At 61.2% G+C, this 57,671-nt stretch carries 38 protein-coding genes (2 of these 38 cut by a window edge); 30 read left to right on the top strand and 8 right to left on the bottom strand.

Annotated features, from left to right (window positions below; genetic code table 11):
• The 15 genes from ACREP4_RS15775 to ACREP4_RS15705 form a co-directional block, all read left to right on the top strand.
• Positions 1–475 carry the 3' portion of a molybdenum cofactor biosynthesis protein MoaE gene (locus ACREP4_RS15775; protein WP_431597144.1) on the top strand. The gene continues 23 nt to the left of window position 1, outside the view, so only the last 475 of its 498 coding nucleotides appear in the window; the start codon falls outside the window, past its left edge; its stop codon occupies positions 473–475.
• Complete coding sequence (mobA, locus tag ACREP4_RS15770; RefSeq protein ID WP_431597143.1) at positions 453–1,022, top strand: molybdenum cofactor guanylyltransferase; 570 nt, start codon at positions 453–455, stop codon at positions 1,020–1,022. The genes ACREP4_RS15775 and mobA overlap by 23 nt, the downstream gene beginning before the upstream one ends.
• Positions 1,019–1,390, top strand: coding sequence for a DUF7009 family protein (locus ACREP4_RS15765; protein ID WP_431597142.1), 372 nt, complete (start codon positions 1,019–1,021; stop codon positions 1,388–1,390). The genes mobA and ACREP4_RS15765 overlap by 4 nt, the downstream gene beginning before the upstream one ends.
• Before the next feature lie 145 nt (positions 1,391–1,535).
• A complete protein-coding gene (locus ACREP4_RS15760) occupies positions 1,536–2,951 on the top strand; it encodes a NarK family nitrate/nitrite MFS transporter (RefSeq protein ID WP_431597141.1) in 1,416 nt (471 codons plus the stop codon).
• Between the two features lie 69 nt (positions 2,952–3,020).
• The gene (locus tag ACREP4_RS15755) at positions 3,021–6,764 is read left to right on the top strand and encodes a nitrate reductase subunit alpha (protein WP_431597140.1); all 3,744 of its coding nucleotides are present in this window, start codon (positions 3,021–3,023) and stop codon (positions 6,762–6,764) included.
• Entirely contained in the window at positions 6,764–8,308 is a 1,545-nt protein-coding gene (gene narH / locus ACREP4_RS15750; RefSeq protein WP_431597139.1) for a nitrate reductase subunit beta, read from the top strand. Before ACREP4_RS15755 ends, narH begins: the two co-directional genes overlap by 1 nt.
• Positions 8,305–8,985, top strand: coding sequence for a nitrate reductase molybdenum cofactor assembly chaperone (gene narJ, locus ACREP4_RS15745; RefSeq protein ID WP_431597138.1), 681 nt, complete (start codon positions 8,305–8,307; stop codon positions 8,983–8,985). Before narH ends, narJ begins: the two co-directional genes overlap by 4 nt.
• The gene (gene narI / locus ACREP4_RS15740) at positions 8,982–9,689 is read left to right on the top strand and encodes a respiratory nitrate reductase subunit gamma (protein WP_431597137.1); all 708 of its coding nucleotides are present in this window, start codon (positions 8,982–8,984) and stop codon (positions 9,687–9,689) included. The genes narJ and narI overlap by 4 nt, the downstream gene beginning before the upstream one ends.
• Positions 9,690–9,692: 3 nt before the next feature.
• Positions 9,693–10,589 carry a peptidylprolyl isomerase gene (locus tag ACREP4_RS15735; RefSeq protein WP_431597136.1) on the top strand — a complete coding sequence of 299 codons (897 nt, stop codon included), beginning with the start codon at positions 9,693–9,695 and terminating at the stop codon, positions 10,587–10,589.
• A gap of 22 nt (positions 10,590–10,611) precedes the next feature.
• Entirely contained in the window at positions 10,612–11,931 is a 1,320-nt protein-coding gene (locus tag ACREP4_RS15730; protein ID WP_431597135.1) for an MFS transporter, read from the top strand.
• Between the two features lie 44 nt (positions 11,932–11,975).
• The gene (locus ACREP4_RS15725; RefSeq protein WP_431597134.1) at positions 11,976–13,190 is read left to right on the top strand and encodes a coproporphyrinogen III oxidase; all 1,215 of its coding nucleotides are present in this window, start codon (positions 11,976–11,978) and stop codon (positions 13,188–13,190) included.
• A gap of 10 nt (positions 13,191–13,200) precedes the next feature.
• Entirely contained in the window at positions 13,201–13,971 is a 771-nt protein-coding gene (locus ACREP4_RS15720; protein ID WP_431597133.1) for a helix-turn-helix domain-containing protein, read from the top strand.
• A gap of 18 nt (positions 13,972–13,989) precedes the next feature.
• Positions 13,990–14,730, top strand: a complete 741-nt coding sequence (modA, locus tag ACREP4_RS15715) for a molybdate ABC transporter substrate-binding protein (protein WP_431597132.1) — start codon at positions 13,990–13,992, stop codon at positions 14,728–14,730.
• 3 nt (positions 14,731–14,733) lie between these two features.
• Entirely contained in the window at positions 14,734–15,417 is a 684-nt protein-coding gene (modB, locus tag ACREP4_RS15710; RefSeq protein WP_431597131.1) for a molybdate ABC transporter permease subunit, read from the top strand.
• Complete coding sequence (locus ACREP4_RS15705) at positions 15,407–16,072, top strand: sulfate/molybdate ABC transporter ATP-binding protein (protein WP_431597130.1); 666 nt, start codon at positions 15,407–15,409, stop codon at positions 16,070–16,072. Before modB ends, ACREP4_RS15705 begins: the two co-directional genes overlap by 11 nt.
• A gap of 190 nt (positions 16,073–16,262) precedes the next feature.
• Here ACREP4_RS15705 and ACREP4_RS15700 read toward each other — a convergent pair whose 3' ends face one another.
• Positions 16,263–16,550: a LuxR C-terminal-related transcriptional regulator gene (locus ACREP4_RS15700; RefSeq protein ID WP_431597129.1), complete on the bottom strand. Its 288-nt coding sequence runs from the start codon at positions 16,548–16,550 to the stop codon at positions 16,263–16,265.
• Between ACREP4_RS15700 and ACREP4_RS15695 the strand changes: the two genes are divergently transcribed.
• The 3 genes from ACREP4_RS15695 to ACREP4_RS15685 all read left to right on the top strand — a co-directional run bounded on the left by ACREP4_RS15695 (position 16,536) and on the right by ACREP4_RS15685 (position 19,362).
• Positions 16,536–16,790: a hypothetical protein gene (locus ACREP4_RS15695; protein WP_431597128.1), complete on the top strand. Its 255-nt coding sequence runs from the start codon at positions 16,536–16,538 to the stop codon at positions 16,788–16,790. The two genes, ACREP4_RS15700 and ACREP4_RS15695, sit on opposite strands and share 15 nt — an antisense overlap.
• Positions 16,791–16,841: 51 nt before the next feature.
• On the top strand, positions 16,842–17,627 hold the full coding sequence (locus ACREP4_RS15690; RefSeq protein WP_431597127.1) for a hypothetical protein: 786 nt from the start codon (positions 16,842–16,844) through the stop codon (positions 17,625–17,627).
• Between the two features lie 217 nt (positions 17,628–17,844).
• Complete coding sequence (locus ACREP4_RS15685) at positions 17,845–19,362, top strand: beta-N-acetylhexosaminidase (RefSeq protein WP_431597126.1); 1,518 nt, start codon at positions 17,845–17,847, stop codon at positions 19,360–19,362.
• Positions 19,363–19,758: 396 nt separating this feature from the next.
• On the opposite strand, the gene ACREP4_RS15680 is transcribed toward ACREP4_RS15685, so the two are convergent.
• On the bottom strand, positions 19,759–21,240 hold the full coding sequence (locus tag ACREP4_RS15680; protein ID WP_431597125.1) for a TonB-dependent receptor: 1,482 nt from the start codon (positions 21,238–21,240) through the stop codon (positions 19,759–19,761).
• 50 nt (positions 21,241–21,290) lie between these two features.
• On the opposite strand from ACREP4_RS15680, the gene ACREP4_RS15675 reads away from it, so the two are divergent.
• Positions 21,291–21,671 carry a hypothetical protein gene (locus ACREP4_RS15675; RefSeq protein WP_431597124.1) on the top strand — a complete coding sequence of 127 codons (381 nt, stop codon included), beginning with the start codon at positions 21,291–21,293 and terminating at the stop codon, positions 21,669–21,671.
• 113 nt (positions 21,672–21,784) lie between these two features.
• On the opposite strand, the gene ACREP4_RS15670 is transcribed toward ACREP4_RS15675, so the two are convergent.
• Positions 21,785–29,020, bottom strand: a complete 7,236-nt coding sequence (locus ACREP4_RS15670; protein ID WP_431597123.1) for an autotransporter domain-containing protein — start codon at positions 29,018–29,020, stop codon at positions 21,785–21,787.
• Between the two features lie 507 nt (positions 29,021–29,527).
• Between ACREP4_RS15670 and ACREP4_RS15665 the strand changes: the two genes are divergently transcribed.
• Both ACREP4_RS15665 and ACREP4_RS15660 read left to right on the top strand, forming a co-directional pair.
• Positions 29,528–30,100, top strand: coding sequence for a PAS domain-containing protein (locus ACREP4_RS15665; RefSeq protein ID WP_431597122.1), 573 nt, complete (start codon positions 29,528–29,530; stop codon positions 30,098–30,100).
• A gap of 60 nt (positions 30,101–30,160) precedes the next feature.
• Complete coding sequence (locus tag ACREP4_RS15660) at positions 30,161–31,237, top strand: DUF2268 domain-containing putative Zn-dependent protease (RefSeq protein WP_431597121.1); 1,077 nt, start codon at positions 30,161–30,163, stop codon at positions 31,235–31,237.
• A 151-nt stretch (positions 31,238–31,388) separates the two neighbouring features.
• On the opposite strand, the gene ACREP4_RS15655 is transcribed toward ACREP4_RS15660, so the two are convergent.
• A complete protein-coding gene (locus ACREP4_RS15655; RefSeq protein ID WP_431597120.1) occupies positions 31,389–31,793 on the bottom strand; it encodes an OsmC family protein in 405 nt (134 codons plus the stop codon).
• A gap of 78 nt (positions 31,794–31,871) precedes the next feature.
• Positions 31,872–32,249, bottom strand: a complete 378-nt coding sequence (locus ACREP4_RS15650; protein ID WP_431597119.1) for a helix-turn-helix transcriptional regulator — start codon at positions 32,247–32,249, stop codon at positions 31,872–31,874.
• A 75-nt stretch (positions 32,250–32,324) separates the two neighbouring features.
• On the opposite strand from ACREP4_RS15650, the gene ACREP4_RS15645 reads away from it, so the two are divergent.
• Both ACREP4_RS15645 and ACREP4_RS15640 read left to right on the top strand, forming a co-directional pair.
• Entirely contained in the window at positions 32,325–33,494 is a 1,170-nt protein-coding gene (locus ACREP4_RS15645) for a formylglycine-generating enzyme family protein (protein ID WP_431597118.1), read from the top strand.
• The gene (locus ACREP4_RS15640) at positions 33,428–34,993 is read left to right on the top strand and encodes a 3'-5' exonuclease (protein ID WP_431597117.1); all 1,566 of its coding nucleotides are present in this window, start codon (positions 33,428–33,430) and stop codon (positions 34,991–34,993) included. The genes ACREP4_RS15645 and ACREP4_RS15640 overlap by 67 nt, the downstream gene beginning before the upstream one ends.
• 1,280 nt (positions 34,994–36,273) lie before the next feature.
• On the opposite strand, the gene ACREP4_RS15635 is transcribed toward ACREP4_RS15640, so the two are convergent.
• Entirely contained in the window at positions 36,274–36,828 is a 555-nt protein-coding gene (locus tag ACREP4_RS15635; RefSeq protein ID WP_431597116.1) for a cyclin-dependent kinase inhibitor 3 family protein, read from the bottom strand.
• A gap of 80 nt (positions 36,829–36,908) precedes the next feature.
• On the bottom strand, positions 36,909–37,826 hold the full coding sequence (locus ACREP4_RS15630) for a DNA-binding protein (protein ID WP_431597115.1): 918 nt from the start codon (positions 37,824–37,826) through the stop codon (positions 36,909–36,911).
• A gap of 104 nt (positions 37,827–37,930) precedes the next feature.
• Between ACREP4_RS15630 and ACREP4_RS15625 the strand changes: the two genes are divergently transcribed.
• The 6 genes from ACREP4_RS15625 (at position 37,931) to ACREP4_RS15600 (ending at position 47,882) form a co-directional block, all read left to right on the top strand.
• Positions 37,931–39,010: a site-specific integrase gene (locus tag ACREP4_RS15625; protein ID WP_431597114.1), complete on the top strand. Its 1,080-nt coding sequence runs from the start codon at positions 37,931–37,933 to the stop codon at positions 39,008–39,010.
• A 202-nt stretch (positions 39,011–39,212) separates the two neighbouring features.
• Entirely contained in the window at positions 39,213–40,427 is a 1,215-nt protein-coding gene (locus tag ACREP4_RS15620; protein ID WP_431597113.1) for an ABC-three component system protein, read from the top strand.
• Positions 40,424–40,864 carry a three component ABC system middle component gene (locus ACREP4_RS15615; protein WP_431597112.1) on the top strand — a complete coding sequence of 147 codons (441 nt, stop codon included), beginning with the start codon at positions 40,424–40,426 and terminating at the stop codon, positions 40,862–40,864. Before ACREP4_RS15620 ends, ACREP4_RS15615 begins: the two co-directional genes overlap by 4 nt.
• A gap of 949 nt (positions 40,865–41,813) precedes the next feature.
• Complete coding sequence (locus tag ACREP4_RS15610) at positions 41,814–44,390, top strand: TerB N-terminal domain-containing protein (RefSeq protein WP_431597111.1); 2,577 nt, start codon at positions 41,814–41,816, stop codon at positions 44,388–44,390.
• The gene (locus tag ACREP4_RS15605; RefSeq protein WP_431597110.1) at positions 44,387–45,685 is read left to right on the top strand and encodes an ATP-binding protein; all 1,299 of its coding nucleotides are present in this window, start codon (positions 44,387–44,389) and stop codon (positions 45,683–45,685) included. Before ACREP4_RS15610 ends, ACREP4_RS15605 begins: the two co-directional genes overlap by 4 nt.
• Before the next feature lie 4 nt (positions 45,686–45,689).
• Positions 45,690–47,882: a DEAD/DEAH box helicase gene (locus ACREP4_RS15600; RefSeq protein ID WP_431597109.1), complete on the top strand. Its 2,193-nt coding sequence runs from the start codon at positions 45,690–45,692 to the stop codon at positions 47,880–47,882.
• Between the two features lie 367 nt (positions 47,883–48,249).
• Here the strand turns inward: ACREP4_RS15600 and ACREP4_RS15595 are convergent, their stop codons facing one another.
• Positions 48,250–49,032, bottom strand: coding sequence for a hypothetical protein (locus ACREP4_RS15595; RefSeq protein WP_431597108.1), 783 nt, complete (start codon positions 49,030–49,032; stop codon positions 48,250–48,252).
• A gap of 539 nt (positions 49,033–49,571) precedes the next feature.
• On the opposite strand from ACREP4_RS15595, the gene ACREP4_RS15590 reads away from it, so the two are divergent.
• Positions 49,572–57,671, top strand: partial view of a GH36-type glycosyl hydrolase domain-containing protein gene (locus tag ACREP4_RS15590; protein ID WP_431597107.1) — the 5' portion only. Its footprint extends 603 nt past the window's final position; the window shows 8,100 of its 8,703 coding nt (coding positions 1–8,100); the start codon lies at positions 49,572–49,574; its stop codon lies off the right edge, out of view.

Below are 57,671 nucleotides of genomic sequence, written 5' to 3'. Positions count from 1 at the left end.
AGTGGTGGACCGCGCGGTAGCGCCAATCGACCCGGCCGAAGGCATTGAATTTGTCTCTGACCCCGGTTTTGGGGGCATCGACGTCTTCATAGGCAAAGTGCGCGACCTGAACCAAGGCCGCCCCGTCCTGGGCATCACCTACGACATGTTCGAGCCGCTGGTGCTCAACGAAATCCAGCGCATGGTGGCCGAGGTGGAAGCCCAATTCGGTCCGCGCATCAAGTTGTACGTGTCGCACGCAAAAGGCCGCTTGGGTGTCGGCGATGTGGCGCTGGTCGTCGCCGCCGGCACGCCGCACCGCGATGAAGCCTTCCGCGCCTGCCGGCAACTAATCGAAGAGGTGAAGCATCGCTCACCGATCTGGAAGCAGGAGCATTACCAGGACGGCGACAGCGAATGGAGTGAAGGCTGTTCGCTGTGTCATCACGAAGCCGACGGCGCGGGCACGGCTCATGCGCACGATCACGCCCACTGAGAAGGCCGCAATGGCCGGCATCGTGCTGGCCGGTGGCCTGTCCTCCCGGATGGGCCGCGACAAGGCGCAATTGCCGTGGCAGGGACAGACCCTGCTTGCGCACATGCACGGCCTGCTGAAGCGGGCCGGCGCAACCATCGTAAGAGTGAGTGGCGACTATCCCGCCTTCGATGGCGTCGCCGATACGGTTGAACGCTGCGGCCCCCTGGGCGGATTGTTCAGCGTGGTAGCCACACTGCCGGACGGGCCCGCTTGGGTGGTGCCGGTGGACATGCCGCAGCTCGATATCGCATTGCTGCGGCAATTGCGCGATGCACCACCTGCGGCCTGTGTGATCTTCGCCGGGCAGCCGCTGCCGATGCGTCTGGAAATCAGTGCCGCCAGCCGCGCGGTGCTGCAATCCATGATTGAAGACCCGGATGGCCCGCGTTCGCTGCACGCGCTGCAGCGGCGTTTGGGTGTTCTCGAACTGCCGGTGGCCGTTGCTGCAGCGGCCAGCCTGGTCAATTGCAATACCCCCGAACAATGGGAGGCGCTTGCCCCATGAAAATCCAGCTTCAACAACAATCGGTGCGCTTGCGGCTTGATGAAGGCGAGCTGGCGCAACTGCTCGACGGCGAAACGCTTCACAGCACCACGCAGTTGGGTGTGATCGATAACTGGTCGATGGCGCTGCGGCTGCATGACGGTGCTCAGCCCGTGCTTGCCGCTGCTGCGGAGGCCGTGCTGATCAACCTTCCATACGAAGCGGTATTGACGTTGGCCGGGCGCTTGCCGTGCCGCGATGGTTTGGCCTGGGAGGTGGATACCTCCAATGCAACATTGCAGCTGCAGTTTGATGTGGATGTGCGTGACAGCGTGCGTCAACGCGGTCCACGCCGGCGCACTGACGCGGTCATCACGCCTGCCGTCTGACATTTATCAGGTGAACGCGTTCTAAACCGTCACAGATTGATCTTGATCAACCTCGTCTCGCAGCGCGCCGGGCTTAATAGCGGCACGACGACGGGGCACCGCACAACGCAGCAGTTCGTCGTCATTACATAGCCTGGAGCCATGCATGACCGTCGTTAGCGATGTCGCAAAGAACAAGAGTGGCCCCGGTCGTGTCATCACCGACTGGACGCCAGAAGATCCCGCTTACTGGGAGAAGACAGGGCAACGGGTCGCCACACGCAACCTGGTGATTTCCATCCCCGCGTTGTTGTTGGCCTTCTCGGTCTGGGTGTTGTTCTCGGCCGTCTCGATCAGCCTGCCGCGTATCGGCTTCAACTTCACCACCGATCAGCTGTTCTGGCTGGTGGCGCTGCCCAGCCTCTCCGGCGCAACGCTGCGTATCTTCTACTCCTTCGTCGTACCGATCTTTGGTGGACGACGCTGGACGGCACTCTCAACGGCTTCGTTGTTGCTGCCAACGATCTGGCTCGGCTTTGCGGTGCAAAACCCCAACACACCGTTCTGGGTCTTCGTCTGCATCGCCATCCTTTGCGGTCTTGGCGGCGCCAACTTTTCTTCGTCGATGTCCAACATCTCCTTCTTCTATCCCAAGCAGCGCCAAGGCATGGCGTTGGGGTTGAACGCAGGTTTGGGCAACGTCGGTGTGTCGGTCTCGCAACTGGTGGTGCCCTTGGTCATCACCGTTGGCGTATTCGGCGCGATGGGTGGCGCACCGCAACCGCTGGTGGAAGGCGGCGGCCAGTTGTTCCTGCAGAACGCGGGCTTCATCTGGGTGCCGGCCATCGCACTTGCTGCGATTGCCGCCTGGTTTGGCATGAATGACCTGACCAGTGCGCGTTCGTCGTTCTCAGAGCAGGCGATTATCTTCCGTCGCAAACACAACTGGCTGATGTGCTGGTTGTACATCGGCACGTTTGGTTCCTACATCGGCTTTTCAGCGGGCTTCCCGATGCTGGTCAAGAGCCAGTTCCCCGACGTCAACCCGATGACCTATGCCTTTATCGGCCCGTTGCTGGGCGCGCTGATGCGCTCGGTGGGCGGCAGTCTGGCCGACCGCTGGGGCGGGGCACGGCTGACGTTCTGGGTGTTCGCGCTGATGATCGCCGCGGTATTCGGCGTGCTGCACTTCCTGCCGAGCAACGGCACGGGCGGTAACTTCTATGGCTTCCTGATCTCGTTCATGGCGCTGTTCGTGCTGAGCGGCATCGGCAACGGCACCACGTTCCGCATGATTCCGGTGATCTTCCGCACCCTGCATGAGCGCCTGTCGGCCAAGGCCAATGCGCAGGGCAAGTCCGAGGCCGCGCACCAGGCCAGCATTGAATCGGCCGCCGTGGTCGGTTTCTCCGGCGCCATTGGTGCCTACGGCGGATTCTTCATTCCGAAGAGTTACGGCTCTTCGATCACCTTGACCGGCAGCCCCGACATGGCGCTGTACGGCTTCATTGCGTTCTACATCACCTGTCTGGTCGTGACGTGGTGGTGGTACTACCGGCGCGGGGCCGAAACCCCCTGCTGAGGACGCAATGCAACGCAGCCAGATGACATACACAGCCACGATGCAGACGTACGCAAAGGGAGATTCACCATGAGTTATTTCCTGGATCGCTTGCAGTTTTTCAAGCGTGACCCACAACCCTTTGCCGATGGCCATGGGTTTACCAAAAGCGAAGGGCGGGACTGGGAAAACAGTTACCGCGCCCGCTGGCAGTACGACAAGATCGTACGTTCCACGCACGGCGTGAACTGCACCGGCTCCTGTAGCTGGAAGATCTACGTCAAGAACGGCCTGGTCACCTGGGAAACCCAGCAGACCGACTACCCGCGCACGCGCCCGGACCTGCCCAATCACGAGCCACGCGGCTGCCCACGCGGCGCCAGCTATTCCTGGTACCTGTACAGCGCCAATCGCCTCAAATACCCGCTGATTCGCGGCACGCTGGTGCGCATGTGGCGCCAGGCGCGCAAGACGATGTCACCCGTGGATGCCTGGGCCAGCATTGTCGAAAACCCCGAGAAATCGCGCGAGTACAAGCGCCGTCGCGGCATGGGCGGTTTCGTGCGGCTGTCCTGGGATGAGGCCAACGAGATCATCGCCGCCTCCAACCTGCATACGGTGAAGGAATACGGCCCGGATCGCGTGGTCGGCTTCTCGCCGATCCCGGCGATGTCGATGGTGTCCTACGCCGCCGGCGCGCGCTATCTGTCGCTGCTCGGTGGCGCCTGCCTGTCGTTCTACGACTGGTACTGCGATCTGCCGCCGGCTTCGCCGCAGGTGTGGGGCGAGCAGACCGACGTGCCGGAATCGGCCGATTGGTACAACAGCCGCTACATCATTGCCTGGGGCTCGAACGTTCCGCAGACGCGCACGCCCGACGCGCACTTTTTCACCGAGGCGCGTTACAACGGCACCAAGACCGTGGCGGTCTGCCCGGATTACTCCGAGCTGGCCAAGCTCACCGACCATTGGCTGCATCCCAAGCAGGGCACCGACGCCGCATTGGCGTTCGCCTTCGGCCATGTGATCCTGCGCGAGTTCCATGTCGAAAAGCCCTCGCAGTACTTCCAGGATTACTGCCGCCAGTATTCGGACATGCCGATGCTGGTGCGTATCGAAAAACGCGACGATGGCCGGCTGGTGCCGGGCCGCTTCCTGCGCGCCAGTGAGTTGGGTGGTCTGGGCGAAAGCAACAACCCGGAATGGAAGACGCTGGGCTTTGATGAGATCAGCGGCAATGTGACCGTGCCCAACGGCTCGGTTGGCTTCCGCTGGGGCGAGAAGGGCAAGTGGAACATTGAAGAGAAGGCCAGCGACGGCAGCGCAACGCGTCTGCGGCTGAGCCTGGCGGACGTCAAGGACAGCATCGAAGGCGTGAGCTTCCCGTACTTCGGTGGCATCGAGAACGATGGCTGGACCGCCGCGCCGGTGGAAGAGGTGCTGGAGCGCAATATTCCGGTGCGCCGCCTGCAGCTGGCTGACGGCAGCGAAACCTTCGTGGCCACCGTGTACGACCTGTTGCTGGCGCAGTACGGCGTGGACCGCGGCTTTGGTGGCGGCAATGTCGCCAGCAGCTATGACGACTACGTGCCGGGTACGCCTGCCTGGCAAGAACGCGTCACCGGCGTGCCGCGCGCGGAAGTCATCGAGATCGCCCGCGAGTTCGCGCGCACCGCCGACAAGACCCACGGTCGCAGCATGATCATCGTCGGCGCCGGCATGAACCACTGGTTCCACAACGACATGAACTACCGCGGCCTGATCAACATGCTGGTCATGTGCGGCTGCGTGGGTCAGACCGGTGGCGGTTGGGCGCATTACGTGGGGCAGGAAAAGCTGCGTCCGCAGACCGGCTGGCAGCCGCTGGCATTCGGCCTGGATTGGAGCCGCCCGCCGCGCCAGATGAACGGCACCTCGTTCTTCTACTTCAACACCGGGCAGTGGCGTTACGAGAAGCTGCAGGTGGACGAACTGCTGTCGCCGCTGGCCGATGCGTCCAAGTACAGCGGCAGCCTGGCCGACCTCAACCTGCGTGCCGTGCGCATGGGTTGGTTGCCGTGCGCGCCGCAGCTGGATCGCAACCCGCTGAAGCTGGTGCGCGAAGCCGAGGCGGCGGGCGTGGCCCCGGCCGACTATGCGCTGGGCAAGTTCAAGGACGGCTCGCTGGATTTCGCATTCGCCGATCCCGATGCCAAGCAGAACCACCCGCGCATGATGTTCATCTGGCGCTCGAACCTGCTCGGCTCGTCGGGCAAGGGCCACGAGTACATGCTGCGCCACCTGCTGGGCACGCGACATGGCCTGCAGGGCAAGGACCTGGGCGAGATGGGCGCGGTCAAGCCGGAAGAAGTGAAGTGGCGTGACGAAGCACCGGAAGGCAAGCTCGACCTGCTGGTGACGCTGGACTTCCGCATGTGCACCACCGCGTTGTACTCGGACATCGTGCTGCCGACGGCGACGTGGTACGAAAAGGACGACCTCAACACCTCGGACATGCACCCGTTCATCCACCCGCTGTCCAAGGCGGTGGATCCGGCCTGGGAATCGCGCAGCGATTGGGAAATCTTCAAGGGCGTGGCGCGCACGGTCAGCGAGCTGGCGCCGGGTGTGCTCGGTGTCGAGAAAGACCTGGTGCTGGTGCCGACCCTGCATGACACGCCCAACGAACTGGGCATGCCGTTTGGCGTGACCGACTGGAAGAAGGGCCAATGCGAGGCCATTCCCGGCCAGACCATGCCGACGATGACGGTGGTCGAACGCGATTACCCCAATCTGTACCGCAAGTTCACCTCGCTCGGCCCGCTGCTGGACAAGCTGGGCAACGGCGGCAAGGGCATGAGCTGGGACACCAAGCACGAGGTCGATTTCCTCGGCAAGCTCAATCACACCGTGCGCGAGGTGGGCGTCAGCCAGGGGCGGCCGGCCATTGATTCGGCCATTGATGCCTGCGAAGTCATTCTGTCGCTGGCGCCGGAAACCAACGGCCACGTCGCCGTCAAAGCCTGGGAATCGCTGGGCACCTTCACCGGCCGCGAGCATACGCATCTGGCCCTGGGCAAGGAGCACGAAGCGATCCGCTTCCGTGACATCCAGGCGCAGCCGCGCAAGATCATTTCCTCGCCGATCTGGTCCGGGCTGGAAGATGACAACGTCAGCTACAACGCCGGCTACACCAACGTGCACGAGCTGATTCCGTGGCGCACGGTCACCGGCCGCCAGCAGTTCTACCAGGATCACGAATGGATGATCGACTTCGGCGAGGCCTTCATGGGCTACCGCCCGCCGGTGGACACGCGCACCGTTGAGCCGTTGCTCAACAAGCGCTCCAACGGCAACAAGGAGATCGTGCTGAACTGGATCACCCCGCACCAGAAGTGGGGTATCCACAGCACCTACAGCGACAACCTGATCATGCAGACGCTGTCGCGTGGCGGCCCGATCGTGTGGATCAGCGAGGAGGACGCACGCAGCGCCGGCATCGAGGACAACGACTGGATCGAGCTGTTCAACGTCAACGGTGCGATCGCTGCGCGTGCGGTGGTCAGCCAGCGCGTGATGTCGGGCATGGCGATGATGTATCACGCGCAGGAACGCATCATCAACGTGCCGGGTTCGGAGATTTCCGGCACCCGTGGTGGCATCCACAACTCGGTGACCCGCATCGTGCTCAAGCCCACGCACATGATTGGTGGCTACGCGCAGCTGTCGTATGGCTTCAACTACTACGGCACCTGTGGCACCAACCGAGATGAGTTCGTGATCGTGCGCAAGATGGACAAGATTGATTGGCTGGATGGCGAAGATGCCGTTGTCAGCGCCCGGGAGGTGGTGTGATGAAAGTACGTGCACAGATCGCGATGGTATTGAACCTGGACAAGTGCATCGGCTGCCACACCTGCTCGATCACCTGCAAGAACGTCTGGACCTCACGCGAAGGCGTGGAATACGCCTGGTTCAATAACGTGGAAACCAAGCCGGGCATCGGCTATCCCAAGGAATGGGAAAACCAGGACAAGTGGAACGGTGGCTGGGTGCGTACCCGCGCCGGCAAGCTGGTGCCGCGCGCCGGTGGCCGCTGGCGGATGTTGGCGAAGATTTTCGCCAACCCCGACCTGCCGCAGATCGACGATTACTACGAGCCGTTCGACTTCGATTACCAGCACCTGCATGACGCGCCGGAAGTGAAGCACCAGCCGACCGCGCGTCCGCGTTCGCTGCTGACCGGCGAGCGGATGGAGAAGATCGAGTGGGGCCCGAACTGGGAAGAAATTCTCGGCACCGAGTTCTCCAAGCGGTCGCGCGACTACAACTTCGACAAGGTGCAGAAGGAGATTTACGGCGCCTTCGAGAAGACCTTCATGATGTACCTGCCGCGCCTGTGCGAGCACTGCCTGAATCCGGCGTGCGTCTCGGCATGCCCGTCCGGTGCCATCTACAAGCGCGAGGAAGACGGCATCGTGCTGATCGACCAGGACAAGTGCCGTGGTTGGCGCATGTGCGTGTCGGCCTGCCCGTACAAGAAGATCTACTACAACTGGAAGAGCGGTAAATCCGAGAAGTGCATCTTCTGCTACCCGCGCATCGAGATGGGCGAGCCCACCGTGTGTTCGGAAACCTGCGTGGGCCGTATCCGCTACCTCGGCGTGATGTTGTACGACGCCGACCGCATTGCCGAAGCCGCATCGGTGGAAGCGGAGAAGGATCTGTACCAGGCGCATCTGGACATCTTCCTGGACCCGGAAGATCCGGCCGTCATCGCCGCCGCCCGTGCCGAAGGCATTCCGGACAACTGGCTGGAAGCAGCCAAGCAATCGCCGGTCTACAAGCTGGCCATTGATTGGAAGTTGGCGCTGCCGCTGCACCCGGAATACCGCACGCTGCCGATGGTGTGGTACGTGCCACCGTTGTCGCCCATCCAGTCCGCCGCCGAGCGTGGTCACGTCGGCATGAATGGCGAACTGCCCGATGTCGCGTCGCTGCGTATCCCGGTGCGTTACCTGGCCAACATGTTGTCGGCCGGCGATGAGGCACCGGTGGTCCGTGCATTGGAGCGGTTGATGGCGATGCGTGCCTGGCGCCGCGCCAAGAATGTGGACGGCGTGGAAGACCTCAGCGCACTGGAGCAGACCGGCTTGACCGTGGCCCAGGCCGAGGACATGTACCGCTATCTGGCCATTGCCAACTATGAGGATCGCTTTGTGATTCCCAGCAGCCATCGCGAGTACGCCAACGACGCTTACGGCGAACGCGGCGGTTGCGGTTTCACCACCGGCAATGGCTGCAACGGAGACAGCCCGGCCGATCTGTTCGGCCAGCGCAAGAACACCACGTACGCGGTGCATCCCAACCGTCAGCACCGCCATGAGGTGATCAAATGAGCCTGCTCAAACTGATTGGCGTGCTGCTGGACTACCCGCGCGAAGAACTCTGGCAACACGGCGAAGAACTGCTCGACGCCTGCGACGATCCGGCGCTTTCGCCGGCCCGTCGCAAGCAGTTGCAGGCCTTCGTGCAGCAGCTGCTGGACAGCGACCCGCTGGATGCACAGTCGGCCTGGTTGGCGACCTTCGACCGGGGCAGGGCGATGAGCCTGCTGCTGTTTGAACACATCCACGGCGAATCGCGTGATCGCGGTCAGGCGATGGTTGATCTGATCGACGCCTACCGCCGCAACGGGTTTGAACTGGATGCGCGCGAGCTGCCGGACTACCTGCCGCTGTTGCTGGAGTACCTGTCGCACCGGCCGCTGGCCGAGGCCAAGGACTACCTGCATCACGTCGGCCACATTGCCGGCATGCTCGCCGCGCGTGCGGCGGAACGTGAGTTGCCGCATGCGGTGCTGCTGGAAATCCTGGTCGAAGCCGGCGAGGGCAAGGTCAACCTGGCCTTGCTGCGGCAACGGGCCAGCGAGGAAGTTCGCGACGATACCGTCGAAGTGATGGATCGCCTCTGGGAAGACGAAGCCGTGCGTTTTGGCAGTGAAGCGCCATCGCAGGATTGCAAACCGCCACAACGTTCACCGGCCCGCGCCGTGCAGCAGGAGGCACAGCCATGAGTTATTTCTTCAATCAATTCGCCTTCCAGTTCTACCCGTACATCGCCGTGGCGGTGCTGCTGATCGGCAGCTGGGCGCGCTATGACAAGGCCATGTACAGCTGGCGCACCGGCTCCAGCCAGTTGTTGTCCGACCGTGGCATGCGGATCGGCAGCAACTGCTTCCACATCGGCATCCTGGCAATTCTGGGTGGCCACCTGGTCGGCTTGTTGACCCCGCACGCGGTGTACGAACAGTTCATCACCTCTTCGCAGAAGCAGTTGCTGGCGATGGTGGTGGGCGGCTTCTTCGGCGCACTGTGCTTCATCGGCATTCTGATTCTGCTGGTGCGCCGCCTGACCAACCCGCGCGTGCGCGCCACCGGCAGCTTCGGTGACACGCTGGTGCTGGTGCTGCTGTTTGCACAGCTGTGCCTGGGCATGATCAGCATCTGGATTTCCGCCGACCACATGGACGGTAGCGTGATGGTGATGCTGGCCGAATGGGCGCAACACATCGTGACCTTCCGCGCCGGTGCAGCCGACTTCATCACCGATGTGCATTGGGTCTATAAGGCGCACATCTTCCTCGGCCTGACCTTGTTCCTGATCGCGCCGTTCACCCGTCTGGTGCATGTATGGAGCATCCCGGTCAGTTACTTGTGGCGCCCGTACCAGGTGGTTCGCCGCCGCCAGGCCACGCTGCGTTACGGCCCGAAGGAATAAGTCATGGGAAGCCTGCCAAGGATTCTGCCAATCACCGTCATCGACTCGGCACAACCTGTGCCGGTCGAGGCCGGCCACCACCACGAAGATCCGGAGCAACTGGGACCACGCTCGTTGGGGCAACCGGCGCCATGCAGCCTGTTCGTTGACGACACGCCGATCAACGAATCCGACATCGCCCGCGAAATGCAGTTCCATCGCGCCATTCGACCAGAGCAGGCACGGGCCGATGCAGCCCGCGCCCTGGTGGTGCGTGAACTGCTGCGCCGCGAAGCGCAGCGTCTGGGCCTGGACGAAGGGCAGGGCGACAGCCGCCATACCGACGAAGAGGTGCAGATCCAGCGCCTGATCGAGCAGTTCGTCGAAGACCGGGTGCCGACCGAGGACGATTGCCGTCGTTACTTCGCGCAGAACGTGGAACGCTTCCGCGCGCCTGACCGGGTGCGGGTCCGCCATATCCTGCTGGCCGCTCCTGCCGACGATGTTGCCGGCAGGTTCAAGGCGCGCACGCAGGCAGAGCAGTTGATCACCGAGTTGAACGAACAGCCGCACCTGTTCGCCGACCTGGCCTCGCGTCACTCGCAATGCCCGTCAAGTACGGACGGCGGCGCGCTGGGTTGGCTGCAGAAAGGCCAGACCACGCCGGAGTTCGATCGCCAGGTGTTCCGCCTGCGGCAAGGCTTGGCCGGTTTTCCGGTGGAGTCACGCTGGGGCTACCACGTGGTGACCGTCGACGAACTTGAAACCGGGCAAGCGCAGACGTTTGAACAGGTGCACATGCAGATCAGCGATTACCTCGAACTGCAGGTGCGGCAGCGCGAAGTGCAGCACTTCCTGCTGGAGTTGCGCGAGCGTTATCCCGTACGTGGTCTGGACGAAATCGAAGCCCAGGCCGAATGAGTGACCTTCTGAAGGATTAGCAATGAGCCAGAGTCTGCAAATGGCATCCAACGGCGAGCAACAACGTGCGCTGTGGTTGAGTACCTTCGCCTTCACCGTGTGTTTTGCGGTGTGGATGATCTTCTCCATCATTGGTATCCAGATCAGCGAGCAGCTGGGTTTGAACGACACCCAGTTCGGCCTGCTGATAGCCACTCCGGTGCTGACCGGCTCGTTAAGCCGCGTGTTCCTGGGCATCTGGTCCGACCAGTTCGGCGGGCGCAAGGTGATGTTGCTGGTGATGCTGTGTGGCGCGGTTGCCACCTGGATGCTGACCTACGCCACCACCTACCTGCAGTTCCTGTTCGCGGCACTGTGCGTCGGCATTGCCGGCGGTAGCTTCTCGGTGGGCGTGGCCTATGTGTCCAAGTGGTTCCCGGCCAGCAAGCAGGGCACCGCGCTGGGCATCTTTGGTGCCGGCAATATCGGTTCGGCCGTTACCAAGCTGCTGGCGCCGATGGTGATGGTGGCCGCCGGCTGGACCATGGTTGCCAAGGTGTGGGCGGTGGGCCTTGCTGTTACCGCGATCCTGTTTTTCCTGCTCAGCAAGGACGACCCGCAGTTGGAACAGCGCCGTCGTGACGGGGTCAAGCCGGTGCCGTTCGCCGAGCAGATGGCACCGCTGAAAGACCTGCAGGTGTGGCGTTTCTCGCTGTATTACTTCTTCGTGTTCGGCGGCTTCGTCGCCTTGGCGTTGTGGTTGCCGCGTTATCTGATCGGCGCGTACGGCATGGATGTCGGCACCGCCGGCATCTTGGCCGCGTGCTACTCGATTCCGGCGAGCCTGTTCCGCGTGGTCGGCGGCTGGCTGTCCGACCGTATCGGCGCACGTCGGGTGATGTACTGGACGTTCGGTGTGTCGGTCATCTGCACGTTCCTGCTGGCCTACCCGGACACCGAGTACGTGGTGAAGGGCATCCACGGCGAGCTGCGTTTCCACCTGGCCATCGGCGTCACCCTGTTCACCGTGCTGGTGTTCGTGCTGGGCTTCTTCATGTCGCTGGGCAAGGCCGCGGTGTACAAGCACATCCCCGTTTACTACCCAAAGCATGTGGGCGCGGTCGGCGGCGTGGTTGGCATGATCGGCGGCCTGGGTGGCTTCGTTCTGCCCATCGCATTCGGTGCGCTGAATGACGTGGTCGGCATCTGGAGCAGCTGTTTCATGCTGTTGTTCGTGGTGGTGTTCGCCGCGCTGGTGTGGATGCACTTCGCTATCCGTCGCATGGAACGCAAGCACTTCCCGCAATTGGACAAGGAAACCGATCTGCCTGAAGCCATGGATACGCAACACGGCCGCGCTTGATCCAGATCAGGGAATAGGACTGAATTCCGCGCGAGGATAGCGACATGTCAGTCGAGGCGCTCACGTTGGAAGGCACTTTGTTGCGCAATCATGTGTTGCATCAACCCCGCCATGTCCTGTTCCCCGGCGCCAGCCAGTTCAGCCCCGGCTTCGGCGAGGCGAGCTGGCGTGCGGCGGTACGCGCCAGCAACGAGCACCTGATTCCCCGGGTGCTTACCCTGGGATTTCAGGCGTTCCGTGCTGGCCAGGTGGGCGATCCTGCCGCGTATCTGCAGGCGCTGTTGTCCAGCCTGCAATTACAGGCCGGAGAGTTGGCCGAAGACCGCGAGGTCGCAGCGGTGGTGCTTCAGCTGGGTCTGGCTGAAGCACTGTCGCCTGCGTTGCTGGCGCAGCTATTGGATGCCGTTCCGCAGCACCTGCGCACCGTCGCACGGCCACAAGTGGAAGTGCGGCTGGATGCCGGCAGCGACATCACTCCAGCACAATTGCGCGAGGTGGGCTGCACGCGCCTGAACGTGATTGACCGCGCCGGTGCGCCGGGCCCGGAGTTGTTGGCACAGGCGCAGAAGGCCGGTTTCACTGCCTGCTATTACCAACTGCGGGTGCCGGCCAGCAATGACATCGGCTTTCTGCCGCGCCTGCATTCGGTATTGGCCTTGGCGCCGGAACGCATCCTGTTGCCTGCGCCATGCGCTTCTGCCGATTCACCGTCGGCCGATTACTGGTTGCAGGCCTGGGTCGATATATGTGCCGCCGGCTATTTGCCGTTGGGCGGAGACCATTACCAACGTGCCGATTGCGCCATGCCCGTGCGGCGTGGTGACGGTGTGCGGCATTGCGACCTGGCCGGTGTGCCGCGTCGCGACCGCAGCGACTTCATCGGCATTGGCCTGGGCGCGTGCAGCCAGATTGGTGATGTCATCTGCCGCCAGGAAAGCGACATGTCACGTTGGCAGTCGCGCCTGCAGTCCGGGCACAGCGGTGTGGTTGCCGGGCTTATTTTCTCCGAGCATGAGCGGCTGACCGATGAAGTGGTACAAAGCATTGCCTGCGATCATTCATTGGACGTGGCTGCATTTGAATGGCGCAATGGCCTGCCGTTCGGTGAGTGCTTCGAAGACGCGTTGGCGGAGTTGCCGGCGTTGATCGAACACGGTTGGTTACGCTGGGACGGGCAGGTGCTGCACCTGCAACGTGAGGGACAATTGTTGTGGCGTATCATCGCCGCGTGCTTCCGATCCGCTACCGCTGCCGCATGATCCTTGAATGATGTCCGCTTCCCAACCTCCGCGTGGCCCGCATGCCACCGCCCCCAATCCCGCAGCAGCCAACGATGGTGATGAGCTGCGTTTCTGCAGCACCTGTGCGTTCTCCGATGCCTGCGCATCACAGGGCTACGACAAGACGGCGCTGAACGAGCTGCACGTGCTGGTCGACCACATTGGCCCGTACCACGCGGGCGATTACATCTTCCGGGCCGGCGAGCCGTTTGACGCGATTGCCGCAGTGCGCGCGGGCATGGTCAAAACCTTCATCGACGACAGCCTGGGCAACGAGCAGATTCTGGGCTTTTCCCTGCCAGGTGAAGTGATCGGCTTGAACGCCATCCACGGCTCGCGGTATCCCTGCAATGCGGTGGCGCTGGACACGGTGCATCTGTGCCGCTTCTCGTTCCCCAAGATCAGCACCCTGGCAACGCGCATGCCCGGGTTGCAGACCAAGTTGTTCAGCCTGCTCAGCGCGGAAATCGGCAAGGCCGCCATGTTGGCCGCCAACTACCGCACCGAGGAACGCATGGCCGCATTCCTGCTGGACATCTCGACGCGATACGCGCGGCGCGGCTTCTCGGCCACGCGCTTCAGCCTGACCATGAGCCGCACCGAGATCGCAAATTACCTGCGCATGGCCCCTGAAACCGCCAGCCGCGTATTGCGCAGACTCAGTGATGACGGCGTTATAGCGGTCAAACAACGGGAAATTATTTTGCTGCAGCCCGAACGTCTGGCACAAATGGCAGCAAGCGATGACGCCGCCACCTGACCTCTGCAGGATCCAATCATGAAAAAGCTCTGCGCACTGCTGTTGATGGTTGCCGCCGGCACATCACACGCGGCTGATCTCACGGTGTCGGCTGCATCCAGCCTCACCGAGAGCTTCCGTGATATCGCAACCGCTTACGAGAAAGCCAATCCGGGCACCAAGGTCGATCTGAACTTCGCCGCTTCCGGTGTGTTGCTGCAGCAGATTGCACGCGGTGCGCCAGTTGATGTGTTTGCATCGGCCGACCAAAGCACCATGGATCAAGCCGCAGCGCAGGGCTTGCTGGAAGCGGGCAGCCGCCAGGTATTCGCCGAGAACACGCTGTGGGTGATTGTGCCGCCGCAGGCCAAGCAGCGGCCCGCGTCGCTGGCGGGCTTGACTGCCGCAGGCATCGAACGCGTGGCCATCGGCAACCCTGACAGCGTTCCGGTTGGCCGCTACGCACGCAGCGCCTTGCAGCAGGCCGGCGTCTGGCCGGCGGTGCAGGCCAAGACCATCAGCACCCAGAACGTGCGCCAGTCGCTGGACTATGTGGCGCGTGGCGAAGTGGACGCCGGCTTCGTCTACGCCACCGACGCCCAAGCCATGCCCGACCGCGTGCAGCGCGCCTTCCAGGTGCCTGTCGCTGGTGGCATCACCTATCCGCTGGCGCAGATCAAGGGCAGCAGCAATGCTGCGCAGGCGCAGCGCTTCATCGGGTTCGTGCGCTCGCCACAGGGGCAGGCCATCCTGCAGCGTCACGGCTTCGGCAGCCCCTGATCGATGGACCTGGACTGGAGCGCCCTCTGGTTATCGCTGAAGGTGGCCGGCTGGGCCACCGTGATCAACCTGGTGGTGGGCGTGGCCTTGGGCGCATTGCTGGCACGCAAACGCTTCCCGGGCCGGGAACTGCTCGACACCTTGCTGACATTGCCGATGGTGTTGCCGCCGACCGTGCTCGGTTATTACCTGCTGGTATTGATTGGCCGCAACGGTCCACTCGGCGCGTGGCTGCAAAGCACGTTCGGCATCAATCTGGTCTTCACCTGGCAAGCAGCCGTCATTGCCGCCGCCGTCGCCTCGTTGCCGTTGGTGTTCAAGCCGGCACGCGCCGCGTTTGAGGGCGTGGACGCGCAACTGGAACAGGCTGCACGAACGCTTGGTGTGTCGGAGATCGCGTTGTTCTTCCGCGTCACCTTGCCCTTGGCATGGCGAGGAATTTTGGCTGGCCTGTTGCTGGCATTCGCCCGCGCAATGGGCGAGTTCGGCGCCACGATCATGGTCGCCGGCAGCATTCCAGGCCGTACCCAGACCTTGTCCATCGCCATCTACGAAGCGGTGCAGGCCGGCAACGATGGCCGCGCAAATGCGCTGGTGGTGCTGTCGTCGGTGGTCTGCATCGCTGTCCTGTTGATTGCAGCCCGCTTGGTGGGCAGTAACCGGGGAGGACAGCGCGATGTGGCTTGAGTTGGATGTCGCGCGTCACCTGCAGGCGGCCGGTCAGAATTTCCAGCTGCAGGTTGCCTTGCGTTGCACGCAACGCAACGTGGTGCTGTTCGGCCCGTCGGGCGCTGGCAAGAGCCTGACCTTGCGCACCATCGCAGGCTTGTTGAAGCCTGATTCCGGCCACATTCGTCTGCACGATCAGTTGCTGTTCGACGTGGCCAGTGGCGTCAACCTGCCGCCACAGCAGCGCAAAGTTGGCTACGTTTTTCAGGACTACGCGCTGTTCCCGCATCTCACCGTGCGCCAGAACGTCGCCTTCGGCCTGCACAGCGGTTGGCTTAATCCGCGTCGCAGCTCACGACACGAACAGGTCGAGCATTGGCTGCATGCCTTGCGCATCGACCACCTCGCGCAGATGTACCCGCAGCAGATTTCCGGCGGTCAGCGTCAACGCACCGCGCTGGCCCGCGCACTGGCACCGAACCCACAGGTTCTCCTGTTGGACGAACCCTTCGCCGCGCTCGATCACGACCTGCGCAAGCATCTTCGACAAGAGCTGGAAACCGTGCTTGATGCATCCAGTATCCCGCTGCTGTTGATCACTCACGATCCGCAGGATGTGGATGTGTTCGGTCAACAGGTGGTGCATCTGGCGGAAGGGAAGGTGCGGGAATAGGCGTTGCGTTCGATCGTGCTGCCGCCCAATGACGTGATCAACGATTCGCTGGCATCGCGCCATCTGCCATTTACTACTTGTTGTATTGCTGCGGGGCGTTGTTGCGACATCGCGTTACGACGCGTAAGCCTGCTTCTTCGCGTCGTAAAGACACGGGAAAGAGGTAGTGCAGACGAAACGCCTCAGGCCATCAGTTGGAGAGGCCTTCATTGCGCAGAAACTCAAACAACTCGGCATCGTTGCCAATGCCCAGCTTGCGCATGGCGTCGCCTTTCTGGCGACTGATGGCGGTGACACTGCGGTTCAACTGTGCGGCGATCTCGGTGACTGACAGTCCCGAGGACAGCAGCCGCAACACCTCGCCCTCGCGCGGTGAGGGCTGTTTGGCGCCGCCGGCTACTGTTTCGCTGCCAAGCTCGGCGATGCGTTCCTTCAGCCCCTTGCTTACATAAGGGGCGACGCGATGTACGGTCTGCAACGCCCGTGGCAGCTCATCCAACGAGGACGCCTTGTCGATCAAGCCAAGCACGCCGGCCGATACCGCCAGGATTGGCGCAGCTTCCTGAAGTGGGCGCTGCCGTTGGCGCTGGTACTGCTGACAGCAGGGGCGGTGCACACCATCGGTTATCTGCGGCGGCGGCGTGAGGTGGAACAGCGGCGGCTGGTCGAGAGACGGCTGGCGGAAGTTACCGGCAACCTGTCTGCGCAGAATCTGTGAGAATCTCCGCCGAGCCCGGCCATATCGGCCGGCCATACCCGGAGATCAGCCATGTCAGTCACCCGTCGTAGCGCATTGACTGCTGCGCTTTCGTTGTCGGCCCTGTTCGCATCCCCCCTGGTTTCAGCACAGGACCCCGCGCCGGGCCTGGGCGATCTGCAGGGGCAGGATGATCACGCTGCCTCGCACACGTTGGCTGCACGCGGCTATGTGCGGCAATCCGGTTCGGGCGACTACAGCAACTGGTGGAACTCCCGTGATCGACGTTGCGTGATGGTGCGCAGCGATCGCGGTCGCATTGCTTCGGCGGTGACTACTCCGGCGCCCGATTGTGGGCAGCAGGCAGGTAGCCAGAAAGACGGCGTGAGCGACGGCGCCAAGGTGGCGGTCGCTGCGGCCGCAATCCTCGGCATCGCCGCGATCGTGCACCATGCGCATCAGCACGACGACGGCGACCACAGCGACGATCCGCGCCACGAGGCCGAATACGAACGTGGCTACCGCGACGCGCTGCACGGCTATCGCGCCGAGGCGGACAGCGGCAACTACAGCGATGGTTACGGCGCCGGCCTGCGCGAGCGTTCCAAGCAGGTGCCGTGGCAGTCGGATAACGGCGGCGGTTCCCCGGTCCGGTTGGACGATCTGGTCGGCGCACGCGCCGCTGGTGCGGAGTCGGAACTGCGTGCGCGCGGCTTCACCGACCGTGATGCGCAGCAGCGCGATGGTCGCTCGGTCGTGACCTGGTGGAATGCGCGCTCCCGCGACTGCGTGCACGTTGCAACCGGAGACGGCCGGGTTGAATCGATCCGGGCAGTTGATGCATCCAACTGCCGTTGAGTGATGTTCCCGATAGGGCATGCAGCGGTGGAGTACTCGCCGTCGCATGCCCTGCGGTTTACACCCTGATTCCCAGCCTTGCTGCGCTGAGGAGTATCGGGTGCCGATAAGCAGAACGCGACGGCATTGAGCCGCAGACGCGAGCCTGTCATCAGGATGGAAGTGCCTCGCCGAACTGTGCATTATGCGGGGGTTCCCCTGCGGATTGCCTGTCGAGATGAAACTGCCGTTCAAGCTCGAAGTTCTGTTGGTCTGTCTGGCTGCTGCGGCCGGCATTGGTTGCGACAAGCGCGCCACTGCGGTTGCGGAAACGGAGGCGCCACCGGCGCATATCGTGCCTATTCCCCAGTCGATGGAGATCGCTGCCGGCGCACTGCGTTTCTCGGCACTGCGCGTGGACGCTGCCGCTGCAGCACCCAACGCAGAACGGGCGCTGGAAGAAGTACTGACGACGCTGAACATCAGCACGAAAGACACGGCAGCGACGCCGATCCAGTTGCAGCTGGTTGATGATCCCGCGTTGGGCGAGGAGGGCTATCGGCTGGTAGTCGGTGATGCCATCCAGCTGAGCGCGCGTACCGATGCCGGGTTGCTGTACGCGGTGCAGAGCCTGCGTCAGCTGCTACCGGCGCACTCTCAAGCCGAGTACAACCTGGCGCAGGTCACGATCAACGATGTGCCGGCGTACCGCTGGCGTGGCATTTCGCTGGATGTAGCGCGGAGCTTCCTGTCGGTTGACTACCTGGAGAAGCACATCGACCGCATGGCGATGTTCAAATTGAACCGCCTGCATCTGCATCTGACCGACGACCAAGGCTGGCGGATCGAGATCAAACGCTATCCGAAGCTGACGGAAATTGGTGGCGCCAGCGCAGTGAAAGACGGTCGCGCCGGCTATTACACGCAGGAAGAGTTGAAGCATCTGGTCGCCTACGCGCAGGCGCGCGGCGTCACCATCGTGCCGGAGATCGACATGCCCGGGCACGTGCAGGCGGCGCTGGCTTCGTATAACGAACTGGCCTGCAAGGACGTGAGCAACCTGTCCGTCTACTCGGGCGTGGAAGTAGGATTCAGTGTGTTCTGCCTTGAAAAGCCTGAGGTCGTGTACCTCTTCGTTCGCAATGTGCTGGAAGAAGTGATCGCCATTTTCCCGTCGGCCGAGATCCATATCGGCGGTGATGAGATCAAGCATCCGCTGTACGCGGATTTCGTCGGGCGCACCGCCGCGATGGTGGATGCGATGGGGCGCACGCCGATCGTCTGGGAGGAGGGCTCGGTGGCTGAGATGAAGCCCAACGTGCTGCTGCAGCTGTGGAACGACGGCTATGCCATCGATGCGGCGGTGGCCAAGGGACATCCGCTGATTCTGTCGCCGTGTTCGTATCTGTATATCGACCACGGCAACTACGCCGGTCAGCCCGGTGCAGATTGGTGCCGGGGCGAGGGCGTTCCGTTGAAGCGCGTTTATGAGTTCAACCCCGCGCCGTTCAAGACGGCAGTGGGCATTGAAGCCGCGTTGTGGACGGAGTTCGTGCACACGGATGCGTCTGCGGACGATCACCTGTGGCCGCGTCTGGCCGCAGTATCCGAGCTTGCCTGGAGCCCCGCCGGCCAGCGCAGCTATGCCGGCTTTGTGCAGCGCATGGGCGCGTTGCGCCCGCAGCTGGATGCGCTGGACATTCATTATTACGCCGAGCCGGATCTGGGTTGGGCGGATGCGGAGCCGGCGCACTGAAGATTGATCAAAAAGCCCCGCAGATGCGGGGCTTTCTGTAGGCGGGGATAGGCGAGGAGTGCTTGCTGTTCTCGTCGTGGGTTGAAACGGTACCGCACGCGAAGCCTGACTTTCGTGCGACGGAATGCACGCCAAGACGCTCAGCGGATCTACGAAGGGTGGTGATTGCAGCGAAGTGAATCACCGCGTCGCAATAACCCAGCACCGTGACCGCACAGCCGCTCAACCCAACGGTGCGCACATCGAGAGCGGGGTTGGTACGCCAATGCTGCAATTACTCGACCCAAGACGATTTCACCACAACGCCTCACACGGAAGCAGAAACGGAAGAACCGCCCTTGCAGGCGGTTTCCGAAAGCAGCCGATGGCCGTGTCAGCCCATTGGCAACAACGTCATCAATAGTCGAAGCGGACGCGCAGACCGACCGTGCGCGGGTCGTTCCAGTAGGCGCGGATGAAGCCACCGGCATCGTCAGCCCAGTTCTTGCTCATCTTGTCGGTGGCGTTGAGCACGTACAGCTCGGCGCGCCAGAACGACGGTGATTGCAGGCTCAGGCTCGCGTCGACCGTGGCATGGGCTTCCTGCGCGTCGGAGACGTGCGCGTTGTCCAGGTTGCGCAGGGTGAAGTACATCTTGTCCTGCCACTTCACGTTGAGCCACGGCACCAGCTCGTAGCCATTGCCGAATTTGAACGTGTGCGACACGTTGACGCCTGCGGTGAACTTCGGCGTCATCGGCAGATGGTTGCCAGTGATGTCGTAGATCTGGCGGCCGGCCAGCGTCGGGGCCGAGCCGGTGTACGGGTCCGGGCAGGGCACCGCGCCAAACTCTTCGCGCATGCCGCAGTTCCACTCATCGCTGAAGGTCGGGTAGTCCTTGATCTTGCTGTTGATGTACGAGAAGAAGCCGCCGATGCGGGTGTTGGGCGTGGGCAGGTAGTCCACTTCCACTTCCACTTCCAGGCCCGGGATGTTCACAACGCCGACGTTGACGGTCTGCCACTTCTTGACCACGTCGCAGGTCGGGGCCCAATCCGGGCACGGCTCGTTGACGTGCACCTTGGCGGCGAAGAAATCGCCGGTGACCTGCATGTCCTTGTAGCGGCTGTAGAAGGCGGTGACCGACAGGCTCAGGCGCTTGTCCAGCAGCAGGCCCTTGTAGCCGATTTCCAGATTGGTGACGGTTTCCGGCCGATACGGGAAGAAGGTGTACTGCGGGCCAGCGGGACCGTCCACGCAGACCTTGCCATCGCAGATATCGTCCTTGTCACCGAAACCGCCCGCCTTGTAGCCGCTGGACAGCGAGGTGAACAGGATTTCGTCGTCGGACAGATCCTTGGTCAGACCCAAGCGATAGGTGAACTTGCGCCAGGACGCGGAGTTGGCGTTTTCAGCCGGCGGACCCCACAACTTGTAGGCGTCGATGCCGCCGAACGGTCCCATCTGCTCGGTCAGGTCACGGCCGTTGTGCGGACGGAAGCCCGGCTCGCCCGGCGTGCCCGGGTTGTACAAACCGTTGTAGTACGCCGTGGAGGTGCTGTCCCAGCCGCCATACACCTGGCCGCCGTGGTCGGTCTTGGAATCGCGGCTGTAGCGACCGCCGATCGTTGCGGTCCAGGTCGGCGCGAAGTGCCAGTCGGCCTGCGAGAAGATCGCCTTGGCATCGATCTGACGATCGGGCTGGTGATAGAACTGGCTGATCGGATAACCGAACGGCGCGTTGACCAGCATTTCCTGCGCGTAGTTGATGGCGTTCTTTTCGCGCATCCAGAACAGGCCGGACACCAGGTTCAACCGCTCGCCCTGATGCTTGAACTGCAGTTCGTGGACGAACGACTTGTACTTCGAATCCAGGGTGATGGAGGTGTTGTCACGCACCGGCCAAACGCCCCAGTCGCCGTCCGCCGTTCGAAGCGCCTCGTTTTCCAATGCCGGATCTGCAGTGGATCGAAGATCGTTTCTGGGTCTGGATTCACTACGCGACGCTGAAGATCGGGCGCGGTGAGCTGTTCGAGGCGGTCGATTTCCTCGCCTTTCTCCGTATGCAGGTACTCGGCCCACTCATCCTCGTGGAAGCCGGAGCGCAGCCGGCCGGCGTGCGGCGCGTGGAAACGGCAGCACCCGCACGCGCGGTACAGCTTCAGGACACCGTGGCTGCGTACAACACTGCTTCATGCATTCGCAGCCTCCATGCGGCGGTCGAGCTGTATCGCTCGCTTCGGCGCTCGGTTGGCACGGATCATGTGGTTGCCAATGCAGCGGCGGAAAGCACGGCAATGACGTATTTGATGGATGTTGCGGCACGCTGATATTGCATCAACGCGAATCATCGATGCCCAGCGCACCTCAACGTGGGTTCACAACATCCTGTGGCAGGCGAGGGGCCCGCGTCAGCACGGGACCCTCGCGTTACTCGCGCGACTCAGAACACCCAGGTCACATTGGCCTTCAGTCCGTGGTCGCGGGCGCCATCACCGTGCTGGCCGCTGTAGGCGGCGCCTACGGTCAGGTTCGAGCGCAGCCTGAGTTCGGCACCGGCTTCGATTGCCAAGGTGTCGTCTGCCACCGGCAGGCCATTGATGGCAAAGCTGCTGTCGTCGTTGGCAAAGGCCAACCGCGCGTTGCCCGTCACGTCATTGAAGGCATGCCGCCAGCCCGCCATCACCCGCCAGTTGGCCTGCACGGTGCCTGCGCTGAAGGTGCTGCCGGCGCGTAGGCCGAGCGTCGAGAACAGCGTGTCGGTGCTCTCCTTGCGTGCGCTCAGTGCGCTGATGCCGGCGTGCTCGCGGAAACTTTCCGAGGTCATGCCGACGTAAGCCAGGTTGGCAAATGGTTCCAGCTCGATAACGCGTGTCGGCAGTTTCCAGCCCAGTTCGCTGAAGGCCTGGACGCTGCTGGCAGCGTAGTCGGCACGGTTGCGTTCGTTGACACCGGTGAAGGTGATGGTGCGATCGGTTTCGATCGAATGACGGCCGAACTGCACACCGCTGCGCAGCTCTGCCGCATCGCCCAGTGTGGTGCCGGCGTAGAGACCAAGTTGGTAGCTGTCGACCTTGGCGTGCGAGCGGCGGGCATCGACGTCCAGCTTGCTGTGGCTGGAGGCGGCCATCAGGCCGACATTCCAGTTGTCGAAATGGCGGTCGCCGCCGACCACGATGCCGCCGGTGGAGCGCTTGCTGCGTGCCGCATTGCCATCGCCGTCCTGGCGACCCCAACTGCCATACATCCGTCCCCACGCGTTGCCATGGGAAGACACGTCATTGGCGGCATCCTGCGCTCCTTCGCTCTGACGCAGGCGGTCGATGGCGGCCTCACGCACGAAGCGACCGTCCTGGATCACACCGGCACGCACGCTGGCGTGTATTTCACCGGAGAGCTGGTCAAAGGCCGATACGGCGTTGGCTTCATCCAGCTGCACGACCACGTCGTACAGGTCGTTGCCCGTGCCCAGATTCTCGATCGCTGTACTGGTGGCGATCTGGTTGGGTGTGGTGGCCACCGCCGGGAACAGCACCTGGTTGCGAGCCAGCGTCAGTGACAGGACGTGGCCGTCGTTGGTCAGGGTCGGCGCGAGGAAAGCAAAGTTGCTGCTGACCTCGTCGAAGGCGCCGCTGATTCCGGCACCGGCACTGAGCACCTGATAGGTGGTGCTTGGCGACCAGCTGCCATCGGCCGCCAGTACCATGGCGCTGCCGCCCTGCAGGGCGATTGCGCCACTGGCATGGATGTGATCGGCGTTGCCGTCCGGCGTCGCTTCGATCTGGTACGTGGAACCCGCAGCAAAGGTGAGATCGCCGGCTACGTTCAAACGGCCGATGGAGTTGCCCGGTGCAATCGTGCCGCCGGCCATCACCACGGTGCTGCCCACGCTGCCGGTGCCTTTAAGCGTGGTGCCGTCATGCACATTCAGCGCGCCACCCAGTGCTCCGTTCACCGCGAGCGTGCCAGCGTTGATGTGGGTGGTGCCGGTGAAGGCGGCGCTGTCGCCGGTCACAGTGAGTGTCCCGCCACCGTTCTTGTTGATGCGGCCACTGCCGCTGAACAGATTGGCGAAACTCGCATCGCTGCTCTGCTGCACCGCCAGCGTAGCGGCTGCAGCGATATCGATTGCGCCACTGCCAAGGTTGCCCGCGTTGCCTGCCAAGGTGCCCGTGGTGATGATCGTTCCACCGCTGTAGCTGTTGATGCCACTCAGCGTCGTTGTGCCATTGCCGAACTGCTGCAGCGCGCCGCTGCCGGTGATATTGCCGGCAAAGGCCACGTCATCGCTGTGGTTGAACGCCAGCGTGGCGTTGTTGATCACGTCACCGGTAATCGAGCCGCTGGTACCGCCATTGCCGATCTGCAGAATGCCTGCAGTGACGGTGGTACCACCGCTGTAGTTGTTGCTTCCGCTGAGCGTGGTAGTGCCGCTGCCGATCTGCTGCAGCACACCGCTACCAGTGATGTTGCCGGCAAAAGCCACGTCATCGCTGCGGTTGAAGGCCAACGCAGCGTTGTTGAGGACATCACCGGCAATCGCACCGCTGGTACCGCCATCGCCGACCTCCAGGGTGCCTGCGATGATCTCGGTGCCACCGCTGTAGCTGTTGTTCCCGCTGAGCGTGGTGGTGCCATTGCCGAGTTGCCGCAGGATTCCGCTGCCTGAGATGTCGCCGGCAAACACCACGTCATCCCTGCGGTTGAACGCCAATGCAGCGTTGTTGATCACGTCACCGGTAATCGAGCCGCTGACGCCGCCTTTGCCGATCTGCAAGGTGCCGGCGCTGATGGTGGTTCCGCCGCTGTAGTGGTTGTCAGCGGAGAGGATCAAGGTGCCACCGTCCATCTTCATCAAATGGGCGCTACCGGTGAGTTCGGCCGCGATGTGCGCACTCACGGACGAGAGCGCGCCGTCGCCTACGCGGATGATCGCGTTGGTGCCCATCAGTTCAAGTACATCGCCAGTGAGGGCATAGCCATCGGTGGTGAACTGCAGGCCGGTAACGGCAACCGGCGCACCGCGACCGTTGTCGACGATCACGGTCCCGGCATTGCCCTGGAAGATGGCAAAGACCGGTTGTGGTGTGGCAGGGCCGTTCAGCGTGCCATCCTGATCCGTCCAGTTGGGGCCGCTCGTGGTCCAGATGCCACTGCCGCCATCGATCACACTGTTGTTGAAGTTTCCGGCGCTGCCGCCATCCCAGAACTGCAGCGTCTGTCCTGCCTTGTTGATCAGATTGACCTGTCTGGCGACCGATGTCTGCACGCTGAAGTCGCTGCTGCCCACTGCCAGGCCCACACCGGAAAGCGCGCCGGTGTAGTCGGCCAGGCGATAGACGCCTGCGCTCAAGCCGCCGCCATCAAGCACATTGAGGCTGCCGTTGAGTGCCAGGTCACCGTTGACTGCAACCAGGGCGGTAGAGGAGGGCAGGCCGAGTATTGCGGTGACCTGCGCGTCAGCGCCAAGCGAGAGCGCCCCTGTGTGCAAGGTGCCCCCCCGCAGCAGCTGGAGCGTGCCGCCATCGTGGATGGTGACGGCGCCGGCAATCGTGCCGCTGCCGGCGAGGGTGCCGCCATCGCCGACTGAGACCGCGCCCATGCCGAGCAGACTGCCATTGACCTCCAGCGTGCCCGCATCCACCGAGGTCGTGCCGGTGTAGATGTTGTTGCCAGTCAGCAGGGTGGTGCCGCTGCCGCGCTGCTGCACCGCGCCGCTGCCGGAAATGTCGCCAGCCACCGTCAAGAGCGTGTTGCGGTTGAAGGCCAGTGTGGCGTTGTTGACCACATCGCCACCGAGCGCGCCAGTGCTGCCGCCATTTCCGATCTGCAAGGTGCCATTGGTGATGAGGGTGCCGCCGGTGTGCGTCGCCGCGCCAATCGACAAGGTGCCGCTGCCTAGCTGCTGCAGCACGCCACTACCCGAAATGTCGCCGGAAAAAATCACGTCATCGCTGCGGTTGAACGCCAGTGTGGCGTTGTTGATCACGTCACCGGTGATCGAACCGCTGGTGCCACCATCGCCGATCTGCAGAACGCCGGCAGCGATGGTCGTACTGCCTTGGGTCAGCTCGCTATCGATGATCCAGCCGCCCGCACCCTGTTTGAAAAGGATGCCTTCCAGATGCGTGATGCCGGTAACTGCAGCCGAAAAGAGTTGTGATCCGCTGCCGTCCAGGGTCAGCATGGAGGCCTTGTGCTTGCCGATCTCCAGATTGCCGTCGATGCGGGAGCCGGTAAACAGGGAGACCTGATTGACCTTGTCACTCAGAGAAACATCACCTTGGATCATGCCGGCATTGCGCAGCGTGGTTGCTTCGTAGCCGTACACCGCGGTTTCGCCGGCATGGATCGTGGCGCCGAGCTCGTTGCTCAGCGAGCCACCTTGCGCGAGGATCACGCCTTGCCGCTGTCCGCTGATGATACCGCCGGCGGAGTTGATGACCGTTCCCGCACCGCCGTCGATACTGATGCCGCGACTGGTCCCAGTGGTGCTGCTGGCGATGATCGCCCCGCCATGATTGATGACCGTGCCGCCGGCGCCAAGCAGGATGCCGGATGCATCGCCGGTGATGCTGCTTCCTGCGTCGTTGGTGATCGTTCCGGAGCCACCAAGGACCTGGATGCCGAGACTATCCGTGTCTGTACCGGTGATGGCCGCACCGCTGTTGGCGACCGAACCCCCCTCCATCAACATCACGCCGATGATCTTACCGCTGATGCTGCCACCGGGATCGTTGTTGACCTGGCCACTAGCCCCAGTGATGTGGACACCCCAGTTGCCCGCGCTGATTTCGCCGCCGCGATTGTTGATGGTGCCGCCGTCGTATAGCAGGACGCCATGCCCGTCGCTGCGGATGGATGCCCCAGCCGCGTTGTTGATGGTCGCACCGCCCATGGATCCCACGCCGAAGTCGCTACCGGCCTGCTCAATCGTGCCAAAGTTGTCGAGCGTGCCGCTATTGTCGATGAACACCGAGTTGGCAAGCTTGATTCCCGCATCGACCAGCAGGGTGGCGTTGTTGCCGGCAACGTTGTCGACCACCACCTGGTGGCTACCCAGTGCCGAATCATGCGCAACCCTCAGGGTGCCACCGAGCACCTGGGTGCCGATGCCGCTGTATGTATTGGCACCCCGCAGAATCAGGGTGCCATTGCCAACCTTGATCAAACCGTTGCGCAGACCGCTATTGATCAGGTTGCTGTCGATGGTGGCGCTGACCCCGGTATCGGTGTTGATCGTGGCGTAGCTGCCACTGGCCGGGCTCAATGCCAGGGTGCCGCCGGTGAGCACATAGCCATCGCTGGCGAACTGCAAGGTATCGAAGCGTTGCGTGCCGACCACGCTGACGGTCCCTGTGGTGCCGCCGAAATGGGCCACCGAGCCTCCCCAGTTGCTGTTGGTGGTCGCGCTGTCATTGGTCCAGGTTGTATCGGCGCTGGTCCAGTTGCCGATACCTCCGGCGCCCCCAACGCTACCGCTGGGGCTGGTGTTGGAGCCATCCCAGAATTGAATGCTTTGGCCGGCGGCGAGCACCGTGAGGTTGACCTGGTTGGCGCTGGCCGTATCCACCGCATGGCTGGCCACAGTGAAGCCAGTACGTGAGGAGCTGACGTCGGTAACGCTAAAGGCGCCACTGAGGGTGCCGCCGTAATTGAACAAGCGATACCAGCCTGCCGAGGCCGCTTGTGCCTGCAAGGTGCCGCCGAGGGTGAGATCACCGCCCACTTCGACCAGATCATTGGCCGGCCCACCGACAGCATCGGCCTGACCGAGTTCGAACACGCTCGTTGAGTCCGTGCCGAGCACCAGGTTGCCGCCGATGTTCAAGGTGCCGGGGCTGTTGCCGGCCGACAGGGTGCCCAGCACGTTGACGTTGCCACCAATGTGGCCATTGCCGCCAAGCGTGCCGGCGGCATTCACCTGCACATCGCTCATCACCGAACCGTTGATGGCCAGCGTACCGCCGCTCACCACGGTGCCGCCGGTGTAGCTGTTGGCGCCGGTCAGCAGGGTGGTGCCTGCGACCTGATTGACCGTGCCGGCGCCGGTGATCCGGGTGCCGAAGGCATATGCCGCATCGGTGTGATTGAAATTCAAACTGCCGGTGCCCGCACCAAAGCGCAGTTCGCTGGCTTCCAGCGTGCCAGCCGCCACCGCAGCTTCGCCGACCGCACCGCCGATGTTCACCGTGCCAGTGGAGCCGGTGAACTGTGCGATATGGAGTGGACCGCTGCTCTGGTTGACGGATACCTTGCCGCCGTCCGCCACGGACAGAGTGCCCCTGCCTTCGCTGCCGACAGAAAGCCGGTCATTGTTGCTCCAGGTGGAGTTCGTGCCGGTCACCGTAACCTGGCCATTGCCCCTCGATGTGTAGCCGATGACTCCGTTGAGATTACTGACCGTGCCCCCATCCGCCACGGTCAGCACGCCCGTGCCTAGAAGGCCAACGACCAGTTCGTTGCTGTGGGCCCAAGTGGAGCCCGTCCCGCTCACTGTGGCCGCGGTGATGGAGCCCAAAGACGGACCGATGTGTCCGGTTTCATTGCTGACCGTGCCGCCGTCCTTGATGGTCAGCGTGCCGCCGTAGATGCTCGTGAAATCGTAACTGCTGCTGCCCGTCAGTGTCAGTCCACCCGTGCCATGTTTGATCAGATTACCGGTACCGCTGATGCTGCCTGCATGGAGGGTCGAACTGTTGTTGCTGCCGATGTTCAGCGTCGTCGCGCCCAATGTGACGGTGCTGCCGGCAACGCCTGCCAGACTGCCAATGGTCTGGTCGACCGTTGCAGCGGAGATGTCAAAAACTGCGCTGGCATCACTCAGATTCACAGCACCCGCAGCTGCCAGACTACCACCCGCCCCCAGTGCAAGGGTGCCGCCATTGATGGTGGTGCCGCCGCTGTATGTGTTGACGCTGCGCAGGGTCAATGTGCCGCTGCCACGCTTTTCAATTCCGCCGGCGCCTAGGATCGCGCCGGCGAAAGTACCTTCATCGATGGCAACAACGGAGTCCGCCAACGTACCCGTTACAAGGGTGCCGGCGCCTTGCAGGTTCGTGATCGAGGCTGTAGGTATGGATCTGTTCTGGTCGTTGAGATCCAAGGTTGCGCCGGCGGCGATGTTGGTCGACAGCATGTCCTGCAATAGCGACGGGAGATAGGCTGTGCCTGCGCGCAGCGTGCCGTAATTGACGTTCAGTGCCCCAGGCGTGCCTTGGTATTGATAGCCAAAAGCGCTGTAAACCACCGTGCCCGTGTGGCCTGCAGAGCCGAAGGCAAGTCCGGCTTCATGCCCTAGATCGTAGCCACCTGACAGTGTGAGCGTGGTGCCGGCAGTAGCGGAAATGGTCGGCGTTGTCGCCGCTTCGATCCTGAGGCGGTTTCCCAAGGTGACATCGGCAGTACCTCGCAACTCGCCATTGCTGCCCAGTGTCACGTCACCGCTTAGATCAGCAGGGCTGTCGACCTCCATCACCCGGTTCTCGATCACGGTCTGTGCGCCTGCCGTTGCCACCACCGTCATTCCCAGTGCGAGCAGGCAGGCATTGGCCAGAAGCGAAGGACGCAGCACCAGGCGCACCGCTTTCGCGCCGCCGCCATGCGCAGATGCCAGTTCCGAAACCACCTGGCACAGACCAAGGGCGCGATTGAAGACGATGCGGTAGACGTGATTCATGATGAGCTCTTGGAAGTTGCGGAAACGAGTAAGCAAGGCCGCGGCCGGATGCGGCGGCGACCGATATGTCGAGTGGAAGGCAGGACCATCCCCGGTCCGGCGGGCACTACTGGATGCTTGAGGCACCCGTGGGAAAGCAGGTAAGGACGACAGCCTTTCTGCTATGCGATGCGGGACCGTCGCGAAAGGGTAGAGAGCCGATAAGGAAAATCATCACGCGCGGGAGTAGCTTCCTCACACTTTGTTTCACTTGAGGTAGGCGTTATCAAGGCGAGTCAGCAGTTCCGGGGGACATTCCATCGGGATTATCGATAACGGGTTTCAACCCCGTCCATCCTGCTAATCAGCAGCTTGCGGCTTCAGGCATGCAGGCTTAGGCGATCCACTTTTTCGGCAACACTCCGGTACGATCCGTGCTGACAAGCCTTCTTCGTTCGTCCGCTCCAGGGCGCGGGGTGGAGCCGAAGTTCACGGGGGAAGGCAATGGCGCCGTTTGGCAGTGAAAGCATGTTTGAAATCTATGACCAACTGCCCGATGCGGTGTTCATGGTTGATGCAAGTCATCGCATTGCCTACGCCAGTGCCGCCTGCGAAGACATCTTCGGATATGTCCCCGGCGAGCTGACCGGCGTGCCGTTGCTTGATCTGGTGGTACGCCACGAACAGGACCGGACCCTGCGCGAGGCACGCAAGGTAGTGCGCAGTGGCGCCCGGGTCGGTTTCGAGAACCGCTACCTGCACAAGGCGGGCAATGAAGTGCAGGTCATGTGGTCGGCACGTTGGCTGAAGGCGCAGCAGTTGCGCATTGGTCTTGCCCGGGATGTGACTGCGTTGCGGCAACCGCTGTCTTCAAAGATTGACGAACTGCTTTGCATTGCCCACTTGGCACCTCACGAAAAGAAGGTGCTACAGCTGCTGCTCACCGAAGCCACCGAGAAGCAGATCGCAGAGCAGCTTGGCCTTGCGGTCTCCACCACGCATTCATACGTCACCCAGATCTTCCGAAAGTTCGGTGTGCGTAGCCGCGCCGGGCTGATGGCCCTGTGGCTCAAGGCAATGAAGATCGACGGCGTGTTCTGATCCGTCATGCCGCCTCCTGGGCCCGCGGCGGGTCAATGGCATACTTATGCCCGGCTGCCCATGCCGCGTTACCCGCGCACCTGCGCGCGCTTCATCTTCGTGGCAGTGAATACCCATCGCAAGACGATCCTTCCTGAATCGAAATTCGAGAGGTTTCCCGTGTCGATTCCCAAGCAATCAGATGTAGCCGATTTCTCGCATCATGTTCGTCGGTTTCCATCACGGACAACGTTGTTCTCCGTCAAAACTCTCGGTCTTGGTGCCGTTGTTTCGATGCTGGCTTTTTCAGCGAGCGCTGAGCCCGTCGTAAGTACCAGCGACGTCGAGCGGTTTTATGCGATCTATGATACCGCCGATGGCAAGCCGACGGCAGAACAGCTGCAGCGCGACTATCTGGATCAGGGCACTGATGGCCTGAAACACTTTGCCAGCATCCGCAAGATCACCGGTGAACGCATCGCCAAGGCCATCAACGACCGGCCTGAAATCTACGTGCGTGCACGCGAATGCGTTGCGGCATTGCCTGCCGCCAAGGCGCGTGTGGGAAGCGCATTGAATCGCTTTTCCGAGCTGTATTCAGAAGCGCAGTTCCCGCCCGTTACGATCTCGGTGGGACGCGGCCGACCGGTGGCGGTTGCCGGCCCGAATGACGGCATCAACATCGGGTTGGAGGCACTGTGTGCCACGACCTTCATCAATCCGAATGTCGAGGATCGCCTGGTCCGCGTCATGGTTCACGAGTTCATCCATGTTCAACAGAACCCGGAACTGACCGACAAGGAGAATCCCACGGTTCTTGATTTGTCGGTTGTCGAAGGCTCGGCCGAATTCGTGACGGAACTGCTAACCGGTGATGTCGCCTATGCCTACATGGCCAATCTGGTGAAGGGGCGGGAGCTGGAAATCGAGACGAAGTTCCAGACCGACATGGCATCCACCGATCTGTCGAACTGGCTGTACAACTCCACCGCCACCAATCCGCAGGACCTGGGCTATTGGGTCGGCTACCGGATCTCCAAGGCCTACTATTCCAACGCCAAGGACAAGCGCAAGGCGCTGCAGGAGCTCATCACGATGCGTGATGCGCGAACGATACTGGCCAGTAGTGGATGGAGGCCGGGAGTTGAAATCGAGTGAGGCTCGCGGCGCTTACTGGTGCCAGCCAAGGCTGATCCTGGTCGATAAGCCGATTGAACCGACGAACTGGAATCAAACCAAGTGCCATGGAATGCCATGGCACTTGCCGTGAGCTGCTTACATGAGCGAGCCGTAACCGCCCATCTCTTCATCAGCTGCCAGTGCTGCCCGTATATGCACCATGGACAACACCGCCTTCCAGCGTCTGCTCATCCTTGATCAGGTTGTACAGCGGGCAGGTTTCTTCGACCACATCGCGCAGCGCGAGGATTTCCTGCTCCGAGGCGGGTGACTCGATTCGTGCCTTGTAATGGATGTTGCGGAAGTGCGCGGGGCCGCTGACGTTCTTGCTGAAACGCGGGGTCAATTCGGTATCGGCGGTGACTTCCAGTGAGTCGAACAGCACGTTGCGGGCGCCTGCCTGCACTTCGAAGATGTGGGTGGGGCAGGTGGTGATAACGCCGATCAGGTGTTCTTCTAAGGTCGGTGCCAGTCCATAACCGAGCAGGCCCGCTGCACTGTCGTGCAGCTGCAGGTGTTTGCTGTTTCCTCTCACGTTTGCCGCCTAGCTGCGATGCCCGACTCCAATCCGCCTTGCACCGAGTTTCAAAATGGTGACTCAAATACGCACCAGCTACGGCGCTATATGTCGAATGGAGACATCACAATCCTTGAGAAGCTGCCTGCGTGAGCGTCCGAAGCATTGCTCAGTGATCTCGGTACACTCTATTCGGTTTATTCGGAAGTGTTTGAAATCCTTCCGTAGTTCACACTGGGCAGCCATCTGGTTTGCGCCTTTCAGAAAACCGATTGCAATTGGCCAGACAACGCGAACCATCGTTTTCTGCTGACTTCGATAACGAAACCGCAAGCGCTGTTCAGAAGACATGGCTTGGCGGATGAGTGAAATATTTCCATCGTCTTTTTCCGCGGTAGGCGGCCCGCTAATCAGATATGCCCGAGCGCAGTGGGTGCTCCTTGACCTGCGGGAGATAGGAGAGACATGTAGCAAGCACCTTGTTGCTTGTTTGATGCGAGAGAACGGGCTGCAGGCGTTGCACGGTTATGCACCAGCAAAACTACTGAGATGCCTGCCGATGTTTTGCGGATAGCAACGGCACGAATTTCTTGCATAGACTTCGGCATGGTCGAGATCTCGCAAGGAATCGAAGTGATCAGGACGTCCGCTCATGGAATGGTATGGATCGCCGGCGGAATATTCCGCATGGGATCGGATAGTCACTATGTTGAGGAGTCACCCGCACATAACGTCAGGGTCGATGGGTACTTCATGGATGAAGCGCCGGTGACAAATCGACAGTTCGCGCAGTTCGTGCAAGCGACGGGATATGTTACCTGTGCGGAAGTATCTCCGAATGAGGACCAATATCCGGGGGCAGATCCATCCATGCTCCGCCCGGGGTCGCTCGTCTTTACGCCCCCAGCCATTCACGTCGACCTGAGCGACTGTTTGAGCTGGTGGACCTACGTTTTCGGTGCTGACTGGCGTCATCCGTTGGGTCCCGGCAGCAATCTCGATGGGCTGGAAGACCACCCCGTCGTGCATGTGGCACTCAGCGATGCGCAGGCCTACGCCAATTGGGTCGGCAAGCAACTTCCGACCGAAGCGGAGTGGGAGTTCGCCGCCAAGGCAGGCGGCGACGCCGAGTATGCCTGGGGCAGCGAACTGGCTCCGGGCGGCGTACATCAAGCAAACACGTGGCAAGGTCAGTTCCCGGTGCAAAACCTGTGCGAGGACGGTTACGCGCGAACTTCTCCGGTATTTGCATTTCCACCGAACTCATTTGGCTTGCGCGACATGATCGGCAATGTGTGGGAGTGGACCAGCGACTACTGGATGGATAGGCATTCGGGTGGTGCGCATAAGTCCTGCTGCATTCCCAGCAACCCGCGTAACTTTGACGCCCAAGCCAGTATCGACATAGAACGACCCCAGATACCGATTCCACGAATGGTGCTTAAGGGCGGCTCCCATCTGTGTTCCCCAAACTACTGTCGTCGCTATCGGCCTGCTGCACGGCAGTCGTCTTTGAGATCAGGCGGCGGATTCGCGAGTTGTTCAAGTCGCTGGGGTATGCAGCCTACGCGGGCCGCCTTCGAGTTTCGACCTTCCACGCCCTGGCCCTGCGGAGTTTGGCGCGGGAGGGAGTCGAGATTCCAAGAGACGGCATGCAAACCTTGCTTTCTGATTTCGCCACTCGCCTGGCAAAGGATCCTTCGTTCGCCCAGAGGGTAGCCGGCGGAGCACGATGCGTCTTGGTAGACGAGTTCCAGGACGTGACGGATGACGTGTATCAGGTCATCAAACATATCCACGCCGGCAGCGGGTCTCGGGCGGGTGTCATGGTGATCGGTGACGACGACCAAGACATCCTGCGCTGGCAACGGAAGAATGATGGCAGTGCTCACCAGTTCTCGGAGAGGTACTTTGACCATTTCGCGCACGAATTCGGGGGTGAAGACTTTCGGGAGTTCCTTCTAGGGGTAAATTTCCGATCCGGAACCAGCATTGTCGAGCGAAGCCAGTTGATGATCTCGGGGTTCTTCGAGCGTACGAGCCGCTCCCGGCGTCTGAAAAAATCCCGATTGGGAGCCCGCACAGGAGCCTCGGCGGGGGCGTGGCAGGCGATTGAGTGGGGTGGTCGAAACTGGGACGAGGCGGTTGCCCAGACTGCAACGATGCTAGAGGGCTTGGCTGGTCGTGAAGGAGAGTCGACCGCCGTACTCTGCCGTTCAAATGCTGAAGTTGCGGAGGCGCATAGGCTGTTGAGCCAGTCGCTGCCCAACCTGACCGTGCAAGGCGCCGCGAATCTTCGTGTATCCGAGCTGCGGCACGTAGGGCTTTGGCTGGATCACCTTAGGGAGCTCGCCGCTCGAAGCGATGACGCACTTTCGGAGGATCTGCGTCAGGGAATCGTTACCAGGATGGTGCAGGCTGACGGGATTCCAGAGTGGTCCAGACCTGACACTTCCGACGTGGTTCTGGATCATTTGTGGAGGCTGTGTTGCAGAGAGCGTTCGTTCCCCCATCTTTCCTCGCTGATTCAGTTTGTCGAGGAATTGAGGACCGATGAACTCGTGCGATTATCTGGAGTGGTTGATGGCGCTTCGACAGCAGTCGTCTCGACGCTGCACAAGGTGAAGGGGCTGGAATTCGACAATGTCGTAATTTTGCCTTCAGCAATGCAATTTGGGTCGAGCTGGCGGGATCGGCTTGGACCGGACCTAGCAGGCGATGCTGCCGAAGAGGCGCGGCTTCTGTATGTGGGAATGACCCGGGCCAAGAAAAATCTGACGTACTACCGCGGTGATCGCGAGCGAAGCTGGGGAAGGAAAGATCCCATGCTGTATGAAGGCCTGCAGGCGCAAGGGCAGGTGTTGGTGGGGTCAATGGAGGATGTTTCCCTGGGTTGGGCCATGCAACAAAACGCATTCAACCCGAGTCCGGATGAGTGTCAACGCTATATTGAAAGCGAGGTTGCTGTAGGTGATCCAATCATGCTCGATGGCCGTGGCGGCGGTGCCTTCAAGTCCTTCATGCACCGCGGGGCCTCAGGTCAATTGGTGCAGGTCGGTTTTCTCGCAAAGCAACATGATGTAGGTGGACCCAACGCAGCGCTGAAGGTCAGCGCTGTAGTGAGGTTTCGTCCTGATCAGGCAGATGGCACGTTGGCCGATTGTGTCCTGGAGAGGGGGTGGGGGTATGTGGTTCTTGTATCAGGACGCCTTCGTTGACCTTCGCCAAGAACACTCTACAGCGGAAGCTTAAAACCCGCTTGCTCCCTGCATTTCTGGCCATCGAGGCTTGCCGTTAACGGTCTGCTTGTGGCCGAGGCTGTGTGAAAACTCTCAGAGAGCTCGAGGGCGATCAAATAATGATCAATTTCCTGCCTTCTTCGCGAGTTCAATAGAGGCTTTCTTCTGCGAGTGGCCTGAAACTCACGCATGTGGGACGTCAGCTTTTGTTTTCACACAGCCTCGGCCGATAGCCGACATGAGCGGAGCGGGGGGATTAGATTGATTTATCGTGGGTACTGCGACTCTGCGTCTAAGGCCGGAAGCGGACATTCACACGGGGAGACTTGTTGGGGGGAGCGCGGATCTCGACCAACCAACCCAGTAGCCACCCGGCTCAGTGGCGGAGCTTCGGCAATTCGTCGACCAGCTTCAATCGCAACTGACAGAGTCGACACAACGACGCGCTTCTGTGGATCAGCGGCTGGATCAGTTGAATGTAGCAAGGCAAGCCCTCGAGGCCCGGTTGCACGAGGAGCAGGAACTGGCCAGATCTGAGCGCGAGAGCCTGATGGAACACGCCAGATCTGTCGAAGGAGGAACAACTGACCAAGATTCCTGCGGCTATTGAGGCGGCTTTGCCGCGGTAACCGTAAGCCTCCAGCCCCTAGGAAGAAGACGGCAAAAACACGCTGATTACTTCGTCAACATGGTTCATCGCGTACCGCAAATGTCTACGTTTGTTCACAACTGCTTTAAAACATCTGCGTCGATTGCTCAGCTTTTCTGCTTGGAGTGCCCTAAATTTTCCACGGTGGACAGGTGATCCTAAGAGCGGAAACTTGTGCAGCCAGACAACTAGCATCCAGAATTATCTGCAGTGGCTCGCGGCAACCCAAGATTGTCTGCCTCGCGAACCAGAATCTCTACATCAACGGGGCAGAATTGTCCGCTGACCAACAGATGGTAGGTGGGAGGTGAGCCAAAGCCAGATCCAGCTTATGCGGCGCATTACGTCATTTCGCATAATGTATATTATGTTAAGTTTGTTCGGACAAACGTTGGCGCGACTCCTGCTGTCAGCGACCTCCTAACTCTGTCATTTGCTCCTTTACCATGTCGCGAGCCGTAACTATGTCGTCAGCTGACAGTCGCTTCCAATGCAATCAAACGCTTAGACAGCATTCGGATCGGCCTCGACATTGATCAGCGCGACGTCGTTTTTCCTTAACCATGTCGTGCTCCGATACGATGTCATGATCAGCCGAGCGTCCACCGGCTCAGTTCTGAGCTCCCCAGCGCTGTAGAAATACTTCTTGCTCTCGGGTTTCGATGGCTCCAGGCCGAACCGAACGGACAAGGCGCATCGCTTCGTCAGGTACACCGGTTGCCCCTGAATCTAGCAGCAGCATCGAAGCAACCGTTCCTGCGCGCCCGAGACCTCCCTTGCAGTGGACGACAACACGAGCACCGGCGTTCAACGCCGACGCCAACTCCGGACCAAGCTGCCTCCATTGGTCCAGAAATCGTTGATCTGGTGCTGCGCCATCGACAATAGGAAGCCCGTGCCACATCAGTCCGAATGCTTGCGCTCTGGCTGGAAGTTGAGAAATCCTCAGCTCGTCGTATTCGAAAGGCTCAATCAAGCTGATCAGATACGTCGCTCCCCATGTTTTGATCGCCGCAAGATCCGTGTCGAGATCGCGCGTCCATTCGCCAGTCCACGCTTGAGTCTGGTGCTTGCCTGGAGCAAACGTGATTCCGATCGCACCGTTTGCGCTTCCCACCGAAAGTTCTGCGATATGTAACGGGTGGCTGAGGCTGGTGCGGGACATGGCAGGTCTCTCTGCTGGGGCTTGTCGAGCGTAGTGCGGTAGCGGCGTCTGAGCAAACGCGACCGCTATCCCCCCTAGCTCTATGACTTCGCTTTCAACACTCGTCGTGAACGGCTTGGCTTCTTGTCGTTGGGCTTGCGTTCTCGCCAAGCCGCCTCCAGGGCAGCTGGCAGATCTCTCAACTGTGATAACTGGGTCTCGAATGCATCTGCTCGTGCCCGCTGGCTAGCAAGTTCTTGCCGTAAGTTGGATGCACTAGCCTGCGCTCGTTCGATTGTTTCGATCTGTTTGCGTTCGAGCGTAGCGGCCTCTTTTCGAAGCGCTGTTAGTTCAAGCTTTGCTGTTTTCGCCTCCTGTCGAGCTACGTCAATGTCGCGCAGAGCGCGATTCTCGACAGATCTGGCATGTTCCATAAAGCTCTCGCGCTCAGATCTGGCCAGTTCCTGAAGCTCCTGTAGTCGAGCTTCCAGGGTCCGCCTCGCAGACTCAACGTGCTCCAGTCGCTTATCCTCGGAAGCACGTTGTTGGGCTGCCTCTGCGATCTGCGAGTGAAGCTGATTGATGAGTTGCCGAAGCTCCGCCACCTGGGTCAGTGCCAGGCGCTCTGACTGGGCCGAGGCAGTTACTTTGGCGTGGAGCTCGGAGGCCTCCTCGGCAAAGGTCTGCTGTTGCACCCGCAGTTCGTCGTACTCGGCTGCAAGCGTCTGCCTGGCATCGGTGAGCTCCTCGAGAATCGACTCGCGAGCATGCTGTAAAGCCAGTGCCCACCACTGCCCCGCCAACTCGGCCAAGACCGCCGGCGCGTCCTTCAAATCTGGCCGCTTCGGCTGCAGTCGGAGGCCCAGATTTTTCCACCAGGTGTCCAGCCAGCGCGTCACGGTGTTGGGGGAGCCGGTCCCCAGGTGGGCGCGGATGCGTTCTACCGTCGGGCGGTCGCCGTTGGCGACCAGCTCGTCGGCGGCGGTGTGCACATCGGATTCGGTGATGCCGCGGGCCATGCTGACGTCTCCTGTATTGGCGCCCTACTCTGTTGATTGCGTACTCGCGATAAGTGATGATTATCGCAAGTACACGCCCTATTTCGTAGCATACATTACATAGTATGAAGCAAAATAACAGAATGCCGACCCTCCCAGCGACCGCCAGCCATCTGGCTTTGCCCGAACAGCTGGCGCAACAAGCGGCCGATGCGGTCCGCGAACTGCTGGCCGAAGCCGCTGCCGCCAATACGACGCGCAGCTATGCCACCGCCTTGCGCTACTGGGCCGGCTGGCATCAGGCACGGTTCGGTGCCGAGCTCACGTTGCCCGTGAGCGAGGCCGTGGTGATCCAGTTCCTGGTCGATCACATCCAGCGCAAGAGCAAGACCGGCCTGATCAGCGAACTGCCGCCGACGTTGGATCAGGCGTTGGTGGCCGCCGGCCTCAAGGCCAAGGTCGGGCCGTTGAAGCTGTCGACTGTGGTCCAGCGCGTGGCCGTGCTGTCCACGGCCCACAAACTCAAACGACTGACTAATCCGTGCGAGCTGCCCAGTGTTAGGACGCTGTTGAGTCGTGCCCGCCGAGCCTCAGTCAAACGCGGTGAGCGGCCGACCAAGAAGACCGCCATCACGCGCCCCGAGCTCGAGGCCATGCTGGCGACTTGTGATGGCACTTTGGAAGGCCTGCGTGACCGTGCCCTACTCTGCTTTGGCTTTGCCAGTGGTGGACGCCGCCGTAGCGAGATCGCCGCTGCGGACATGCGCGACCTGCGCAAGGTCGGCGAAGACGGCTACATCTATCGGCTAGTGTTTTCGAAAACCCAGCAGGCCGGGGTCACAGTGGACTCAACGCCGGACAAGCCAATTCTCGGTCGCAGCGCTGAGGCTCTGGCAGCCTGGCTCGAGGCCGCTGGGATCAATGACGGTGCTATCTTTCGGCGTATCTGGAAGGACCGGGTGGGGCCTGCCCTGCTCCCGGGCTCCGTAGCCGCGATCGTCAAGCGACGGGCTGGCTTAGCGGGGCTAGAAGGGGACTTTGGAGCCCACAGTCTGCGGTCGGGGTTCGTGACTGAAGCTGGCAAGCAGGGTGTCCCCCTGCCCGCGGTGATGGCCATGACTGAGCACCGCTCAGTGGCGAGCGTAATTGGCTATTTTCAATCGGGGGCTGCAGAAGATAATCCAGCCGCAAGATTGCTTAAATAAGGTTAGAAGGGCTGCAAGATTGTGCGGCGGGGAGAAAGGGGGGGCATGATCGGTATGGCAAATCCAATGCATGTGAATCTCTTAGAGCGCGTCGAGAGTGGACCCTGAGCGTTATTGATGCGACGATACGATGCGTCGCCGGGAGGCACCAGTCGTAACGACTGGCAAGATGCGATCAACAGGCAAGGGATTGGGGATTCCGATGACGGGATCGACTGCAGGGACGAGCACCGCGTTTGGCGCTGGCGATTCAGCGCTGGGATACCTTTACCAGATCCGCATGGCGCTTCTGACCGCCTTGCGTCGCATCAATCCCGCAGACGACGAGGATTTCTCGATCTTTTTGGAGACATTAGACGACGTCGTCTTTGAAAAGACCGGAACCGCTCTGGAGCTTTTTCAGCTCAAACATCACTCCAACGCGCAAGCTAACCTCACCGATGCCTCTCCAGATATCTGGAAGTCGTTGCGCGTATGGATCGAAGGCCGGAAATCTGGGGCTGTCACGCCAATTGATCGCTTGATACTTATCACCACACAAATGGTGGGAAAAGGCTCCATCGCTAGCAGGCTCTTGGCAATGAATCGCGATGAGGACGCTGCGCTGACTGCCATGCGAGACGTTGCACAGACATCAGCAAACACCGGCAACGCAGCCGCCTATACCGCTTTCCAAGCATTGAGCTCGGACGAACAAAAAGCCCTTGTCGCCTCCATCGTCATTGCGCCCAATCAACCCAACATTGAACAGGTGGGCGATGACATTCGACACGAGGTTCGCTTCACCGTTCGAAGGGATCACGTGGAGTCTTTCGTCAGCCGTTTAGAGGGATGGTGGTTCACTCAGTGCTTGAAGCACCTGATTGGGAAATCCAAAGAGCCATTACGCTGCTCCGCCCTTCAGGCTCAGATGGACGATGTTCGCCACCAGCTTGTCAGCGCCCTCCCCGTCGACGACGACATATTTGAGCACGAGGTAGAGATTTCCACCTATGAAAGCGAGCTGTTCGTGCACCAAGCAAGATTGGCAGGGGTTCACCACTCGCGCGTTCTTGCAGCAGTCAGAGACTACTACCGTGCCTTTGAACAGCGTTCTCGCTGGGTTCGTGAGAGCTTGGTTCTGGTGGGTGACTTGAAAAATTATGAGCGCACGCTCCACGAAGAGTGGGAAATCGCGTTTGCCCAAGCACTAGACGAGCTTGGCCATGAAGCAGCAGAGGAAGCGCAACAAAGAATGGCACGCGCCGTTTTCAAGTGGGTGGAATCTGCGTGCCTCCCTATCCGCAAGAACGTCGACCATCCCAGTATTTGTCGTGGGTCCTTGCACATGATGGCCAATGAGTTGCGCATCGGTTGGCACCCAGAATTTGAAGCCAGACTCCGACATCTGCTTTCAATCCCTGGGGTCGCAGCATGACTATCCACCGCGAACCTGGGCTCATGGAGCCGCTATGGCGCCAGCAACCGCCAGAACAGGTCCGCCTGCTCAACCCTGCGTTCTTGGGAGCATTGATTTACAGCGCCGCTAAAGGCTACGAAGAGGAGAGCAATGGCAGTGGCCTCCCTTACGCATTGGCATTTGTTGCCTTGCCAGCCGTTTTACAAAAAGTGACGCGCGAGACTCTTCCCCGAGCCATCAGCACGAGCTTGGCAGCGTGGCTGAGCGTCCATCCATCTGCCTTGGTTGGATTTTCCGATCGGGCCAAGGCCATCGCTCCGCTTGTCCGGCAGGCAGTCGCGGTCGCAGCATCGAGCGGACTTGTTTCTCTGGATGGGTACCGGCTTATTCCCGAGTTGAACGTGCGCAAGATCAATAAGTATGGTCGCGACCTCGCCACAGCGGCAATTTCCTGAGGTGTAAGCGCAGGTGCCATCCAACCGATCTGCAGCTGAAGGGGATTAGTCACTCCACTAAACGACCGCCCCACTGCCGACGTAAATTCATCCAGAGAAATACACGCTGCTTCGACCTGCTCATCCATAGATAACCCCTCCTTATCAGCGCATTGTAGGGCCATACCCTGCCTCAAGAACAATATGGCAACCAAGTCAGATAGCTACGGACGTTTCGTCAAACAAACCAACACAGAAAATGAGTGCGAAGGAGCTGGCCGAGGTCAAACATGCTGATTTCTCTGCCGTAGATCGGAACAAGGTTTCGGAGGCGACACCCCTTAGTCGTACTCCCGATAAAACTCCCAAATCCTGATAACGGATAGCCTCTAACTGACCCACCCCCGGATAAATCTTCCTAATCCCCTGCCCGCCACAATCTCCAACTGGTTCTGGCGATACTATGGGCTTCAAGGAAGCGCCGTAGGCAGGGGGCCATGTGGCGAAAAAAAATCAATCAGCCGCCGGTTGGATCGTAGGTATTTTGGCTATTATTTGGCTTATCCCAAGAGAGATTTGGATCGTTCTCAGTCTCGCTGCGCCCATAGGATTTGTCCTGTGGGTCTGGCTCAGATGGCGAGCTGATAAGAAAGAAACCCTAGCTGCCGCACCGTTGTCAGAACCCACACTGGCAGAGCTCATCCAATCTTCGGCGCCCAAAGCAGAGCCCAAGGAGCCGATCAGACAACGGACGTCCATCCGCAGCGAGACATCTCTTGATCTTGCCGAGCTATGGAAGGCCTCTGACCCACCCGCCATCCACTCTACAGGCCTGGATGAAACACCGGTGCGAAGCCTTGGACTAGCTTCACCAGAGGTGGCAGCAAGCGCCCAAGGCTCAATCGGATTGGCTCTCTCGCCGCCATGGGCGGATACGGCCCCGAGCACTCATACCGAAGCCTACGTTTCCATGATCGAGGCTCCGGTCTTGGGTCCGGATGTTTTGGCCTCGCAGCAGGGGCCAAACATCCTGTCGCAGGAAGAATCCTCTCCTTCCGCCATCCTCACGAAGGCTGGAAATCTGGCGGAAGCAATGAAGGCTGTAGTCGAGCGCTCTGCTGCAGCGCAGGCTACCGATACCTCTACGGAACAGGTGCAGTTACAGGTTCCGACAAAAGCGGACGGGGTTCGAAGGTTGTTGGCAGCTTTGACAGTCTTTGCGGCGCAGTCACGTGGCCCAAGCCGGCCAGGAAACCTGAGCGAAGTGAAGGCCCATATCACCAAGCTCGGAGTTTCTTCCGCTGACCCCATCCGAGTTGAGGCGAAGTTGAGGACCAGCGCTCACAACGATCACAGCCTGCCCCAAGAGCGCCAGGCGTCCCCTCCCGTCAGCACAGCTATGCGCCGTCAATTGTTGACAACATCGGGATCCGCTACAGGAATGGAAGAGCTGCATCGTGTCGTGATCGCTGCTGACGTTCCCTCCACGGAGTTCACCGTCCCTCGCCCGCCGGAAGGCTGGGCGGAGACCCGATGGCTTGGTGCCGATGAGATGATCGAGATTGGCGGGGTAGCCATTCGAGGCGGCCTCTTCTATACCGGCGTAAAGCTTGATTCACCAAGTGGTGACACCGAGCCCAGCCTTGTAAACGGCGTATTGGCTGTCGCTCCTTACGGCGACTACAAGGAGCCCACCAGCTACTGGCTCGCTTACGCTCAGCTGTCACCCAGCGAGCGGCGTGCCTACCTGAACTGGCTGGCATCAGACCGGTCGGACCCCAGCTGCTCCATCAACTACGTGCGCCTTTACCTCTTCGGGCTAGAGCGCCGAATCCTGCTTGACTCGGACACCGACCCAGAGTCGAGAAAGGATTGGCCTGCCATCAAACAAGCCCTTCGGAACTTGGTATCTGTTTATGGCGAGGTCTATGGCCCGATCCGCGGATTTACCAACAGTTTGTTGGACTGGATGGAGCTGGATTCGGTCGAAGAAAAGCTCTACTCCAAGCCAGTTCCTCCATTTGATCGCTCCTATGAACTGCCCTTCTACGTTCGCCTAGCTCTGGGCCAATGCTCGCTTGACCGCGCGCCCATCCCTGCCCCGTTGGCGTTGGCCTGGATTCGACTAAACCCGGAGGTTTCGTTAAGAACCGCCGCGGTACGGTGCGCCGACGAGTTCGATCGCTTATTTATAGAGCGCTATCATGAGCTGTTTGGCAGCGGCCTGGTGCTCCCCAAGAACCGCACCAAGCTAAAGTTCGTGCGACAACCAGCGTCTCCCGCCTTCTATGGCGCAACCCCAAAGGCTAAGACCTTCGGAGACGTTCCTGACGTCACGGCCCTTCGGGCACCACTGAAGGATCTGCTCGAGGTTGTTCAGCAATGTACCGACGAGCTCGCTGCCTATAGCCGTTTGGTCGGCAAATCCCCCGATTTGAGGGATGGGCTGGAAGCGCTGCTTCTGCTGCCGTCCAGCATTTGGCCCCAAAGCCAAAGGAGCATCCTCCGTTCAATTGCAGAGGACGTCCAAGCAGGCAATGTGACCACTCAGCTGACCGAGCTCACCGCTCGGTTCGGACCCAGCCCCGCCCCCCTTGGCAAGGAGAAGGTTCGCGATCTCGCACGCGCTTTGGAAAGCGTGTATGTCGGGATGGAGCCAAATGTCTTGGAGGGAGCCCGAGCACCGTCGGAAGCCGATCCGATCGCGATCTTTGCACTCCTGCCAGGTCAGTCGCACAAAACGGACGCAGCGGCGTATCAAACAGCCATCCTTACCCTGCAGCTCGCCTCGGCAGTCGCTCAGTCGGACGGCTCCTTCAGCGCACAGGAGCTGGAGCACCTGTCTCTAGAGATCGACGGCTGGTCGCACCTCAGCCCGGCGGACCATAGGCGCCTGCGCGCCCATCTGGACTTGCTTGCTGCGTCGCCGATTACCCTGCCATCACTGCGCAAGAAGCTTGATCCGCTGGACAGTACAACCAAGGAGGCGATCGCGGCGTCCATGGCCACACTCGCCCAGGTGGACGGAATGGTGTCGCCGGAGGAGGTGCGCTTTCTGGAGAAGGTCTACAAAGCCTTGGGCGTCGAGCCCAAGCGAGTCTTCAGCGACATCCATGCGCCGAGATTGGGCAAAACCCAACCCCAGTCCACTCAATCCGCCCCGTTCCAGTTGGATCCTGAGCGCATCGCAGCGCTACAGCGCGACACAGCCAAGGTCTCCGCCCTGCTCGCGAATATCTTCACAGAGGAAGAGCCCGACACCAGCCACGAACAGGCTTGCTCGGCACCTGTGGATGAAGAGCCTGACACCAGCAATGGGTTGTTGGGCCTGGACGAGGCACACAGCGCATTGCTCCGGCTGATGCTGTCTCGGCCAAACTGGACTCGTACCGAGCTAGAAGACGGCGCGGCAGACCTTGAGTTGATGCTGGATGGTGCGCTGGAGCAGATCAATGATGCCTCCTTCGACGCCTATGACATTCCCTTCTCCGACGGTGATGACCCGTTGGAAATCAATCCCGAGTTCATTGAGAAGATCGAGCAATGAGTAGTCCAATTCGCAGCAAGGACCGCGACGCGGTCGTCCAGTCTCTCCGCGCCGGCGTTGTCCCCCGCGCAGGACAGCACCTGATTCAAGTTGGACGCGCCCGCGAGGTAGAGACGCTGGTCGGCGATATCGACCGGCTCGCCGATGGTGGATCTTCCTTCCGCCTAGTGATCGGAGAGTATGGCTCCGGTAAGACGTTCTTCCTCAACCTGGTTCGCGCCATTGCCATGGAGCGAAAGCTCGTCGTAGCCAGCGCTGACCTGAACCCGGATCGCAGGCTCCATGCATCCGGCGGCCAAGCGCGGTCGCTGTATGCGGAGCTGATGCGGAATCTGGCGACACGAACCAAGCCCGACGGCGGCGCGTTGCCTGCAGTGGTTGAAAAGTTCATCGCCACCGCAAAATCCGAATCCAAGGCAAAAGACGTCCCCACCGAACAAGTCATCCGCGCCAAACTGGAACAACTGACGGAGCTGGTCAACGGCTACGATTTTGCCGATGTCATTGCTGCTTACTGGCGTGGATTTGAAGAAGGCAATGAACAGCTGAAATCCGATTCCATCCGGTGGCTACGCGGCGAATTCACAACCCGTACGGATGCCAAGGCCGCGCTTGGCGTCCGCACAATTGTTGACGACGCATCCGTCTATGACCAGCTCAAGCTCATGGGGCGATTCATCCGTCTGGCCGGCTACAGTGGGTTACTCGTATGCCTGGATGAGTTGGTTAACCTTTACAAGCTCGCCAACGCTCAGGCACGAAACTCCAACTACGAGCAACTCCTGCGCATGCTTAACGACTCGCTCCAAGGAACGGCGGTTGGCTTGGGCTTCGTCCTCGGCGGGACCCCCGATTTCCTGATGGACACGCGCCGGGGCGTCTACAGCTACCAAGCACTGCAAAGCCGCCTCGCGCAGAACACCTTCGCCACAAACGGGCTGGTCGATTTCAGCGGACCTGTGGTCCGCCTCTCCAGCCTCACGGCCGAAGACTTCTACGTTCTTCTGACCAAGATCCGCCATGTTTATGCCGGCGGCGACCAAGCCAAGTATTTCCTTCCTGATGAGGCCGTTCATCAGTTCATGGAACATTGCGCCAATCGCATCGGCGACAGCTTCTTCCGTACACCTCGGACCACCATCACCGCCTTCATCAATCTGCTTGCGGTGCTTGAACAAAATCCAGGTACCGAGTGGCAGTCCTTGATCGGTTCTGTCGAGATCAAACCTGACCTTGGCGGCGAAGGAGACCTCGACGTGGTCGAAGATGACGAACTGACCTCGTTCAAACTGTAAACGCATGAACACCTCCAGCGCCTTCCATTCGCTTCATCCGGGCATCCAGCGCTACCTATGGGCGGAGCAATGGGAGACGCTGCGAGTTGTCCAGGAAATGGCGATACCTGTCATCCTTCCGGCAGATCGCGATGTCGTCATTGCAGCCAGCACAGCATCAGGAAAGACCGAGGCCGCATTCCTTCCAGCCCTGACCCACCTTCTGAATGGCGGCACGGATGGACTAATCGTTTACATCAGTCCTCTTAAGGCCCTGATCAATGACCAGTTCGGGCGACTAGATCGTCTCTGCGAGGATCTGGATGTACCTGTCTGGCCCTGGCACGGAGACATAGGCTCAACCACCAAGCAACGCTTCTTCAGGAAGCCAGCGGGGGTCTTGCTGATAACACCGGAATCCTTGGAGGCGATGCTGTGTAATCGCGGCACGTCGGTAGCGGGTATTTTCAAGGACACCGCTTTCGTCATTGTCGATGAGCTCCACGCATTTATTGGAAGCGAGCGAGGAAAGCAGCTCCAGTCGCTGATGCATCGCATGGAGATTGTGTTGGGGCGGAGAGTTCCTCGGATTGGGCTATCGGCAACATTGGGAGATATGCAAGCCGCGGCGACTTTCCTTCGCTCGGACGGCAGGGCCGCAATCGTCGATGCCCCATCTGGGAACGATGAACTCCAGCTCATACTCAAAGGGTTTGAAGAGCCTCCTGCCCCCCACGATGCCAAGCACGAAGAAGTGGCGCCGTTAGCCGTCGCCAAGCATCTGCATCAGGTGCTTTCCGGCACGAACAATCTGATCTTTCCCAACAGTAGGCGAGAGGTCGAGCGCTACACCCACCTTCTGAACGAGATCAGCGAGCACGCCAATCGCCCGCGCGAGTTCTGGCCGCATCACGGCAACCTCTCCAAGGAGATTCGGTCAGACACCGAAGCTGCGCTGAAGCAGAAGGAGCGTCCAGCGACCGCGATCTGCACGAACACTCTCGAACTGGGGATCGACATAGGCGCCGTGAAGAGCGTGGCTCAGATCGGGGCACCCCCATCGGTTGCCAGCCTCAGGCAGCGTATGGGCCGATCGGGGCGGCGCAAAGGTGAATCGGCCACCCTTCGCGGATACGTCATAGAGGATGCCATCGACTCCAACTCCGACCTGAAGACCCGCTTGAGGCTGGACACAGTTCATTCCATCGCTTCTGCGTTGCTCCTCATCGATAAGTGGTTCGAACCCCCTGTGGTTGGCGGCGCTCACCTGTCGACGCTTGTCCAACAGCTTTTGTCCGCAATTGCTCAGTATGGCGGGCTCTATGCCCCCCAGGCGTATCAGCTACTGTGCGCCGCCGGCGCGCCATTCCAAGGGCTTTCAAGCGAATCCTTCATAGAACTCCTGCGCCATCTTGGGAAGCAAGACGTCCTCATCCAGGATAGCTCCGGCTTGCTCCTTCACGGGCCGCTCGGCGACAAACTGGTCAACCACTACTCCTTCTATGCCGCTTTCATGGCCGATGAAGAATTCCGCATTGTGGCGGCGGGAAAAACTCTGGGAACCTTGCCAATCACGCAAATGCTCGCAACCGGCCAGCGCATTCTCTTTGGTGGGCGCACCTGGCTTGTAGAGCAAGTCGATGAGGCTCAGAAGACGATCTATGTCCTGACAGCCAAAGGTGGAAGCCCTCCGATCTTCAATGGGAACGGGGGGCGTGTGCATACCCGAATCCGTCAGACCATGCGAGCGCTCTATCGCGGTGAACTTCGCCCAACATTTCTGGACGCCACAGCAAGCCGTTTCTTAAACGAAGGCAAGAGCGCCTATGAACACTTGGGGCTCGACGAGAACACCCTACTTGATCAAGGAAGTCATTTTCTCCTCCTCACCTGGGCCGGAGACGCTGCCAACGAAGCCATTGCGTGCCTTCTCGGTGCGAGAGACTTCAACGCACAGGCCGGCAGACTCGGGGTTGAGGTAACCAAAGGCTCGAGGACCCACAACCATCTGTTAGAAGCAATCGCAGCAATCGTGTTACAGCCTGCCCCAAGGAGCGAGGAGCTACTCGTCAAGGCTAAGAATCTTGCCAGCCAAAAATGGGATGGCCTGCTGCCCCCGCGCCTTCTCAAGCACTCCTACGCTTCGCTGTGTTTGAATGTAGCCGAAGGTTTGGATTGGCTAAAGGCTCACCATAAAACCAGCCGGGGTGTGGATTAGTACGCACCCTCAAGAAACGTTCGCGCTTCTAAGTTCTGAATGGTTAAGTAGAAAAGCACTTGTGATAGTGGCTGCAGACGCAGTTCCAGAGCGCATGGAAAAGGCGATCAAGGCCATTCCAAGCTTTTCAGGTTTGCCAAACAACGTTCTCACACTAGACCTACCCTCGATCACCGGTGCACATCAAAGTAGAGAATCCAGCGTTCCACCGGCCTAAGAGTTCGCTCGGGACCCGTGTTTCAGAGCAAATTCCTCAGGGTTTTTCCGTCCGAGTTCACTGGTCACCCGCGCGATGCCGCACGGACTAGCCACACGCTTGTGGACAGCCACATGCTCCACGGGGGCGGGACGCAATCTGATTGCCCAGCTAGGCGAGGAATGGCATTGACGGAAGGTCGTCGATTGCGAGGTGAACAAGCCGTCTCGCAATCCGGCCTGACTCGACTTCGTGACGTGCCACGAAGGCACGATGTTCTGGACTAAGTCGATCAAAGCGGACCGTCGGCGGCTGCTTTCCCGCCACGACCGCACTGTTCAGTTGCCCGGAGACGAAGGCCACCACCTCTATGCTTCGGCATTCGGCATGGGATACGAAGTTTCGGACCAGCCGGACACTAGTTTGCTTCGCCTGATCGTCCGTGTCGAACTGCGATGCATAGGGCTCCCACAACTCCTCAATGATCAGATAGTGGCGCCGCAGCTGCTCTTCCACATAACCCGTGAAATCACTAGTTTCTGCGAGCGTGCGAACCCAGCGTTCCGCGGCAAGGGGAACCTGTGGCATCTGTGCGGGTGCAGGTGCATGGACGATCGTTGCGCTGCAGTGATCTAAGAACATAACCGCATCTTCCAGCTTCGCGCGTCCATCGTCTTTCGAGAGCGCACTCGTAATACCGATTCGCCTGAGCGTTAGCCGTCGGCCAAGCTGCAACTCCCACGCTAGCACTAGTTGCCGCACGCGGGCGTCGTTCGAGTCAACGAGAGCATCAAGATCCATCTCGAGCATCACTCCGACTTCGGTAACGTGCAGCGTTACATCGAGTTCCTCTCCCTGCTCGAAACGAACTCCCGGCCACTGGGGCGGCGGTAGGTAGAGCAACCGGGTTAGTCCACGGACCTGGTACTTGATTTCGAGGGCGTCGTCATGCATCCGGATTGAGCCTTGATCTAAAGAATGTGGCAGCCTTTTCTAGGAATACTTAATCGAGGCATCAACCTTTTCGAGGCTTATTTTCACCAAGCCACTTCAACGGGCGAGAGTAAACCGGCTGCCTCTTCTTGTAGATGTCGCTGTAGCTCACTTGGACCTCGAGGTCGGAGAGTGTTTTGCGAACCTCCTCCCGGAATGAAGTGCCCAAGGTGTTGTAGGCAGTGGTTAACCGCTACGGCGTCCGTTTTCGGCAAAAAGCTGCCCTTCCCTACCCCCGATAAATCCTCCTAATCGCCTGCCCCAGCCAGCCGGGCAGCAGCGTGGAGGGTGGCAGTCCGTGCTACGACCTTGGGGGGCGGCGCATCCGGTTTTCTCTTTTTCCCTAACGCTGATGCCCAGTTAGGCACATTTCGCTCGTCCGCGAGACGTGGATTAGATCGCGATGCGATCGCGACTGCACTGCATCTTTCACATCCACCTCCTGCAGTGCGTGCAAGGATGGGTTCCACGTCGGTCAGCCGCTCCCCGCAGGATTTCCGATGCCCCAGGTCTGGAGGGTTTTCAGCCGCTGGTTGCGTTTGCGCCGGCGTCTGTGGCGCTGGCAACGCGCCGCGATCCAGAAGCCGCTTCGCGCGGAAGCCCCGCTGCGGGCGCAACTGTTCAATGTCGAACAGATGGAACTGCATGGCCGGGCCTTGGCACGAGCGCACCGGATACGTGCACAGGTGGGGCCGGAGCGCCTGCTGGATCGCCTGACGGAGAATGAAGGCCTGCTGGATGATGTCTGCGCGCTTCTGACGCGGATGGTGCAGGACGACATGCGTATCACACCAGCCGGCGAATGGTTGCTGGACAACTATTACCTGGTGGAAGAGCAGATCGTCACTGCGCGACGGCATCTTCCGAAAGGCTACAGCCGGCAGCTCCCCTCGCTGAGTCAGGGTCCGTCCAGCGGGCTGCCACGCGTGTACGACCTGTCGCTGGAAGCCATCGCGCACGGCGATGGTCGCATTGATGCGGAAACGCTGCGCAGCTTCTTCACCGCCTACCAGTCCATCACGCCGCTGAAGCTCGGCGAGTTGTGGGCGATTCCGATCATGTTGCGGCTGGCGCTGATCGACAACCTGCGTCGCATGGCGGTGCGCGTGATGCGCGACGGCGACGACCACCGCGTGGCCAGCGATTGGGCCGCCCAGCTCAACCGGACGGCAGCGGAGAATCCCAAGGACGTGGTGCTGGTCATCGCCGACATGGCGCGTTCGGATCCGCCGCTGAGCGGCGCGTTCGTTTCCGAACTGACGCGGGGACTGCAGGGACGGGGGGGCGTGTTCTCCATGCCGATCACTTGGCTGGAGCAGTGGGCCGTCGACGGCGGCCTGCGGATCGAGGATCTGGTGCATCTGGAGAGCCAGCAGCAGGCCGCGGACCAGGTATCGATCAGCAACAGCATCGGCAGCCTGCGCTTCCTTGCCAACATGGACTGGCGGGAATTCGTCGAAGACATGAGCGTAGTCGAGTACACGCTCCGTGCGGACCCCGCACGCACGTACGCGCTGATGGATTTCAGCACCCGCGACAGCTACCGGCACGTGGTGGAGAAGATCGCTCGGCTCGCGAATGTCGGTGAGAACGCGGTGGCGGAGATCGCGCTGCAATTGGCGAAGGCCGCCGCCGCAGCCGTGCCGGGTCATCACCAAGCGCACGTCGGCTTCTATTTGTTGGACGATGGCGTCCGCCAGACGCAGGCGGCAGTGACCGCCTCGTTGCCCGGCGCGCGGCCAGTCCATATGCGTCCGCGCAGGATTCCGCTAACGGTCTATCTGCTCCCTATCGCCAGCATCATCGGACTGTTCACCTATGGTCTGCTGACGGTGGGGTCATCCGTGCAGGGAGTGCCACTATGGTTGCCCGTCGTGCTCGCGCTGCTCGCATTTAGTGAGCTGGGTATCTCCCTGGTCAATTGGGCAGCGACGTTACTGGTGCCCCCACGCCCACTGCCCCGGATGGATTTCTCCCGGGGCATCCCGGCCACTGCACGCACACTGGTGGTGGTGCCCAGCATGCTCGGCAGCGTGGAGGGAGTGGACAGTCTGGCTGAAGCACTGGAAGTACGCTTCCTGGCCAACCGCGACCGCCACCTGCACTTCGCCCTGCTCACCGATTTCCTGGATGCAGACGACTCGTCCCTGCCGGGCGATGCCGCGCTGTTGGCCCATGCCGTACACCGGGTCGAACAGCTCAATCGCCGATACGCGCCGGAGGGGACCGACGAACACGGCGGTGACCTGTTCTTCCTCTTGCATCGACCGCGCCTCTGGAATCAGCGCGAACAGCGCTGGATGGGCCACGAACGCAAACGCGGCAAGCTTGCGGCATTGAACCGGCTGTTGCGTGGCGGGCTCGGAGAAGATTTCCTGCAGGTGACCGGCAACATCGGCGTGCTGACGCAAGTGCGCTACGTGATCACGCTGGACACCGACACCAAATTGCCGCGCGACGCCGCGCGCGAGTTCGTCGGCACGCTGGCGCACCCGCTCAACCAAGCCGTATTCGACCCGCGGCGGCGGTGCGTGGTCCGCGGCTACGGCATCCTCCAGCCCAGCATAGGCACCAGCCTCAGCGGACGGTCAAGCTCGCGCTACGCGCGCATGTTCGGCAGCGAACCGGGCATCGATCCCTACACGCGCACGGTGTCGGACGTCTATCAGGACCTGTTCGGCGAAGGGTCCTTCGTCGGCAAGGGCATCTACGATGTGGATGCGTTCGAGCATGCGCTCGCAGACCGCTTTCCCGACAACAGTATTCTCAGCCACGACCTGCTGGAAGGGTGTTACGCACGTGCCGGCCTGGTCAGCGACGTGCGTCTATTCGAGGACTATCCGTCGCGCTACGCGGCTGACGTGAAGCGGCGCTACCGATGGATCCGGGGCGACTGGCAGTTACTGCCCTGGTTGTTACCGTGGGTACCGCGGCGTGACGGTGGGCTCGAGCGCAATCCACTGTCCTGGCTCTCCCGTGGCAAGCTGCTGGACAACTTGCGTCGCAGCTTGGTGCCGGCAGCCACTATCGCCCTGCTGGCGCTGGGCTGGCTGTTCTCGCCGGACCCGCTTACCTGGACCGCGTGGCTGCTAAGCCTGTGGGCCCTGCCCGTGCTGGTCCCGGCGCTACGGGACGTGCTCGCCCTGCCAGTGGACATGCCACTGGAAACGCATCTGGTCCAGGTGGGTAAATCCCGTCTAAGGCAACTCTGGCGCGCGGTCGTCAATGTGGCCTGCCTGCCCTATGAGGCTTTTTTCAGCTTGGGCGCGATCCTGCGCACGCTCTGGCGCTTCGTAGTCACGCGACGGCACTTGTTGCAATGGAATCCTTCCAGCGAAGTTGAACGCAGTCTGGGCAGGGGTGTAAGCGCCGAGCTCTACAGCATGGTGCCCGCACCGCTGATCTCGGCCGCCGTCGCAACACTGCTCGTGATGAAACAGCAGACTGCACTGTGGGTGGCCACGCCCTTGCTGCTGCTCTGGTTGCTTTCGCCGGTGCTGATGGCGTGGCTTGGCCGCCCCCCCAACCGACGGACGGACAAACTGTCCGCACCGCAATTGGCGTTCCTGGCCAAGCTGTCGCGCCGGACGTGGGCCTTCTTCGAGACGTACGTACGCGCGGAGGATCACTGGCTGCCACCCGACAACGTGCAGGAGCACCCGTCGCTGGTGGTGGCGCGACGCACCTCGCCGACCAACATCGGGCTATCGCTGTTGGCCAACTTGGCGGCCTACGATTTTGGCTACCTGCAGACCGGTGTCGTGATGGAGCGCACCCGCCTCGCGTTTGAAACGCTGGAGATGCTGCCCCGCCACCGCGGGCACTTCTACAACTGGTATGACACCGAAACCTTGCAGCCGCTACCGCCGGCCTACATTTCCACGGTCGACAGCGGCAACCTCGCCGGACATTTACTGACCTTGCGGCAGGGCCTGCTGGCCATGGTGGATGCTCCCGTCCTGGTGCCCGCCACGTTCAGCGGATTGGCCGATACCCTGGCCGTGCTGGAAGACGCCGTCGAGGACGCGCAGTTCGATGAGGCCGCGTTGTCGTTGGCGGTCCTCGAGTTCCGCACCGTCGTGATGCAAGCCCAACGTGAACCGCCATCGACTGTCACCGGTGCCAAACGCATGCTGGCACGCCTGGTGCTGCACGCGGAAAGCATCGCCGCAGTTTGGCCGGCGGCCGATCCCAATCAAGTCCATCCGCATCACTGGCCGACCGCCCTCGTCGAAGGCTGCCGGTCGGCGCATGCGGAGCTGCAGTTCCTGCTGCCCGATGCCGACGCATGGGCCGGCGATCAACTGCCCACGCTGCGCGAGCTGCAGGACGGTCCTGCCGGCACACTGCCAACTAGGCGCGCACGGGAGCGGATCCACCAACTCGAGCGCCTAGCGCACATCGCCGGGCAGTTCTCGCTGATGGAATACGAATTCCTCTACGACCGCGCGCGCCATCTGCTGGTGATCGGCTACAACGTGGACGAGCACCGTCTGGACAACGGGCTCTACGACCTGTTGGCCTCGGAAGCTCGTCTGTGCAGCTTCGTGGCGATCGCGCAGGGACAATTGCCGCAAGAGAGCTGGTTCACGTTGGGTCGCCTGCTGACCGAGGTCAACGGCGACGCGACGCTGCTGTCGTGGAGCGGCTCGATGTTCGAGTACCTGATGCCGCAACTGGTCATGCCCAACTACCCGGACACGCTGTTGGACCAGACCTCCCGGCATGCGGTGGAAGCCCAGATCCAGCATGGTGAGCGCCATAACGTGCCGTGGGGTATCTCCGAATCGGGCTATAACACCGTCGACGCGCGCATGAACTACCAGTACCGCGCCTTCGGCGTACCGGGACTAGGCCTGAAGCGCGGGCTAGGCCAGGATCTCGTCATCGCGCCTTACGCCACGATGATGGCGTTGATGGTGGAACCGGAAGCGGCCTGCAAGAACCTGCAGCGACTGGCCGCCCTAGGCTTCGGTGGGCACTTCGGGTTGTACGAGGCCATCGACTACACGCCTGCGCGCGTTCCGCCCGGACAAGACTACGTGGTGGTGCGCTCCTTCATGGCCCATCACCAGGGCATGGGATTTCTCTCGCTCCTCCATCTGCTGCGACAGCAGCCGATGCAGCGGCGCTTCGTGGCCGATGCCGAGTTCCAGGCAACCCTGCTGCTGCTTCAGGAGCGCATCCCGCATACCGGCGTGTTCCATCCACACGAGGCCGAGACGCTGGGCACACGCATCGCTCCTACCCATGCCGAAACCCAGTTACGCATCTTCCGCAACCCGAACATGTCGCGTCCGGCGGTGCAACTACTCTCAAACGGTCGGTACCATGGCCTGGTCACCAGCGCTGGCGGCGGATACAGCCGTCACCGCGACATGGCGGTCACGCGCTGGCGCGAAGACGGTACACGCGATCACTGGGGCACCTTCTGCTACTTGCGGGATGTGGAGAGCGGGGAATTCTGGTCCACGTCGCTACAGCCGGCATGCATGCCAGTAGAGCAGTACGAAGCGATCTTCTCCGATGCCAAGGTCGAGTTCCGGGGACGCAAACGTGGCTACGAGAGCCACCTGGAGATCGCCATCTCCGCCGAAGACGACATCGAACTGCGCCGGCTGCGCCTGAGCAACCGGAGCCGGCAGACACGCACCGTCGAGATCACCACGTATGCCGAGGTGGTGCTGGCGCCCGCCATCGCGGACGAACTGCATCCGGCTTTCAGTAATCTGTTCGTGCAGTCGGAAATCCTGCGCGAGAAGCAGGCGCTGTTGTGCACACGCCGCCCGCGCGCGCGCAACGAGATACCGCCGTGGATGTTCCACCTGGTGGCAGTGCATGACGCCGACATTAGCGCGATCTCGTACGAAACCGATCGCGCACGCTTTCTCGGTCGTGGCAACACGCCGCGCACACCGTCGGCATTGGCGGAGCAGGACACGCTGTCCGACAGCGAAGGCTCCGTACTGGACCCGATCGTGGCCATCCGTTGCCGGATCGAGCTGGCGCCGGGTCAGACGGCGATGATCGACATGGTCCATGGCGTGGGCGTGGACCGCGAAGCCTGTGCCGGATTGATCGACAAGTACCGCGATCGCCGGCTTGCCGACCGCGTCTTCGATCTGGCGTGGACGCATAGCCAGGTCGTCCGCCGCCAGATCAATGCATCGCAGGCGGATGCGCAACTCTACGAACGGCTGGCGGGGCTGATGGTCTACGCCCATCCACTGCTGCGCGCAGACGCCGACATCCTGCTGCAGAACCAACGTGGCCAGTCCGGGCTCTGGGGTCACGCGATCTCGGGCGATCTGCCTATCGCCCTGCTGCAGATCTCGGATGCCGACAACATCGAGCTGGTACGGCAGATGGTGCAGGCGCACGCCTACTGGCGCCTCAAGGGATTGCGTGCGGATCTGGTGATCTGGAACGAGAGCCAGGCCGGCTACCGGCAGCAGCTGCAAGACCTGATCCTGGGCATGATCTCGGCCGATCCGGAGGCGAACGTGCTGGATCGTCCGGGCGGCATCTTCGTGCGCCCGGGACAGCAGATGTCGCAGGAAGATCGCATCCTGCTGCAGTCCGTAGCGCGCGTCATCATCAGCGATCAGCAGGGTTCGCTGGCTGCACAGATCGGTCGTCGCGAGCCAACCGAACGGATCATGCCCACCCTGTTGTCAGAAGGCCCCCAAGAAGCTCATGTCGAGCTTCACGCACTGGAGGCATCCAGCGGGCTGCCACCGCCGGCGGACGCCGACGAAGAAAACGACACTTGGCCATTTGAGGCCGTGGCCAGCACCTTCGTTCACGACAACGGCACCGGCGCATTCGCGGCCGATGGCCGTGAGTACGTGATCATCACCCAAGAAGGGGATCCGACACCGGCGCCGTGGTCCAACGTACTGGCCAACGACCGTTTGGGCACGGTGGTCAGCGAAAGCACGGCGGGGTACACCTGGTTCGAGAACGCGCATGAATTTCGCCTCACGCCCTGGCACAACGACCCAGTTGTCGACAGTGGTGGCGAGGCGTTCTATCTGCGCGATGAAAGCACGGGTTACGTTTGGTCGCCGCTACCATTGCCACGTCGCGGCCGAGGGGCCTACCGGACGCGTCATGGCTTCGGCTATAGCGTGTACGAGCATATCGAGGATGGTATCGCCAGCGAGTTGTGGGTGTATGTGGCCGTTGAGGATGCAGTCAAGTATTCGGTACTGAAGCTTCGCAATCTATCCGGACGCGCACGCCGTCTCTCTGCCACCGGCTACGTCGAATGGGTGTTGGGTGACCTGCGTGTCAAATCGCAGATGCACATCATCACCGCGCAGGATGCCGCCAGCGGCGTACTGACGGCGCGCAACCCCTACAACACCGAGTTTGCTGGCCGCGTCGCGTTCTTCGATACCGATGCCAGCGGCTGTAGCTTCACGGGCGACCGCAGGGAATTCCTAGGCCGCAACGGCAGCATGGCCGATCCAGCGGCCCTCCAGTGCGAGGGACTGTCCGGCCGCCTGGGCGCCGGGCTCGATCCATGCGCTGCTATCCAGGTGCCGTTGTCGCTGCCCAATGGCGAGGTGTCCGAAACGGTGTTCCGGCTCGGCATGGGCAAGGACTACGAGGACACCCTGCATCTAGCCCGCCGCGTGCAGGGCGCGCAGCGGGCACACGACGCGCTGGACGCTGTACGCATCCACTGGCATGGACTGTTGACATCCGTACAGGTCAGCACGCCGGAGCCCGCCGTCGATGCGTTGGTGAACGGCTGGCTGATGTACCAGACCCTTGCTTGCCGCTATGTGGCGCGCAGCGGCTACTACCAGTCAGGCGGGGCATTCGGCTTCCGTGACCAGTTGCAGGACACCATGGCCACGCTGCACGCCAAGCCGGCGTTGACCCGTGCGCACCTGCTGCTGTGTGCGGGCCATCAGTTCCTGCAAGGCGACGTGCTGCACTGGTGGCATCCGCCACAGGGGCGCGGCGTGCGCACGCGCTGCTCGGACGACTATCTCTGGCTGCCAATGGCAGCCGCCCGCTATCTTCAGGTGACAAGCGATGCCAGTGTGCTGTACGAGCAGGTCGGCTTCGTCGACGGCCGCCCGGTCGGTGCCGACGAAGAGTCCTACTACGACATGCCCGCGACGTCCTCTGTGCGGCAGTCGTTCTACCAGCATTGCGTGCTGGCGTTGCGTCGCGGCTGCAGCCTGCTGGGCGAGCGTGGACTCCCCCTGATCGGCACAGGTGACTGGAACGACGGCATGAACTGCGTTGGCGAAGAAGGCCGCGGCGAAAGTGTGTGGCTCGGCTTCTTTCTCTACGACACGCTGCAGCGTTTCATTGAGGTAGCTCGCGTGCACGGCGATGAGGTATTCGCCGCCGAATGCACAGATCACGCCGAACGCTTGCGCGGGAATCTGGAAGACCATGCCTGGGATGGCCAATGGTATCGACGCGCCTGGTTCGATGATGGCACGCCGCTGGGCTCCAGCCAGAGCGATGAATGCCGAATCGATTCGATCTCGCAGAGCTGGTCGGTGTTGTCGGGGGCGGCGGATCCGGTGCGCGCGCGGCAGGCGATGGCGTCACTGGATCGCCATCTCGTGAAG

Origin of the sequence: Stenotrophomonas sp., from assembly GCF_050737575.1 — a bacterium.
GTDB lineage: Bacteria > Pseudomonadota > Gammaproteobacteria > Xanthomonadales > Xanthomonadaceae > Stenotrophomonas.
The sequence above is the reverse complement of the archived record's forward strand: the minus strand, read 5'-3'. Positions and strand labels throughout refer to the sequence as shown.

Excerpts from the sequence above, each read along its gene's own strand:
- mobA (WP_431597143.1), top strand. The coding sequence starts at position 453 with ATGCGCACGATCACGCCCACTGAGAAGGCCGCAATGGCCGGCATCGTG.
- ACREP4_RS15765 (WP_431597142.1), top strand. The coding sequence starts at position 1,019 with ATGAAAATCCAGCTTCAACAACAATCGGTGCGCTTGCGGCTTGATGAA.
- ACREP4_RS15760 (WP_431597141.1), top strand. The coding sequence starts at position 1,536 with ATGACCGTCGTTAGCGATGTCGCAAAGAACAAGAGTGGCCCCGGTCGT.
- ACREP4_RS15755 (WP_431597140.1), top strand. The coding sequence starts at position 3,021 with ATGAGTTATTTCCTGGATCGCTTGCAGTTTTTCAAGCGTGACCCACAA.
- narH (WP_431597139.1), top strand. The coding sequence starts at position 6,764 with ATGAAAGTACGTGCACAGATCGCGATGGTATTGAACCTGGACAAGTGC.
- narJ (WP_431597138.1), top strand. The coding sequence starts at position 8,305 with ATGAGCCTGCTCAAACTGATTGGCGTGCTGCTGGACTACCCGCGCGAA.
- narI (WP_431597137.1), top strand. The coding sequence starts at position 8,982 with ATGAGTTATTTCTTCAATCAATTCGCCTTCCAGTTCTACCCGTACATC.
- ACREP4_RS15735 (WP_431597136.1), top strand. The coding sequence starts at position 9,693 with ATGGGAAGCCTGCCAAGGATTCTGCCAATCACCGTCATCGACTCGGCA.
- ACREP4_RS15730 (WP_431597135.1), top strand. The coding sequence starts at position 10,612 with ATGAGCCAGAGTCTGCAAATGGCATCCAACGGCGAGCAACAACGTGCG.
- ACREP4_RS15725 (WP_431597134.1), top strand. The coding sequence starts at position 11,976 with ATGTCAGTCGAGGCGCTCACGTTGGAAGGCACTTTGTTGCGCAATCAT.
- ACREP4_RS15720 (WP_431597133.1), top strand. The coding sequence starts at position 13,201 with ATGTCCGCTTCCCAACCTCCGCGTGGCCCGCATGCCACCGCCCCCAAT.
- modA (WP_431597132.1), top strand. The coding sequence starts at position 13,990 with ATGAAAAAGCTCTGCGCACTGCTGTTGATGGTTGCCGCCGGCACATCA.
- modB (WP_431597131.1), top strand. The coding sequence starts at position 14,734 with ATGGACCTGGACTGGAGCGCCCTCTGGTTATCGCTGAAGGTGGCCGGC.
- ACREP4_RS15705 (WP_431597130.1), top strand. The coding sequence starts at position 15,407 with ATGTGGCTTGAGTTGGATGTCGCGCGTCACCTGCAGGCGGCCGGTCAG.
- ACREP4_RS15695 (WP_431597128.1), top strand. The coding sequence starts at position 16,536 with ATGTACGGTCTGCAACGCCCGTGGCAGCTCATCCAACGAGGACGCCTT.
- ACREP4_RS15690 (WP_431597127.1), top strand. The coding sequence starts at position 16,842 with ATGTCAGTCACCCGTCGTAGCGCATTGACTGCTGCGCTTTCGTTGTCG.
- ACREP4_RS15685 (WP_431597126.1), top strand. The coding sequence starts at position 17,845 with ATGAAACTGCCGTTCAAGCTCGAAGTTCTGTTGGTCTGTCTGGCTGCT.
- ACREP4_RS15675 (WP_431597124.1), top strand. The coding sequence starts at position 21,291 with ATGCCGGATCTGCAGTGGATCGAAGATCGTTTCTGGGTCTGGATTCAC.
- ACREP4_RS15670 (WP_431597123.1), bottom strand. The coding sequence starts at position 29,020 with ATGAATCACGTCTACCGCATCGTCTTCAATCGCGCCCTTGGTCTGTGC.
- ACREP4_RS15665 (WP_431597122.1), top strand. The coding sequence starts at position 29,528 with ATGTTTGAAATCTATGACCAACTGCCCGATGCGGTGTTCATGGTTGAT.
- ACREP4_RS15660 (WP_431597121.1), top strand. The coding sequence starts at position 30,161 with ATGCCGCGTTACCCGCGCACCTGCGCGCGCTTCATCTTCGTGGCAGTG.
- ACREP4_RS15645 (WP_431597118.1), top strand. The coding sequence starts at position 32,325 with ATGCCTGCCGATGTTTTGCGGATAGCAACGGCACGAATTTCTTGCATA.
- ACREP4_RS15640 (WP_431597117.1), top strand. The coding sequence starts at position 33,428 with ATGCAAACCTTGCTTTCTGATTTCGCCACTCGCCTGGCAAAGGATCCT.
- ACREP4_RS15635 (WP_431597116.1), bottom strand. The coding sequence starts at position 36,828 with ATGTCCCGCACCAGCCTCAGCCACCCGTTACATATCGCAGAACTTTCG.
- ACREP4_RS15630 (WP_431597115.1), bottom strand. The coding sequence starts at position 37,826 with ATGGCCCGCGGCATCACCGAATCCGATGTGCACACCGCCGCCGACGAG.
- ACREP4_RS15625 (WP_431597114.1), top strand. The coding sequence starts at position 37,931 with ATGAAGCAAAATAACAGAATGCCGACCCTCCCAGCGACCGCCAGCCAT.
- ACREP4_RS15620 (WP_431597113.1), top strand. The coding sequence starts at position 39,213 with ATGACGGGATCGACTGCAGGGACGAGCACCGCGTTTGGCGCTGGCGAT.
- ACREP4_RS15615 (WP_431597112.1), top strand. The coding sequence starts at position 40,424 with ATGACTATCCACCGCGAACCTGGGCTCATGGAGCCGCTATGGCGCCAG.
- ACREP4_RS15610 (WP_431597111.1), top strand. The coding sequence starts at position 41,814 with ATGATCGAGGCTCCGGTCTTGGGTCCGGATGTTTTGGCCTCGCAGCAG.
- ACREP4_RS15605 (WP_431597110.1), top strand. The coding sequence starts at position 44,387 with ATGAGTAGTCCAATTCGCAGCAAGGACCGCGACGCGGTCGTCCAGTCT.
- ACREP4_RS15600 (WP_431597109.1), top strand. The coding sequence starts at position 45,690 with ATGAACACCTCCAGCGCCTTCCATTCGCTTCATCCGGGCATCCAGCGC.
- ACREP4_RS15595 (WP_431597108.1), bottom strand. The coding sequence starts at position 49,032 with ATGCATGACGACGCCCTCGAAATCAAGTACCAGGTCCGTGGACTAACC.